The organism is Variovorax ureilyticus, assembly GCF_037889935.1.
Lineage (GTDB): Bacteria > Pseudomonadota > Gammaproteobacteria > Burkholderiales > Burkholderiaceae_C > Variovorax > Variovorax ureilyticus.
The window spans coordinates 112,705-158,489 of the sequence record NZ_JBBKZU010000015.1 but is presented as its reverse complement, the minus strand read 5'-3'; the positions used below and the strand labels follow the sequence as shown (position 1 = coordinate 158,489).

Genomic DNA, 45,785 nt, shown 5'->3' with positions numbered 1-45,785 from the left:
TCACCCGCACCGATCTCAATGCCTTGATCGCACGCATGCGCGATCGATGGGCGCAGAGCCTGAAGCTGGCCGCTTGAAGAATACGTGTGCGAACTTCCGAAACGGAGTACTAAGGTGTGCCACCATGTCGGTGGGCATGGTGTTGCGAGGCAGCCTCGAACAGCCTGCGCAGTGCCGGGTCAGCGCTGCAATGTGCAGCCTGTCGGCAATACTTCCAAGCAAAGGCAGGTACCCGCGCTCCTACATCGACCGCTATGCTCAGTCGGATGACCGCCAAATCGGGGTGGTCGTAGAAGATGCTGCGCTCAAGAAACCCCAGGGCAGCACTTTCATTCGGAAGCCGACCGTCAACGCGCTTCATTTGATAAATCCACTCCGAGCGATCGAAAGCGTCTGAGCATCCGCTTGCCGAGCTTTAGTGAGCTTGACTGCTAGCCATGAAAGTGAACACCCGGCCCGCCTCGCTATTTCCGATGGTTCGATTAGCAGTCTTTCCACGGTTCGATCAAGAATTTCCTTCCCGTCGCGGGACGTGCGCAGATGTTGAGAACTTCGGGTGAGATGAACTCCGCCAGCGAAACACATCGCGCGTATCGGCTCGCAAACGTGGTCGTGATTTCTGCAGCAACCCGGGCTTTGAGCCGTTCAAGGGTTTGCTGTGGTGTCACCTTGAGATACCGAAGAAGAAGCCAGCCGCCAGCTGCCCATGCCATGCCAACGTCGCGCGGTATCTCGATTGGGCGAGGATCAAGAGCGCCGTAGACATACAGCTGCTTGAGGACGTCGGAGCCGTAGCGGGAGACCGCCTGGCCGGGACGGCGATTGATGGCCGCTTCCATGCAACTCAAGATCTGCCCCCCGCTGCCTCCACCTATGGGGTCGAGGACAAGCGTTGCTCCCGTGGCCGCAATGGCGTCGGTCAGTTGTTCTCTGAAATCGTCAGAACTTGAATTGCACACGAAGCGTGCACCCTGCTCGCGCAAGAGTTCCGCCTGCTGTTCCGATCGAACGACGTTGACGAGTGGGATATCGTCGGCAAGACAGAGCCGAAGCAGGATCTGCCCGAGATTTGACGCAGCAGCGGTTTGGACAATCGCTGTGTGGCCCTCACTGCGAGCTGTTTCAATCATCCCTAACGCAGTCAGGGGGTTGACGAAGCAAGAGGCAGCCTGTGCAGCAGTAGTTCCCTCGGGAAGAACGAGGCATTCCGCTGCGGGTATACAGCGATAGCGAGCGTACATGCCGCCGGCCATCGCTGCGACCGTCCGCCCCATCAGAGACTGCGCAGCATGTGAACTTCCCGCCGCCACCACAGTACCTGCACCTTCGAGACCGACCGGCGTCGAAGCAGCCCTGCGCGATTCCATCGCCTTCAATGATTCCGCGGGCACAGGCGCTACAAGTTCCGGTCCACCAGCGCCGTCAGCAATCCACGCCCGACTGAGGTCCGCGGCGCCAAGCATAAGACCAATGTCGGACGGGTTAATCGGAGTGGCTTCGACGCGAACAAGTACTTCTTCGGGCCTCAGAGCTGGAACCGGCTCTTTGACAAGAGAGAGCACAACCTTTCCATCAGGAGTAATGACAGAGCGGAGTTGAAGTGACGTAGCGTCCGGAATTTGATCCTGCATGTTGAATCCCCAGTTAAATAGTGGCATGGCCAGCTCGGTCGGAAGAGCAACCACGAGCGCCTATATGCCGAAACCCGGTCCATGTCCTTGCTAAGGCGTCAGGCCCCCCCGGGCGCACCACGTGTTGAAGGACTCGGGCTCGTGTGGGTTGGCGAGGGACGCCAGGTAGTGCGGCTTCCAAGTGTTGCGGAGGAAGCTCTCCATCGTGGTGGGCAGCGGCCGGCGCTCGCCATGGAAGCGCACACGACGGTCGTTCAGCGCGGCATACGTCTGGTTGTCGTAGAGCCACCTCGCCGGGATGCCGAACCCCTGCAGGAACTCGGCCTCGACCTCCTTGCGGTTCCTGTCGATGAACCGGTATTCCACCGCGCGCCCGAACTCGCGGCTGATCGTTGCCGCCACCTCCGGTATGGTGAGGTCTTGCGAACCGACCTCTCGGACGATGCGCTTGTCCCCCGTGGGATGATTCAGTTCACGGGCCGCGAGGTCGGCGATGTCATGCGTGGCGACCCAGGGCATCCTTACGTCGGGATCCAGGAAATAGGCGATGCGTCCATGCTTTGCGATGCCGTCCGTCCAGGCCAGCAGGTTCTCCATGAACCAGCCGGCACGCAAGTGCACCAGGTCGATGTTCTCGAGCTCGTTCAGCTTCTGATCGAGCTGGTGGAAGCTGGCGAAGTGGCCGGTGTCACCCTTCACTTCAGAGCCGATGGCCGTCAAGCTCACGGCCAGCCGGACCGGCGAATCGCGCAGCGCATCGACGAAGCGGCGTGCGACCGCCGGATAGTGCCCGTGGAGGTCGTTGATCCAGTCGGTCTTGACCATCAGGAAGGCGGCATCCGCGCCTTGGAAGAACTTGCCGAGTTCTCCTGCGCCCGTGTCGAAGCTTCCCAAGAATGGCTCCGCACCGGCCTGCACCAATGCGTCGAGGGACGGACCGCCCCGCGAGAGGGCCCTGACCTGGTGGCCCGCACGCAGCAGCTTTTGCGTGAGTGGGGCACCGATTCTTCCGGTCGCTCCCACGACGGCGATTTTCATGTTGTTTCTCCAGAGGATGCGGTCAAAACGGCCGCCGCTGCGCCGCCCATTCGACGCCGCGCTTCACCAGATCCTGGAACACCGGCAGGTCCCAGGAGCCGCGATAGTCAGGCTGATCGGGCACGTGCGGGAAGGCCTTGTCATAGGGCCGATTGGCGTGGCCGAGCGCGAGATAGAGCACGCCGCCGGCGCCGACCGCGCGGCGGTAGAGCATCGGGCGATCGGCTTCCTCGAGCTGGATGCCACCGAACGCTTCGCCGCCCCAGCGCGTGTGGAGCAGCACGTCGAGGTCCTTGGTGACATCCTCGATGCAATAGAGCTCGTCGGGCACTTCGAAGTCGCCGATGCCTTCGAGCAGAGGCTCTTCCGGCCGCGTCACCTTGACCGGGAAGGTCATGTATTTCGGGCGCAACCCCTTCAGACGCGCCAGCAGCGGGAAGAGGTACGCAATCCATGGGCCGAACTCGCGCTTGCGCAGGTGGCCCTGCGGATCGCGGGCCGGGCAGCAGCGGCGGTGCCAGGTTGAAAGTGAGACGCCAGTCGCCTTCGAACGCTGCGTCGAGTTGTTGGCGGAACTTCGGGTCGGCGTACAGCCGCGCGACCTCGTACTCGTCCTTGTACGCGAGAAGCTTCGCGTAGGAATGGGCCACGCTTTCCGTGAGACGCTGGCCGTTTCCGAGCGCCGACTCGGCCTGCGCGACACGCTTCACGAACTCGCGGTAGCGGGCCGCGAGCGCAGAAGACTGGTAGGCCGTCAGGTGGGCCGCACGTTGCTCGACCAGTTGCTCCAGGGTCTGCTTGCGGCGCGGCACGAACTGGATCACCTGCGCCGGCCGCGCGGCCGCCTGCACCGAGGGCAGGTCCGCGGCAGCCGCGCGTCCCCACCGAAAGGCCTGACGGTTCATCTCGACGGCCACTGCATTCAGCTCGATCGCGCGCTCGATCGAGGCCGCCGCCAGCGGGATCAGTCCTTTCTGCCACGCGAATCCCAGCAGGAACGCGTTGGCGGCGATTGCGTCCCCGAGCAGGGCCGTTGCAAGCGACGCGGCCGGTAGGCTGGCGACATGATCTTTCCCCACGACCTGCGCGACGGCGTCCAGCAGCTGGTCGCCGGGAAAGCTCCATTCGGCGTCGCGCGTGAACGCGCCGGTCGGCGGCGAGTCGGTGTTCACGACGACGCGGGTGTGGCCTTGCCGCAGCCGGGCGAGCACGTCGCTGCCGGCCGTCACCAACAGGTCGCAGCCGATCACCGCGTCGGCTGACGCGACAGCGAGCTTGGGCGCGTGCAGGAGGTCGCGCGAGGGCGCGATCTGCACGTGGCTTGTGACGGCGCCGCCCTTCTGCGCCATGCCCGTCATGTCCATCACATTCGCGGCCTTGCCTTCCAGGTGCGCGGCCATGCCGAGCAGTTGCCCGATGGTGATGACGCCGGTCCCGCCCACGCCGGTCACGAGCAAGCCATAACGTGCCGCGATTGCGGGCACTTGCGTGTCCGGCAACGCGGGCATCGGCTTGCCACCGCCATCGCCGGGACCGGCGAGTGCCTTGCGCGGCTTGCCGCCGGTCACCGTCACGAAGCTCGGGCAGAAGCCCTGCACGCACGACAGGTCCTGGTTACAGGAGGACTGGTTGATGCGGCGCTTGCGGCCGAACTCGGTCTCCAGCGGCTCGATCGACACGCAGTTGGACTGCACGCCGCAATCACCGCAGCCTTCGCATACCCCGGAGTGGATGAAGGTACGCCGCTGCTCCTGCGGCATCGCGGCCTTCTTGCGGCGGCGGCGCTTCTCGGCCGCGCAGGTCTGGTCGAAGATGAGCGCGGTCACCTCCGGGATCTCGCGCAGGCGCCGCTGCACGAGGTCGAGCTCGGTGCGCGGATGCACCTGCACGCCGGCAGGGAAGAAGCCCGGCGGGTACTTGGCCGGATCGTCCGTGACCACCACCACCTCGCGCACGCCTTCGGCCAGCACCTGCCGCGCGATCGAAGCCGGCGTGAGGCGGCCGTCGTGCTCCTGGCCGCCAGTCATGGCGACGGCGTCGTTGAACAGGATCTTGTAGGTGATGGCCGTGCCGGCGGCGACGGCCTGGCGGATCGCGAGATGGCCGGAGTGAAAGTACGTGCCGTCGCCCAGGTTCTGGAACACGTGGCCGTCGCTCACGTAGCGAGACTGGCCGACCCAGTTCGCGCCCTCGCCGCCCATCTGCGTGAAGGTCTCGGTCTCGCGGTCCATCCACTGCGCCATGTAGTGGCAGCCGATGCCCGCGAGCGCGCGCGAGCCGTCCGGCACTTTGGTCGAGGTGTTGTGCGGGCAGCCCGAACAGAAATAGGGCGTTCGCTGCTCTAAGGGCTTGTGCACCTCGGCAGCGAGCATCGCCTCGTCGATGGCGGCGATGCGACGGGTGGCGAGTGGCCCTGCGAGACCGAGCCACTTCGCGATCACGCGGGCCACGATCGCGGGATCGATTTCGCCCGCGGCGGACAGCAGAGGCTGACCGTCGGCGCCGACCTTGCCGATCACGCGCGGCGCGGCAGGCCGCCCGTATAGCGCCTGCTTGGCCTGGCTCTCCAGCAGGTCGCGCTTCTCCTCGACGACCAGCAGCTCTTCGCAGCCCTGCGCGAACGCCACGAGCCCTTCCGGTTCCAGCGGCCAGGGCATCGTCACCTGGTAGACCTTCAGGCCGAGCTCGCGCGCGGCCGCGGCGTCGATACCGAGGTCCTCCAGAGCCTGCATCACGTCGAGCCACGACTTGCCGGAGGTGACGATGCCGCGGCGCGCGCCCGGCGATTCGAAGTGCGCGCGATCGAGTCGGTTCGCGCGCGCATAGGCCAGGGCCGCCGGCAGCTTGTGCTGCATGAGCCGCTGCTCCATCGCAACGAAACCCTCCTCGGGCCAGCGGATGTTCAGTCCTCCCGGCGGCAAGTCGATCCCCTGTGGCAGCACCGGACGGATCCTGTCGGGCGACACATCGACGATGCCGGTGCTCTCCACGCAATCTGTGACGCACTTGATGCCGACCCACAGGCCGGTGAAGCGGGACATCGCGAAGCCATGCAGGCCAAGGTCGATGAAGTCCTGCAGGGTGGCCGGCGCGAGCACGGGCATGCCCACCGCCTGGAACAGGTGGTCGGTCTGCGCCGCCATCGTCGAGGACTTGGCGCTGTGGTCGTCGCCCGCCAGTGCAAGCACCCCGCCGTGCGCGGAGGTGCCGGCTTGGTTGGCGTGCCGGAACACATCCGCGCTGCGGTCCACGCCCGGGCCCTTGCCGTACCAGATTCCGAAGACACCGTCGTACTTCGCTCCAGGCCGCAGATTCGCCTGCTGCGTGCCCCACACGGCCGTCGCCGCCAGCTCCTCGTTGACGCCCGGCACGAAGCTGACGTGGTGGCGGTCCAGGTGCTGCTTCGCCTTCTGGAGCGCCTGGTCGTAGCCGCCCAGCGGCGAGCCGCGGTAGCCGCTGATGAAGCCGGCTGTGTTGAGGCCTGCCGCGGCATCGCGTTCACGCTGCAGCATCGACAGGCGCACCAGCGCATGCGTGCCACTCATGTAGGCCATGCCCGAGGCGGCCGTGTACTTGTCGTCGAGGCTGATCGTGGTGTTCATCTTTGAAGGCTCACATGGAGGGAGGCGGGGGGCGCCGGACGAAGTGGCCGCAGCCGCGCATCGAAGGCGTCGAGCGTAGGCCCCGGGACGGATCCGCGTTCGTCGGCGGTCCCGTGCAGCGCGTCCTCGCCACGCGCAACGAGCGTCACTGAGACGCCTTCCCGCGACAGGGCCAGTCCGCAGGCGCGCCCGAGCCCCTTGCCTGCTTCGGGCACCATAGCCCTCTCGCCTTGCAGTCCCCGGTCCACGGGCTGGTGGCCTGGGTGTGATCGGATGCCAATGGGCTTCAAGGAGTAAAGCCTTCCACGAACACGACTTCCGAGCGCGCGCCCTCGCGTCGGCCTCGGACGATCGCCTGGTACTCAGGAGACCGATACCAAGCTTGCAAATCTTCCATCGAAGGGAATTCGATGACGACGAGCCTCGCGGGCTGCCAGGACCCTTCGGCGACTTCGGTGGCGCCGCCACGGACAAGGAACCGTCCGCCGAACTTCGGCAACGTCCCGGCCGTATGACGTCGATAGGAATCGTAGATGTCAGGCGTGTGGACTTCGATATTCGCGATGCAGTAGGCGGGCATGGTGTCTCGGTGCAAATGCCCGGGAGCATATGAGCCGTCGTCGTCGGCGCGGAAATGCCGCCTCGGCATGACGGCGATGCCGCCTCGTTTGCCTACCGCGGCATGTCCGTCATCCCGCGACAGCATTTCCCTGGAATGCGAGGTCCTTTCTCTGCCCCGTTCGCCCGCAACCACCTAAACCAGCTTCATGCGCTTGGGATCCAGCTTCACGAGTTGGCGGACGCGTTCCTCGTAGCGATCCGGGGACTCGGATCGCGCAATTGCGGTACTTCCATGGCTCGCGGCTTCGGCAAGTTCCGACCCTGCCGGAGGTGAAGGGTGAGCTGGTTTCCCGTGGCTACGACATTGTTGCCGGCTCGCCGGACGACCAGTAGTGCTCCGAGCACGGACTTCTGCTCGTGGCCGACACGCCACCTCTGCACAAGCCTTTCATGGTGTCATGACTTGCTGAACCCCGCGCGCGGCGGGGTGGCGCTCGAAGCACGCAGCAGCAGGTGCGGAATGTCGAGTCCCGCTGCATGGGCGAGCTTCAAGTTCACCACCAGCTCGAGCCTGGTTGGGCGCTCTATCGGTGCTTCCGCAGGGGCGCCATTGAGAATCAGAGCGACGAAATTCGCCGCGCGCGAAGAAGTGGATTCATGGCTTGTAGGCAATGACTTCAATCTCCACCTTGCTGCCGGCCACATTCTTTGCTTGGAGTGTCGACCGCGACGGCTTGTGGTCACGGAAGAACTCACCGTAGACGCGATTGAATGCATTGAAATCGAGAGCGTCGTCGAGCCAGACGTTTGTCTTCACGACGTCCTCGAGCGTGCAACCCGCCACCGCAAGCGCCTGAACGACGTTCTTCAAAGTCTGACGCGCGTGAGCCTCTATGCCTCCTGGGACGATGCGTCCGTCTTCGTCACGAGCCACCTGGCCGCCCACGAAGACGAAGTCACCGGCTTTTGTCGCCAGAGAACGGGGCAGGTTTCGCGTAGCCGGATTGGTCTCTGCAAAGCATTCGATCGTCATTTTCAGCACCCTCACGAAGAAGAACATTGAGCCCGCATGATCTCAAGTGACCGGGCGGGCCCCCCAAGCGCAAAAGAACCTTTGCCGCCCCTCCTTTCGCTTGGCCTGCCAGGCAGCCCACCTTCCGCTTCTGGACGCGCTCAGCGCTGGGGGCTGAGAATCCAGCCAGCGATTTGAGTGACAACTTCGAGATCGAGCCCATTGAAGCCGTGATACGCCAAGGCTTCGCACGGATCGCCTCTGTTCTCCCCGCCCTTGAATACCAACAGTTCCTTCCTCGGCGAGTTGTCGAGCTTCGCCATCAGTGCCGGCACGTTGGCGAACGCGCAGAGCGGACAACCATCCTGCTCGTGATGCACGACCAGAACAGGGATCCGAATCTTGCCAAGCGGCATCGCCGGAACGGGGCGCCCTTTTTCATCCACAAGAATGGTCGAGCTCAACACGATGCCGTCCGGTCCCTCAGGGCCTGAAAGCTCGGTGGCCACGTATGCGGCCGCGGGCTCTGGCGGTCGGATGGCGCATCGACGACGGCGACCATGAGCCCCTGATCTGCGAACAGTTGCCGCGTGCGAACGAGGAAGTTCCCTTCGCCCCACTTGAGCGAACCATTGGGGAAGATCTGCAGGCCCCCGTGTCCGCCCGCGAACAGGATCACGGAAGCCTTCGGCGTCGGCGGAGACAGCACGAGCATTCGCTGCGTCACGCCGGGGCGGGTAGGGATGTCCACGACGCGCTGCGTGGTCTGCGCGAGGACTTGCGTGGCCAGTGCAGCAAGGAGAAAGCCTGCGATCCAATGTTTCATGACGATCGGCCGAAATAATGCAAGCTTCCCCTGGTCACCAAGTTCTGGCCCGGTGCACTGTCACGCACCGGCGGCATGGCTTGTTGACCTCGACGCGCGCCCGTCCACTCGCGCCCTGAATTCCACCAGCTCCAAGGTGCGGCGCAGGGCCTGTCGAATTTGTTCGTGATCCTGGGACAGGAATGTCGTGGCGAAAGTTCGGCCGGCTGCACTTCAGATGCCTTTCTTGGCGGAGCCGGAGAGCAGACGGCGAACCTGTTGACCGAGTCTTGCCAGGCGACCTCTGACGGTGGCTGCGGCGGCTTTCCGACGTCGATGCATTTCGCGTTCGTCGCATAGAGCGGCGTTGAAGACCTCAAGGCTTTGGGGGTCGAGCTTCCACACCCCGCTAACCGTGAAATTTCCCCGACTTGAGGACTCCAGGTTGGGAATGATGTTGATTGGATCTGCGCCGATCCTTTGCAGGAGCCGGGCACGTTCTCTCGCGACTTTGAGGACATCGTCGCGCCTCTCAACGGGCGAACTCAAGCACACCCTGATCGTTTGCACTGCCGCAAACTGCTCAGTCAAGAAGGCAACTACCTCGACGAGGACAAGACTTCTCGTCGCCAGGCTAGGCCACATCGGGGTGGCTGAGGGCACGAAGCGATCGAGATGAACCGTGTGCCCACCGCGTGATGCCGTCACTGCCCCGATGGTCCCCACGTGCGTCTCGCGATCGTAGATGTGCATGGGCTCTCCGAGTCGGTAGGGAGCACCCCCAGGCCCGGTGATGTTGAGCGCGGCGGAGCTCGGCCGTTGCCCTTCAGCGAGTGGAGAGGGAATGCCGTTCAAGCAGCCCTCGACTGATCCGAGAGCTGCCACGTCTTCAGCACGGGCACGAGCGCTGCCGCAGCAATCGTGACCATGTGTGCGGTCGCGCGACCACCCTTGAAGGCAACGACGAGTTCCGGCCGACCCTCGCGCAGCATCTGAGCGTTTCTGATCGACACGGCACGGTGCTGATAGCGATCCCAGTCTGCGCGATACGTGGCGACCTCAATACCTCTTGCCAAAGCCCATCGGCGCGCGAGATTGTCTGCGCCGGTCGCGCCACCTTCGATCAGGAGCGTAAGGGGTCGGCGCGCATGAACGCGGTCAAGGACGCTGACGATGAATGCCCAGTCATCGTAGCGATGGCCACCACAGACAAGTACTCTCATGCTTATCCGTTAAAGCTTTCCACGAAGAAGGCCCAGGTCTGCATGCAGGCATGCCTGTCCATGACGTTCATGCGGTCCTTGCATCCTTTCTTCCTAATAGCGGAATCACCAAAAAGCAAACCCCGCCGAAGCGGGGTTGGGTGCATTTGCATTGTTGCTGATGATAGTCGCGATCTGAGGCGCCACAAGCACTTCGCGCATTCTGACGACACCAATCTCGAACGTTGGTGTGCAGGGCATTGAGCTTCGGTGGCGAATGAAATGGGTTCTGGCCGCGTCCAGACGGCGTAGCCCAGACTGCAACAGGCACGCACCTGCCGAATGTTTTGTCTGCGTCCGATGACTGCTTCGCAGACGTAACGGACCCATGAGCGGCCCGCAGAAAGTCTGCCTGCGCCCAACCTCGTGCCTCGGGCGTCGGTTTTCGATCCCTTCCTGCAGGAGGAGGCAAGTTCCCTCGTGCGACTGATCCCGGAAACAGCGAAGGCCGCCACTGGTCCGGCCACGGCGAAGCATGCCCCAGGGCCGCAGGTTGAACCAAAACTGCCTGCCGCGCAACTCAACTGGCGCATCGTGTCGAAGGGAAGTCTCGGACCAGGCACGTCCCGATGCGTCCACGTCACTCCTTGCACCTTCCACCCTCCCGCGACCCGCACCATGTCCGACCATCGCACCGACCCGCGCGCCCTCATGGCGCTTCGACTGCCGCGCGCCATGCAGCCGGTCCTCACCTGGCTGACCGGCCGCCCCGCGCCCGGCGAGCGCGTCCGCGTACGCGCCCCGTGGACCTTCCTGCTCGAGGCGCTCGCATGGACTGTGCTCGGGCAACTCGTTGGCGCCGTCGGCTTCGCGACGCATGGCCTGATATCGGCCGCCCTGATCGCGCTTTCGCTGGTATTGACGACTGCTGGCGTCAGCCTCTTCCAGATCGCCGTCTTCCACCGATGCGCACACGCTCAGCTCTTCGCCGACCGCCGACACAACCGGGATGTCGGCCGACTGGTCTCCGCGCTTCTGCTTTTCAAGCACTTCGATCGCTACCAGCAAGAGCACATGAGTCACCACAGCGTCCGCACGCTCCTCACCGAGGGCGACGAGTTCAACGACTTCGTGCTTGGCTTTTGCCGGCTCGAGCCGGGGATGCCCAAGCGGCAGCTTTGGCGCTGCGTGCTGACGAGCCTGGCGTCGCCACGCTTCCACACCCGCTTTCTGGTCCATCGGGCGCGGATGTCCTGGATGTCGGGTGACCGCCTGCATGACACGGTCGGCATCACCAGTTGGGCGCTTGGTGCGGCCGGCTGCGCGGCGGCCGGGTGGCTGATACCGTTCTTCGTGCTCTGGGTGCTGCCGCTCACGTTGCTGCTGCAGTTGGTCACGGTCGGCCGCATCCTCATCGAGCACCGCTTTCCCGATCCGTCGCACAGCGGCGATAGGGACAAGCTGTTTCAGTGTCGCGTCACGCTTGGCGTGTTTCCTGGCTCCGAGCCGCCGCCGCACGACGCCGCCACGCTACGTGGTCTCGTGTCGTGGGTCACCTGGTGGGCCGACATGCTTACTGTCCAGCTGCTGGTGCGCGTCGTTGTGCTGGTCGCGGACACGCCGTGCCACGACTTCCATCACCGTCGCCCCTCTTCGCCGCGCTGGACCGAATACGCGCACGCGAGGCAGGACGACCTCGACGCCGGTTGCCCAGGCTATCCAATCAACTATGGCGAGACGTGGGGACTGATCCGTGCGATCGACGAAAACTTGGCGGCGTTGTCGAGCCTGCCGCGCGACGCGAGCGCTGGACGATGAGCGGCGCCGGACCAAGCCGCAGCCGACGGCTCGTGCAGCGTGCTGTGGTCGCCGTTTCGGTTGTGGCTCCTCTTGGCTCAATGTTCGCTTATGGCGTCACAAACGAAGTACCGCTCATGGCCGTCCGTAGCCCTCGACATTGCGGACACCGTCGCGCATCCGCTCAGTTGAGCTTGTTGTCGCTCCCGCCCAGGCTGAAGGGGCCGGCGCCGAGCAACGCCACTGCTATCGCGGCCACCAGGAGCAGGCCCTCCAGTTCCATTCCCCAGCCCCCGGTCTTGCTGATAACGAACATGTCCTTATGGCGAACTAGGCCAATCGCCGCGATCATGTTGATTGCGACGATTGACGCTGCCGCTCGCGAATACAGGCCAAGGACAAGCAACAGCGGCGCCACGATCTCGCCAACGTAGACCAAATAAGCAAGCGCAGGCGGTAGTCCGTGGGATGTGAGCAGGCCGGATATGTACCCGAGGCCCCCGCTCAGCTTGCTGATTCCATGCACGAGGACGATGAGGCCAAGGCCAAGGCGAAGGACGAGTTTGCCGGCGTCTTCGGATCTCAACATGAGGAGCTCCTTCAGATAGCGAAGACGTTGATTGTCGCGCTCCCCTTTTCTCGGTCGAAAGTATTCGTCGACAGAAGCACGCGACCAGGAGGAGTACCTCTTCCGCCGTCGCGGCCTCGATGACTGAGAAGCCCGCGAGCGGTAGCGCGTGTTGCGCGTACGGCGTGTCGGTCAATCGAGTATTGCCGTCCCAGTTCGTGACGGTGTTGACGTCGGGTCGGCCAGCGCTCAACCACTCGCCAGAGCGAGCCCTGCGCTGATTGAAGGATTCGTGTGCCGCTACCAGACAAAGCTGCCGCATCCGTGAACGGCAACCCATCGCGGTGGACGATGGGGCCCAAGCGGTCCGCGAAGCGCTCCGAAGGTGTTCTCCCTCGCTAGCCACCGCTGCATGCAACCGGCGTGGCGCGCCCCACGGCCCACGCCATGCGGCCTTGCTCGATGATCAGCGTTTGACGTCCGTTGGAGAACGTGGTCCCCGACTTTCCGATTGCGGGAAGCTCGACGGCCGGCGCTCCGTCAACGGAGACCGAGGCGCTTTCTCCCATCAAGCGCACAGCCAAGCGTGTCCCATCGCAAACGTAGCTGCTGACTGGATAGGGATTGCCGACACCGATCGACGCACTGGGCGTCGGATGGCTGCAAGCTGTCAGCATCCAGATAACAAACACGCCGGCGCCTGAGCGCAAATAGTTTTGCATTGATCCGCCTTCGAGGGGGTCCCGAATTTCGACAGGATTGACCCTACTCTGTCGAGCAACTATCGTTCAGCCACGCAAATTGACGCGGTATTTGATTGAAGCGATCTTCTTCTTTTTTTTGGTTGCCCAAGACGGAATTTCTGCACTCTGGGCGCACCACACACAGCACCACTGGCCGCAGGCGCCGCGTCGCCCGTGCGCTTGAGGCCGCGGCCCGTGAGCCACTTGCGCACGACGTTGAGGTTCAGGCTGTGCGCGATGGCCACTGCAGAAATTGACGCGCCGGGCTGCCGGCACTCGGCGAGGATCCGTGCCTTGAACTCGGCACTGTGGACTCGGCGACTGGAGGTATTGAGATGAATAGGCGTCCGCCAAAAATAGGTGGACGCCATCCTCGGAGGGTGCCACTTGGTGCTGTGCCCAGAAGCCGGGAAGGTTCAGCATAGACGATGCCCTGCAGGAGGATCGCCTCGGGACTGAGCGACTCTGTCCGTCCGGCTAGGAAACTGAAATCTATCCTGAGTCAAACCACTGAAAAGTAGCTTGATCCGGGCGCCCTCTGCCTATGGGCCCTACGGAAATCTTCGCTGAGTTCCTACACCCCCGGACCCTTCAAAGCCACCGGCGAACCCGTGCCGTGTAACCTGCATACACCTCGCCGAATGCGGACAGGAGGGCTCTCTCCTCCGGTGCGATTTGGAAGCGGTTCATGTAGGCCATGAACACTACGGGCCCAGCCAGTGCCCACGGCGCGCAAAGAAACGCCGCCCAGGCGACGAGCACGAAGAGCAACCCGACGTACATCGGATTGCGAGTGACTCGGTAGATACCGCTTGTGACCAACGATGAGGCAGATTCTGGCTTCATCGGGTTCAGTGTAGTTTTGACCCGCCGGAAGGCCGAGATGCCCGCGGCGCTGAATGCACCGCCAACGAGCGCAATGGAAACTGCCACAGCAATACGCAGGGTGGCATCGACTTCGAAGGTGAGCGTGAGCCGAGAGACAGCCCACATCGCCAACGCGAGAACCAACGCCACGACTGGGGGTGGCACCTTCAATTCGAGTGCGTTCATGGAATGCTGGTCGCTTGAATGCCGCGCAGGCTACTTCAGTTTGCAGGGTTCAGTCGAGGATGCGTTTCCTCGCCACAGAGGTAGAGCACCGCACCTGACACGGCCATCGCGATGGAAACGAACCAGAAGGCACTCTCGAGCCTGCCACCCAGTTCGGCGGCCGCACCCAGTCCGAGCGCACCGATGCCGTAGCCCAGGTCGCGCCAGAACCGATAGATGCCAATGGCCGAAGCGCGCCAGCTCGGATGAGAGATATCCGCGACGGCGGCACTGAGGTTTGGATAGAGCATGGCCATCCCGAGACCGGAGACGGCCGCTGCGGCGCTCCACCACGCCGACCCCTCGCCAAGCGGCATCAGGGCGACGCCGGCGCCGCAAATCCACATGCCCCATGAATTGAGCAGGTGTCGGCCCAGTTGGTCTGACAACTTGCCGGTAAAGAGCTGCGCTGCCCCCCAGGTGAACCCGTACACACCCACAATCCAACCGATGCCCGGCAGGCTCATGCCGCGCTGATGCAGGTAGACAGGCCAGAAGGCCCATACCAGCGCATCGACGAATTTCTCGACCAGCCCGGCCTGGCAGAGGGCCGCCATGCGGCGGTCGCGCCAGCTCATGAGGGTGAACATCTCGCCGGTCGTAGGCGCAGAGCCCACGTTCGCCGGATAGCGAGGTCTCAAGGCCTGGGCCGTTGAACTGGCATGACGTTTGACCTCATCGCGGGCCCAGGGGAGCGTCTCCGCCACGGACAACCATGCGAGCAGAGTCGCCAACCCGATGACGACAGCACCGAACCAGAGCAATCCTTGGCGCGGTCCCAGCATCGAGGCAAGATAGCCAGTGACCACGCCAGCCACGGCCACGCCAACGTAACCGGAGAACTCGTTCAGCCCGATGACGAGGCCGCGCTGGTCCGCGCGGGTGAAGTCGAGCTTGGCCGTCTGTGTCATCGACCATGTCAGCCCTTGGTTGATGCCAAGCAGGACCGTGGCGAACACTACCCACGACCAGCTCGTCGCGAAGTAGACGATTGCGGGGATGGGCAGCGCCACGAGCCACCCCAGCATCAGCACCCGTTTGCGCCCCATCCGCTCGGCCATGCGCCCGGCGACGAAGTTCATGGCGCCCTTGACGAAGCCGAACGCCACGACGAAGGCCACCAGGAGCATGAAGGAGCCACGTGGCACGCCGAATTCGGTCTCGGCCAGGGCCGGAACGACGTTGCGCATCATCCCGATGGTCATGCCAACAAGTAGCACCTGCAGCAGCTGCTGAAGGAACTGGCCAAGGTTGACGCGGATGCCGAAGTGCATCGTCGGTTCAGGCGTGTTCGGGGACCGGCGCCACACCTCGCAAGTTGGCCTCGATAAACCAGTCCTCGTCGCCGGCCACGACGTCGACAGCAACGGCCATCCGCTTGCCGGCGCAGCCGAACAGGTAGGACAGCGTGGCATTGGCGGCGGGGCGTTGTCGGATGAACATGTGTGCACTCCCGGTGGCGCTATTCCACGACCGGCAAGCCACGAGCGCGCCACTCGGCCACGCCGTCGGTCAGGTGGAAGGCCTGGTAGCCCTTCTTTCGCAGCAGTTCGACCGCGTCCTTGGCCATCAGGCAAAACGGGCCGCGGCAATAGGCCACCACTGGCACATGCTTGGGAAGCTCAGCGAGTCGCTTCTTGAGTTCGTCCACCGGCAGCGAGCGTGCGTGCGGCAGGTGCGCGAATGCGAACTCCTCCTGCGGGCGCACGTCGAGCACAACCACCTCGCCGGCGGCAGCGCGGTGCAAGATGTCGCTGCGGTCGACCCCGTGCAGTTCGTCTGCGTGGTGGGTGATTGACGCCAGTGCCATCTGCAGCTCGACAAGCCGCTCCTCTGCCTCGGACCTCAACGTGACCCAGAGGTCGGCGACGCTCGTGCTCGCCAGGCGATAGAAGACGTACTTGCCTTCCTTGCGGGCGTCAACAAGGCGCGCCAGCCTGAGCTCCCTCAGGTGCGCGCTGGCCAGTTTGACGCTGATGTCCGACTGCGCCGCAAGGGTTTCGACGGTCTTTTCGCCCTGACATAGAAGCTCCACGAGTTCCAGGCGTTTCGGACTCGAGATGGCCTTGCCAATGCGAGCTACCTGTTGGTAGAGCTGGGTCTTCAGTTCTCTCATTCCATCATTCTAATGTTTATTAGAATGCAGCGCGAACGTCGACTCGCAGTCTGAGCCCGAAACTGAACCTGCTTCATGCGGCGGGCCGCCGCGCCTCCCAGGCGGTTTGCCGGAGCGGCGGTGGAGACTGTAGGAAGCCGAATTCTTGGCTCAGTTCCTACAGCAGCAGTAGCGCCACCAGCTCGACGATCGCTCCGCCGGGCTGGCTCATGGCCCACCAGGTGACCGGCCTCTCAGGCTTCGGCGGTCGCCCTCGCCTGGGCCGTCGGAATGCCCATCGCTTCCAGTGTCTCGGCGATGGCGGCCACGGCGCCCGGAATGCCCGCTTCACCGAAGTGGCCGATGCAACCCACGCGGAAGGTCTCGACCTGGGTCAACTTGCCCGGGTAGAGGATGTAGCCGCGCTTCTTCACCTCGGTGTAGAAGCGCTTGAACTCGTAGTTGGGGTGGTCCGGCGCGTGGAACGTCACGATGATGGGCGCCTGGATGTCCGATGGCAGGAAGGAACGGAGGCCAATGGCGGCGAGGCCCTCGATGAGTGCCTCGCAATTGCGAGCGTAGCGGCCGCCGCGGGCCTGCAGGCCGCCCTCTTCAATGTACTGAGTCACGGCTTCGTCCAGCGCCGCCACCACGTGCGTGGGCGGCGTGAAGCGCCATTGAGTGGTCTTGCGCATGTAGACCCACTGGTCATACAGGTCCAGCGCGAGGGAATGGCTGTTGCCCTCGCACTTTTCGAGGACGCTGCGGCGGACGATCACGAAGCCCATGCCCGGCACGCCTTCCAGGCACTTGCCGGAGGCCGCGACCACGGCGTCGAAGGGGGTGCGTGCCGCGTCGATCGGCAGCGCGCCGAAAGAGCTCATGGCGTCCACGATCAGGCCGCGGCCGTGCCTGGCCACCACGACGGCAATCTCGTGCAGCGGATTGAGCACGCCGGCGCCAGTCTCGCAATGCACCAACGCCACGTGGGTGATGCTGGCATCACCCGCCAGGATCCGGTCCACGTCGGCCGGCGACACCTGCTGGTCTTCGGTGTAGTCGATGGTCGTGACCTTGCGGCCCAGCGTGCGGCAGATGCGTGCCAGACGCTGGCAGTAGGCGCCGTTGCTGGGCACCAGCACATGGCCGTCGCGCGGTATCAGGGTCCCCACGGCGGCTTCCACCGAGAAGGTGCCGCTGCCCTGCATGGGGACGCACTCGTGCGTCGCACCGGCCTTGGCGATGTCCAGCAGACGCTGGCGCAGGCGCGTGGTGATCTCGTTGAAGTCGCCGTCCCACGAGCCCCAGTCGCGCAGCATGGCCTGGCGGGTTCGCATGGACGTGGTGAGGGGGCCGGGGGTCAGCAGGATCGGCGGGTTGGGTGCTTGGCTCATGGTGTCTCCGGGGTCAAAGAGAGGGTTGGGATCGAGGACTATTCAGGTGCGGCCCAGCGTGCGCCAGGCCTGGGTGCGTGCCAGCAGCACGCGCGTGAGCAGGGCGTAGGCGATGCACACGGTGATGGAGGTCAGCACGATCAGCGTGGCCAGGGCGGCCGCCGGCCCGATGTCGCCGGCATCGTCCAGGTGCATGATCGCGACCGAAGCCAGGATGGTTTCGGGTGTGTAGAGGAAGATGGCGCATGAAAGGCTGGCCATCGACACCACGAAGAAGTAGCGGCCGATGTCCAGGATCGCCGGCAGGCACACCGGCACGGTCACGCGCACGAAGGTCTTGAACAGCGGCACCTTCAGCGAAGCAGAGACGGCCTCGAACTCGTTGTCGATCTGCTTGAGCGCGGTGATGGCCGTGAGGTGGCTGGAGGTGTAGTAGTGCACCACCATCGAGACGATCAGGATCGCCATGGTCTGATACATGAAGTTCAGCGGGTTGGCCGGATGATTGAAGAAGATCACGTAGCCCAGGCCCAGCACCAGTCCCGGCACCGCCATGGACAACATGGCCATCAGGTGCATGGAGCGGCCGAGAACGCCCAGATTGCGGGTCTTCTCGATCAGATAGGCGCCCACGAACACGATCAGCGAGCCGGCCAGAGCGGTCGCCAGCGCTACCACCAGGCTGTTGGTGTAGGCCGCGGCCATGTCGCTTTCCAGAAGCACGAAGTTGTAGTGCTTGAGGGTGAAGCTCAGGTCATAGGGCCACAGGGAGATCACCGAGGTGTAGATCGCCATGCCCACGGTGGCGAGCAGCAGCGCGCAGATCACCAGGCAGAACACGGTCAGGACCGCATCGGCAACCTGGCGGCGCGGCGGCACGTAGGGCACCGAGCGTGCGCTGAGCTGGGCCTTGATCTTGCGCCGGACCACATAGTCGATGCCGAAGGAGACGATGGAAGGCACCAGCAGCAGCAGGCCGACCACCGCGCCGATCGCGAAGTTGTGCTGCCCCACGACCTGCTTGAACACGTCCACCGAAAGCACGTTGAAGTTGCCGCCGATCACCTTGGGCGCGCCGAAGTCGCTCACCACGTAGGTGAAGACAACGGTCGCCGCGCTGATGAGGCCGTACTTGCACGAAGGCAGGGTGATGGTCAGGAACTGGCGCCGCGGCGTGGTGCGCAGCGCGGTGGCCGCCTCGTAGAGCCGGCCGTCGGCCAGTGCCAGCGAAGTGGTCAGGATCATCAGCGCATGAGGGAAGGTGTTGTAGATCTCCGCCAGGATGATGCCGGGTGGCCCGTAGATGGACGTGCCTCCCAGCAGCCACTTCAGGGCGCCTTGGTTGCCGAACCATTGCACGAAGGAAATCGCGGACAGCAGTGACGGCGCGAGCAGAGGAATCAGCGCGATCAACCGGAAGGTGGCCTTCAGCGGCGCCGGGATGCGGCTTCGCGTGAGCGCATAGGCAAACACGAAGGCCAGCGGAACCGAGATGCAGACCACGGCCGCGGCCACCCACAGCGAGTTGCCCACCGAGCGAAGCAGGCTGGGGGTGCTGAAGTAGGCGATGAAGTGCGTGAGGCCGACGAAACGGCCCTGCTTGTCCTGCACCGCGTGCACGAGGATGGTGAACAGCGGCGCCGCGAGGAACAGCGCGAGCATGGCCATGACGGCGAACAGGACGAGCCTGGCAATGACTTCGTCACGGCTCCAGCGCATGCGCGACGGTGTGGCGGCGGCCGCCATCGCGGGCAAGGGGCGGGTCAGCGTGTTCATGCTTGCGGCACGCGCGCGGGAAATGCGCGGATGCGGTTGGCGCGCAGCGCGATGTCGATGGTGTTGCCTTCCCGGATATCCAGGTCGTGCAGCTGGTTGAGCGAGAAGTGAAGCCCCAGTGTCTGGCCGCGCAGCGCGTCTGCGGTGACTTCGGCGATGCACAGGCCGCCCAGGAACTCCACCCGCGTGACGAGTGCCCGCAGCCGGTTGGCGGTGCCTTCGTCCAGGTGTTCGACGGCGCGGTCCTCCGGACGCAGGTACAGGTTGACCGCCTCGCCGGGCGCGAAGGCCGAGCTGCAGGCATCGCACTGCAATTCCATGTCGCCCACGCGGAAGCGCTGGTTGCCCAGCGCGACCGACTGCAGCACGTTGACCTTGCCCACGAAGTCGGCCACGAAGGGCGTGGCCGGGCGCTCGTAGACCTCCATGGGCGTGCCAACCTGCTCGATCACGCCATGGTTCATCACGACGATACGGTCGGCCATGGAGAGCGCCTCCTCCTGGTCGTGCGTGACCATGATGGTGGTGACGCCCACCTGCTTCTGCAGGCGCCGGATCTCGCCGCGCAGGCGGATGCGTTCCATGGCGTCGAGTGCGGAAAGCGGCTCGTCGAGCAACAGGAGCTTGGGACGGGTGGCCAGCGCGCGCGCCAGGGCCACGCGCTGCTGCTGCCCGCCCGAAAGCTGGCTTGGATACTTCGCGCCCGAACTGGGCAGGCCGACCAGGTGCAGCAGTTCGTCGACGCGCGCCTTGATCTCGGCGCGGCGCGCACGGTTGTTGACCAGGCCATAGCCCACGTTCTGCGCGATCGTCAGGTTGGGAAACAGCGCGTAGGACTGAAAGACGATGCCGTAGTCGCGCTGGTTGGGCGGCAGCAGCGACACATCCTTGCCGCTCTGCATGATCCGGCCCGCGGTTTGCGTCTCCAGGCCCGCGATGATGCGCAGCAGCGTGGTCTTGCCGCAACCCGAAGGCCCCAGGAAACACAGCATCTCGCCCTGGTTGACCTTCAAGTGCACATCGCGCAAGGCGCTGAAGGTCTCGAAGTCCTTGCTCACGCCGATGACTTCCAGGGCGGCCGGGCCGCCAGGGGTCGCAATCTTGGAAGAAGACTCGGTCACGGTCGGCTCCATGGTTGGCTCACTTCGATGACGCGCAATGGCGTGGCCGTGCGGCAGGCCATGCGCGGGGAAAACTCGGATGTTGGGCGCACCGCGTCAGGGCTTGGGTTCGGCCTTGCCTTCATAGCGTTTGCCCCATTCGGCCAGGATGCGCTCGCGGTTCTTCGCGGCCCACTCCAGGTCGTTCTTCGCCAGCAGCTTCTCGTAGTTGTCGGGGATGCCTTCGAGCTTGGACGCCACGCCCGGATAGGCGACCACGGCCCACCAGTTGGCGGTGATGACATTGGCTTCCTTGCTGGCCATCCAGTCGGCAAAGCGCTTGGCCTGCTGCGGTTTCGTAGTGGTCTTCATCACGCTGGTGGCCTCGATGTCCCAGCCCAGTCCTTCCTTGGGAAAGATCAGGTCCACCGGGGCCCCGGCCTTCTTGACCTGGTGCGCGCGGAACTCGAAGGAAATGCCGATCGGGAACTCGCCGGTCGCTGCCTGCTTGCAGGGCTTGGAGCCGGAATGCACGTACTGGGCGATGTTCTGGTGCAGCGCGTCCATGTACTTCCAGCCCTCTTCCTCGCCCCACATCTGCAGCCACGAGGAGACGTCGAGGTAGCCGGTGCCGCTGGAGGCCGGATGGGGCATGGAGATCGTCCCCTTGTAGATCGGCTTGGTCAGGTCCTTCCAGCTTTCGGGCTTCGGCAGCCCGAGCTTCTGCGCTTCGACGCGATTGAAGCAGATGGTGGCGGCCCACACGTCCATGCCGACCCAGGACGGCGGCTTGGCGGTGTCCGAGTAGGCGGGATTGAGTTCCTTGAAGCCCTGGGGTTCGTAGGGCATGAGCATGCCCTCCTGCTTGAGCAGGGCCAGGCTGCTGGCCGCCAGGCCCGCCACGACGTCGGCTTGAGGATTCGCCTTCTCGGCCAGCAGCTTGGCGGTCACGATGCCGGTGGAGTCACGGACCCATCGAACCTCGATGTCGGGGTTGGCCTTCTCGAAGCCGTCCTTGTAGCGCTTCATGGCGTCGGTCTCGAGCGCCGTATAGACCTGCAGGGTGGTCTTCTGTGCAAAGGCGCTGCTGGCCGCAAGACCCAGTGCCGCAAGACAGAGGGTGAGCCCGAAGCGGGCTGCGCGGGAGGAAGTCGTCATTCGAATGTCTCCTGGTGCGAGGCGGTCATGTGGGGTTGGCGAAAGCGCCGGTCGGCGCCTCTGGACAAAAATGTAGAACGTCGAATGCCGACTGTCAACTGTTGACAGTTAGCAATTCCACTGAAACAATGCCGTCCATGCCCCACACAACTCCCCCTTCGGCACTTGCGCTCCTGCGGTCCAGTACGTTGCCCATGGTCATGCAGGAGGAGATCGAGCGGCTCATCATGACCGGCGAGTTGCCCGTGGGCAGCCGGGTCAACGAGAGCGAGCTGGCCGCCCGCTTCAACACCAGCCGCGGCCCGATCCGCGAGGCGCTGCGTGCGCTCGAAGAGGCCGGCCTGGTGCGCAACGAGAAGAACCGCGGTGTGTACGTGCGCGAGATTTCATTCGAGGAAGCCGACGAGATCTACGAACTGCGGGAGGCGCTGGAAGAAGTCATCGGCCGCCGCGTGGCCGTGGCGATGAGTTCGGACGCCATCGACCGCATGCGCGCCATGGTGGAGGCCATGCGCGGCGCGGCGCAGGCGAAGGACCTGGAGCAGTACGCCCAGCTCAACCTGCAGTTCCACGACACGCTGCTGGAGATCGCCGGCAGCCGCAAGCTCACCGACACCTACAAACGCCTGGTCAAGGAACTGCACCTGTTTCGCATGCGGGCGCTCGACACCGGCGGCGGGCTGGAAGTGTCGGCCGGCGAGCACAGCGCCATCGTCGAAGCCATCGCCAGCGGCAACCCCGAGCGCGCCGGGGCGGCGTTGCGCGGCCACGTCGCTGGAAGCCGCGAGCGCATGCACAAGGCCTTCGGCCGCCCACATGCCGCGGCGGCCACCCCATCCCCGGACTCCACTACCGAAGGAAAGATCCAATGAGCACCGAAACCCTGGAAGTCAACGCCCGCACCTACCGCTGGATGGCCGCACCCGTGGTCGTCGTGTGCGTCGACGGCTGCGAGCCGGCCTACCTGGACGCCGCCATCGCCGCGGGCGTGGCGCCTTATCTGAAGCGCATGCGCGCCCAGGGCGCCGACCTGCTGGCCGACTGCGTCGTGCCGTCGTTCACCAATCCGAACAACCTGTCGATCGTCACCGGCGTGCCGCCCTCGGTGCACGGCATTTGCGGCAACTACTTCTTCGACCGCGAGCGCGGCGAGGAAGTGATGATGAACGACCCGAGATACCTGCGCACCGGCACCGTGCTGGCCGCCTTCGCCGACGCGGGCGCCAAGCTGGCCGTGGTCACCGCCAAGGACAAGCTGCGCAAGCTCCTGGGCCACAAGATGAAGGGCATCTGCTTCTCGTCCGAGAAGTCCGACCAGGTCACGCTGGCGGAGAACGGCATCGAGGACGTGCTGGGCCTGGTGGGCATGCCGGTTCCCGATGTCTATAGCGCGGAGCTCTCGGAGTTCGTCTTCGCCGCAGGCGTGAAGCTGATGGAGAAGCACCGCCCCGACCTGATGTACCTGTCCACGACCGACTACGTGCAGCACAAGGCGGCGCCGGGCACTGCCCAGGCCAATGCCTTCTACGCCATGATGGACGCCTACCTGGCCCGGCTCGACGAGATGGGCGCCACCATCGTGCTGACGGCCGACCACGGCATGAACGACAAGCACGACCAGGACGGCAAGCCCCAGGTCATCTACCTGCAGGACCTGCTTGACGGCTGGTACGGCGCGGGCGCGGCGCGCGTCATCCTGCCCATCACCGACCCCTACGTGGTCCACCATGGCGCACTGGGCTCCTTCGCCACCATTTATGCGCCCGACGAGGCCAGCGCGGCGCGCTGGATCGAAAGGCTCAAGGACGTTCCCGGCACCGAGCTGGTGCTTTCGCGGGCACGAGCGGCGCAGCGCTTCGAGCTGCCGCCGGACCGCATCGGCGACATCGTGGTGGTGAGCGAGAAGAACACGGTGCTCGGCACCGCGGCCAGCCGCCACGACCTGTCGGGACTGGACGCGCCGCTGCGCTCGCACGGCGGCGTGTCGGAGCAGCGCGTGCCGCTGATCTGCAACCGTCCCGTCGAAGGCATCGCGCCGGGGCGCCGACTGCGAAACTTCGACGCGCTGGACATCGCACTCAACCACGCCGACGTTGCCGTCATCGCCTGACCCCGGGAGGAGCTTTTCATGACCGCCATGAACCTGAAGCCCGGCGCCGTGCACCGCGAGGCACTGCGCATCGCCGGCGAGCGCGTCCGGCATGACCGCGTGATCGAGGTCGCATATCCCTATACAGGCGAGGTGATCGCCACCGTGCCCAAGGCCACGCTCGCCGATGTGCGCCAGGCCTACAGTGCGGCGCGCGCCTACAAGCCCAGGCTGACACGCTACGAGCGCTACAAGATCCTGATGCGTGCCGGGGAGATCATCGCCTCGCGCCTGGACGAGATCTCGCGAGTCATCACGCTCGAATCGGGCCTCTCGCGCAAGGATTCGCTCTACGAGGTGGGACGCGCTTCGGACGTGTTGCTGTTCGCCGCCAACCAGGCGCTGGTGGACGACGGACAGGTGTTCTCCTGCGACCTCACCCACCACGGCAAGAGCCGCAAGGTCTACACGCTGCGCGAGCCCCTGCAGGGCGTGATCACCGCCATCACGCCCTTCAACCATCCGCTCAATCAGGTGATCCACAAGGTGGCGCCGGCCGTGGCCACCAACAACCGCATGGTGCTCAAGCCGAGCGAGAAGACGCCGCTGTCGGCCTTCGTGCTGGCCGACATCCTGTACGAGGCCGGGCTGCCACCGCCCATGCTGTCGGTCATCACGGGCGACCCGAAGGAGATCGCCGACGAGATGCTCACCAACCCCGACGTCGACATGATCACCTTCACGGGGGGCGTGTCCATCGGCAAGTACATCGCCGGCAAGGCGGTCTACAAGCGCCAGGTGCTCGAACTGGGCGGAAACGATCCCATCATCGTGATGGACGATGCCGACATCGAGGAGGCCGCGACGCTCGCGGCCAGCGGCTCCTACAAGAATTCGGGCCAGCGCTGCACCGCCATCAAGCGCATGCTGGTGCACGAATCGGTCGCGGACCGCTTCGTCGAGCTGCTGGTGCAAAAGACGAAGAGCCTCAGGCACGGCGATCCGATGGATCCGGCCGTCGACGTGGGCACCGTGATCGACGAGGAGGCCGCACGCCACTTCGAAAGCGTGGTGAACGAGGCCCTCGCGGCGGGCGCCAGGCTGCTGCACGGCAACGTGCGACAGGGCGCCTGTTATTCGCCCACGGTGCTCGATCGCGTCGACCCCGAAATGACGGTGGTCAAGCACGAGACCTTCGGCCCGGTCTCGCCGGTCATCCGCTTCCGCGACATCGACGAGGCCATCCGCATCTCGAACGGGACGGCCTACGGGCTCTCCTCCTCGGTGTGCACCAACCGGCTCGACTACATCACGCGCTTCATCGGCGAGCTGAACGTGGGCAGCGTCAATGTTCGCGAGGTGCCAGGCTACCGCCTGGAGCTCACGCCCTTCGGTGGCATCAAGGACTCGGGCCTGGGCTACAAGGAAGGCGTGCTCGAGGCGATGAAGAGCTTCACCAACACCAAGACCTATTCCCTGCCCTGGTAGAGCCAGCCATGAGCCTGACACTTGCAGACATCGTCACCCTTTACGAATCCAGGGGCCACGAACAGTACGACGGCGAACCGGTGACGCAGCTCGAGCACGCCCTGCAGTCGGCGCATCTGGCCGAGCAGCAGGGGGCGGGCAGCGCCCTCATCAGCGCGGCGCTGCTTCATGACATCGGCCACCTGCTGCACGACTTCGGCGAGACGCCATCGATGAAAGGCCTGGACGACGTGCACCAGTACCGGTGCCTGCCGTTCCTGCGCGGCCTCTTCGGCCCCGCCACGCTGGAGCCGATCCGGCTGCACGTGGATGCCAAGCGCTTCCTCTGCGCCCGTGAGCCCGACTACCACGACGCGCTGTCGGCCGACTCCAAGCGCAGCCTGCAATTGCAGGGCGGCATCTTCGATGCCGCGCAGGCGGAGGAATTCGAGCGCAAGCCCTTCGCGCTGGATGCCGTGCGGCTGCGCCGGTGGGACGACACCGCCAAGGCGGCCGACCTGCCCGTGCCCGGGCTCGCGCACTTCATCCGGCACCTCGACGCCGCGGCGCGCGAGCACCGCCTGAAGCGGCAGCCCGCCTGAGGCACGCCATGCGCCCCTTCTGGATCGAACAGGCCCTGTTCGGCGCCGGTGACCTGGCGCCCGCGCTGCAAGGCGAGACGCGGGCCGACGTCTGCATCGTCGGCGGCGGCTTCACCGGGCTGTGGACCGCCATCCAGGCCAAGCAGCAGGCACCGCATCTGGACATCGTCATCCTGGAAAGTGATCTGTGCGGGGCGGGTGCCAGCGGGCGCAACGGCGGCTGCCTGCTGACCTGGTCGGCCAAGTACTTCACCCTCAGACGCCTGTTCGGCGAAGCCGAAGCCGTACGCCTGGTCAAGGCCTCCGAAGACGCCGTGGGCCACATCGCCCGTTTCTGCCAGGCCCACGGCATCGATGCCGAACTGCGCATGGATGGGACGCTGTACACGGCGACTGCGCGGGCGCAGATCGGTTCCATGGCGCCGGTGATGCGTGCGCTGGACGACCTGGGCATCCATTCGTACAGCGAGCTGCCGCCCGAGGAGGTCGCGCGGCGCTCGGGCTCCGCACGCAACCTGGCGGGCGTCTTCTCGCCGCATGCAGCTACCGTGCATCCTGGCAAGCTGGTCCGGGGCCTGCGCCGTGTGGCGCTGGAGAAGGGCATCCGCATTTACGAGCGCACCCCGATGCTCGACTTCGTCAACGGTCCGCCTGCCGTGGTACGCACGCCTGCGGGCAGCGTGACTGCAGGCAAGCTGGTGCTGGCCATGAACGCCTGGATGGCCAGCGCCTTCCCGCGCTTCGAACGCACCATTGCCATCGTCTCCAGCGACATGGTCATCACCGAGCGCTGCCCCGATCTGCTGCACCAGAGCGGGCTCGTCGACGGCGTGTCGGTGCTGGATTCGCGCACCTTCGTCTACTACTACCGCAGCACCGTCGACGGCCGCCTCATGCTGGGCAAGGGCGGCAACACCTTTGCATGGCGCGGGCGCGTGGCGCCGGTGTTCGACCAGCGCTCGCCCTACGAGGATCAGTTGACGCTTGCGCTGCGCGAGTTCTTCCCGGCGCTGGCCAGCACGCCCATCACCGCCAGCTGGAACGGCCCGTCCGACCGCTCGGTGACCGGCTTTCCCTTCTTCGGCCGCTTCGAGGAACAGGGGCACATCTACTACGGCTTCGGCTATTCCGGCAACGGCGTCGGGCCGAGCTACATGGGTGGCCAGATCCTCTCGTCCCTGGTACTCGATGCCGACAACGCGTGGACGCGCAGCCCGCTCACCCGAGGGCCGCTGGGCCGGTTTCCGCCGGAGCCTGTCCGCTACGTGGGCTCGATCGTGGTCCGCAACGCCATCCGGCGCAAGGAACAGGCCGAAGACGATGGCCGACAGCCGTGGATGGTCGACCGTATGCTCAGCAAACTGGCCAATGCGGCCGGCAAATCGGACAAGGGATGAGGCGCCTGGCGGACCACGGCGATCCCTTCATTGGGATTTGAATTCATCCGCGGTGATGCCCAGCTTGCGCAGCTTGTCGTGCAGCGTCTGCCGCGCGATCGCAAGCGCAGCCGCAGTGGCCGGCTGGTCGCCCTGGTGCTTGCGCAAGGCCTCGACGATCACCGCGCGCTCGAAGGACTCGACCTGCTGCGGCAGTCCCCGCGGCAAGGCGGGCGTTTCTTCGGCACCGCCGCGCGTCTGCGTCAGGCGTTCGCCCAAGAGGCCCAGCACGAACCGGTCGGCCACGTTGCGCAGCTCGCGCACATTGCCGGGCCATGCATAGGCCATCAGGTCGGCGACCTGCGGGCCGCTTGGAATCGGCGCGGGGCGCTCATAGCGCGCGGCCGCCAGCAGCGTGAAGTGTTCGAACAGCAGCGGGATATCCTCGCGCCGCTCCCGCAGCGGCGGCAGTTCGATGAAGGCGACGCCGAGACGGTAGTACAGGTCGGCCCTGAACTTCTGCCGGTCGCTCAGGTCCCTGAGGTCTTCCTTGCTCGCGGCCACCACGCGGCAGTCGAACGGAATGGCACGGTTGGAGCCGATGCGCTCGATCGAGCGCTCCTGCAACGCACGCAGCAGCTTGATCTGCACCGCCATCGGCATGCTCTCGATCTCGTCGAGGAAGAGCGTGCCGCCGTCGGCGTACTCGAACTTGCCCACGCGCACGCGATTGGCGCCGGTGAAGGCGCCGGCCTCGTGGCCGAACAACTCGCTCTCCGCCAGCGCCTCGGGCAGGCCGCCACAGTTGAGCGGCACGAAATTCCGGCTTCGACGGTCGCTGTGGTCGTGCAGGCACCGGGCGACGAGTTCCTTGCCAGTGCCGGTCTCGCCGTAGATCAGCACATCGGCCGAAGTTCCAGCCAGGGTCATCACGGTGCGGCGCACCTGCTGCATCTGCATCGAGCGTCCGATCAGCGCCGCCTGGATGCCTTGCCAGTTTTCCAGCGCAGCGTGCAACGCGCGCACCTGCAAGGTGAGCTGCCGGCGCTCGACGGCGTGGCGCACGGTGGCCACCAGCCGCTCGGAGCCGAACGGCTTCTCGATGAAGTCGTAGGCGCCCTCGCGCATCGCCTGCACGGCCATGGCGATGTGACCGTGGCCGGTGACGAGGATGACGGGCAATTCGGGATCGGCCTCGTGCAGCTCGTGAAGCCATTCGTTGCCGCTCAGGCCCGGAAGGCGCACGTCGCAGATCACGATGGCCCGCACGCCAAAGCTGATCTGCGGGCGCGCACGTTCGACACTGGCGAAGGCCTCGACCTCGAACCCGGCCAATGTCAGCACCTGCGTCGTGCTGAGCCGGACGTCTTCATCGTCCTCGACCAGCAGGACGCGGATGGCAGGGGTTTCGCTCACTTGCTGATCACTCCTCTTGCGGGACAGGAACGCCTTGCATGGCGGCCGGCAGGTCGACGACGAAGCAGGCGCCGCCCTCGGGCAGATTGGCGGCACGCAGCGTGCCGTCCATGGCCCGCACCAATTGTGCCGAGATCACGAGGCCCAGGCCCAGCCCGGTGCCCGCCGGCTTGCTGGTGACGAAAGGCTCGAACAGGCGCGGCAGGATGTCGGGCGGAATGCCCGGCCCGGTGTCGCTCACGCGCAGGATCACACGGCCCGCCTGCGGCCGTGCTTCCAGGCGCAAGGTGCGCCGCGGCGAAGCCTGCATGGCGTCGATGGCATTGCGCATCAGATTGACCAGCACGCTGCCGAGCGCGGCTTCCTCGGCCATGACTGCCAGGGCGGCGGGCTGCACGTCGACCTCGATGACGATCCCGTCGATCTTCGACGCTCCGGCCACGATGAACCGGGCATCCGCCACGGCCTGCGCCAACACCACCGGCGCCAACGGAAGCTCGCTCTTGTGCGAGAAGGTCTTGAGCTGCGAGGTCAGGCGGGCCAGGCGATCGACCATTCCGCGTATGCGCAGCAGGTTGCCGCGCACCTCGTCGAAGCGGCTCTTGTCGAGCAGGATGGCGGCGCTTTCGGAGAGCGTCCGCATGGCCGTGAGCGGCTGGTTCAGCTCGTGCACCACGCCTGCCGACATCTGGCCGAGCGCCGCCATCTTGCCGGCATGCACCAGCTCGCCCTGGGCCGCACGCAGTTCGGCGGTGCGCGCGACCACCGTCGATTCGAGGGAGTCGTGCGCCGCCTGCAACGCGGCCTGGCTGTCCAGCTTCTGCCGCACCGCGCGACGGCGCTGCCGGAGCGTGAGCGCGACCAGCAGGAGGACCGCCATGGCAAGGCTCGCGGTGATGGCCGCATAGCGCGCACCCGCGCGCACCGGCGCCAGATCGTCGAGCACCACCAGCTGCCAGGGCGCCCCGCGCAGCGTGCGCGTCGAGGCGAGCTGATCCACGCCGTCGAGCGATATCACTTGCACGTCGCGCGCCAGTATCTCTTTCTGCCTCCACTGCAGCGGCTGCAAGGCGGCCTCCCCATAGGGACGCGAGCGCTGCACTTCGGCGCGCTGCGACGCATCCAGCGGCCACAGAGGACGGAACTTCAGGTCCTCGCGCGTGGAGAGGATCACCACGCCGCGCTGATCCACCAGCGCCACGTCGCCCGGCAGCTTGCGCCAGCCGCGCTCGGACTCCTCCAGGTCGACCTTGACAGCCACGACGCCGCGCGCGGCCCGATCGCGGCGCAGCGCGTACGAGAGGTAATAGCCGGGCTTGCGGCTGGTGATGCCGACGCCGTAGAAGCGGCCCCTGCCCTGCCCCAGCGCATCGATGACGTAGGGCCGGAACGACAGGTCCTGCCCGACGGTCGTGCCGGGGCGGTCCCAGTCGGAAGCAGCCAGGGAGGTCCCGGAGGCGTCGAGCACATAGAGCATCTCGGCGCCCGCGGTGGCGTTGACGCCGTCGAGGTAGCGGTTGACCGCATCGCGCAGGCCCGCATCCGACGGCGCGCCGAGCAGCGCCGGGACGATGGGCGTCATCTCCATCAGCGCCGGCAGGTACTCGAAGCGGGCCAGGTCGGCATCGAGCGCGGTCGCCAGCATGTCGAGCCGGTGGTCGGCGGCCTCGCGCAGCCGTGCCAGCCCGTTCTGCATGGCGAGGTAGTGGCCGGCGACGGCAGCCAGCGCCACCAGCGCGAGCGCGCCGCACCAGCGCGCCAGGCCGCGCCAGCGCCGTCGGGTTTGCGCAGGCACGTCGAGGCGTCGGACCGGCTCCCGTGAAGTCATGAGCCGGTTATTGCACAAGGCCGCGAGCACTGCATCGGTGGCTGCCCGGTGGCCCGCGTCACCACGGTATCCAGCGCCCATTCATCAGCGCAGTTGGGCCACGGGCATGTGGGTCTCTACCTGGTCCAGCACGGCCTCGGGCGCGTCGGCGGCGGCCGGCGACTCGTTGTCCAGCACCTGCTTCATCCGCACCGCGTCCAGGTCGTTGGTCCATTTGGCGACCACGACCGTGGCGACGCCGTTGCCGATCAGGTTGGTCAAGGCGCGGGCTTCCGACATGAAGCGGTCGATGCCCAGGATCAGCGCCAGCCCCGCCACGGGCACGTGGCCCACGGCCGACAGGGTGGCTGCCAGCACGATGAAGCCGCTGCCGGTCACGCCGGCCGCGCCCTTGGACGTGAGCAGCAGGACCAGCAGCAGCGTGAGCTGCTGCGTCAACGTCATGTCGGTGTTGGTGGCCTGCGCGATGAACACGGCCGCCATCGTCAGGTAGATCGAGGTGCCGTCGAGGTTGAACGAATAGCCGGTCGGGATCACGAGGCCCACCACCGACTTCCTCGCGCCCAGGTTCTCGAGCTTGGCCATCATGCGCGGCAACACCGATTCGCTCGACGAGGTGCCCAGCACGATCAGCAGTTCTTCCTTGATGTACTTGATGAACTTCCAGATGCTGAAGCCGTGCGCCCGCGCGATGCCGCCCAGGATGACGAAGACGAAGAGCAGGCAGGTGGCATAGAAGGTCGCCATCAGCTGGCCCAGTTGCAGCAGGGAGCCGACGCCGTACTTGCCGATCGTGAACGCCATGGCCCCGAATGCGCCGATCGGCGCCACCTTCATGATGTAGCCGACGATGACGAACAGGACGTGGGAGAACTTCTCGATGAAGTCGAAGACGAGCGTGCCGCGACCGCCGAACTTGTGCAGCGCGAAGCCGAACATCACGGCGAACAGCAGCACCTGCAGGATCTCGCCCTTGGCGAACGCGTCGACCACCGTGTTCGGGATCACGTGCATCAGGAAGTCGACGGTGCCCTGCATCTGCCCGGGCGCCGTGTAGGCGGCGATCGCCTTCGTGTCCAGCTGGCTCACGTCGACGTTCATCCCGGCGCCGGGGCGCACGATGTTGATGATGACCAGCCCCACCACCAGCGCGATGCTGCTGACGATCTCGAAATACAGCAGCGCCAGGCCGCCGGTCTTGCCGACCTTCTTCATGTCCTCCATGCCGGCGATGCCCACCACCACGGTGCAGAAGATGATCGGCGCGATGATCATCTTGATCAGCTTGATGAAGCCGTCGCCCAGCGGCTTCATCGCCGCACCGGTCTGTGGATAGAAGTGGCCCAGCAGAACGCCGATGACGATCGCAGTGATGACCTGGAAGTACAGGGACTTGTAGAAGGGTTTGGGTACGGGTTGGTGGTCCATGGGTGTCTCCTGGAGGTTTTCGAAAATCCGGTGGCGAGAAGGTTGTGAAGAGCAATCGATGTGCCACGCGGCGAGCGGCACCTGGAACGCGCTAAGTCGTTGATTTCACGAGAGATCTGGCGAAAGCGGGCTGGCGGCCCGCCGACGATCCGGATGCCGGGCAAGGAGTTCGTCCGAACTGCCGGACAGGCTCGCAAGGGTTAACCCGAGGTCGACGGGCGGCACATGGACAAACCGCGCACGTTCTCGCTGGTGGCCGCCGTGCCGGCCTGACGCGGCCCGCGACTACACACGCCCCGCGTGCATGCCCACAGCCGCGCCGCCGGCTTGCGGTTCACCATCACGTCGCGGGCAAGGCGCCCCGCTCACCTCGAAGAAGAAGCAGCGCGCGCATGAAATTCATCCTCCGCCTCTATTCCGTGGCCCATGGATTCATGGCCCTGCTCTTCGCCGGTGCCGGCGTCATGCTCATGGCCGCGGCCGCGCGCGCCGGATGGCAGGCGGCTTTCGGCGACTGGAATGTGGCCGCCCCGGAGGGCATGGTGGAAGCCATGGGCGTGCTGGCCGCCGCGGTGGTGGCCGTGCAGATCTCGCAGACCATCGCCGAGGAAGAGGTGATCCGCGACGCGCACATCAGCGCGCCCACGCGGGTGCGCCGCTTCCTCTCGCGCTTCATGGTGGTGATCGTGGTGGCCATCGCGGTCGAAGCCCTGGTCACCACCTTCAAGGCGCGCTCCGAGCCGGCGCTGATGCTGAACGCGGCAGCGCTGGTGGCGGCCGTGGGCGCCCTCCTGGTGGGCTGGGGCGTGTTCATCCGGCTCAACCGCGCGGCCGAGGAACTGGAACCCGAAGCCATGGCCGAGGCCAAGGAGGAAGATCGCAAGCTCCAGTAGGTCGAGCGGTCCTCGGTCGAGCTTCCGCAGTACCGGGGGTGAGCGCCCCCTAGTCCTTCCAGAATTCCTGCAGGTGCTTCAGCAACGCCTTGACGCGCTGGATGCCCATTCGCCGCCGAGGAACGCTAGCCTGGAAACCCGCGTTTGCCGTGCGAGGACTCCTGCAGCTTCACTTGCGGGTCGCCTCCCTCGCGCTCAGGCGGTCGTAGCCGCTCAGTTCGAGGAATCCTTCGCCGCTCAGCACGCCGGAGACCTTCACGGGTCCTTCCCAGTAGATATTGGCGGTGGTGCCGCTCGAGTCGAATTCGCTGTCGGGCTGGAAAGGCTTGACGTCGAGCACCCCCGAGGGCAACTTGAGCCGCCACTCGGTCGGGTAGGCGATGCGGGTCCTCGGGCTCGTCCACTTGTTGCCGGCGACCAGCTCGATCTCGCCGGCCTTGAGCGGCACCGAACCCTGCACGTTCGAGATCGTGCCGGCCGTCATGACGCTGTGGCCTTCCATGTCGAAGAGTTCGTAGAGCATCAGGTCCGAGCCATCCGAGAGGTGCAGCGCGAACCAGTTCCAGCCCAGCGTGAGGACGTCGAACTCGCCCCACTGGTGATCGAACCAGATGTCGCCGTGAACCGTCAGCGGCTTGCCGCCCACGGTGATCTCGCCGGTGGCCGGAAGCCGCGGGCGCGAATAGTAGTAGCTGATGCCGCTCGCGCCGAAGTCGAGGAGGCCCGGGGTTTCCGACCCCGGTGCGCGATGCGCCACCACCTGCCCGCCGCCCTGCAGCGCGAGCGACACCTGGGCCCCGTCCTCGATCGCCGCGTGCAGCTTGTGCGACGTGGGTGTCTCGGTGACCTGCCAGCCATCCTGGCGGAAGTCGAAGCCGCTGGCCCCGGCGTTCGCGGGCGTGCCGGCGGTGCGCATCTGGCTGGTGTAGCGCTTGCCGGTCTGGAGATCGGTCAGCGCCGCATGCATCACCGTGTGCTTGATCAATCCGTTGGCGACGAAGACGACCATGTGGAAGCCGAAGCGCTGCCCGCCCTTCGCATCGAGCACGCCGCTGTAGTACCACCACTCCATGGCCGAGCCGTGCGGCGCATCGTCGGCGGGCAGGTTCAGGGGCGGGAGCGCGGCCGTGCGCTCCTTCGGCTTCTGGATGGCGTCCGAGGGCGACGCGACCGAGGGGGCGGCCCCGCGGGCCAGCGGTGTCGGTTCGCTCGCGGCGAGGTAGTCGAAGATGAAGTACGAGGCCGCCGCGATGACCACGACCGTGGCGAAGAAGATCAGCAGCCCCCGCCGCTTGCGCGCCCGCAAATAGGCCGAACGGGGCTTGCCGGCGGCGTACCGGCTGTAGTTTCTTCGAACCTGCTCATCGACACTCATGGTGGTGGCGTCCTTTTGCCTCGTGTGTGGCCTCGTGCTTGGCCGCCGGCTATCTTAGCGACCGGCCCGGAAGCGGCCCGCGTCGGCGAACCTTTGGGCGCGTGCGTTGTCAATCTCGTCACGGGCCGCGATGCCCCTGGAAACCGAAAGACGAAGATGACATTTCGAACGCGTGCGCCGCGCGCATGGGCCGCTCTGGCGCTCGCCGGCGGCGGGATTCTTGCCGGCATGGCCAGCCTGCCGGCGCATGCCGACCCCGGCGCGACCTGGGGCGCGATCGCATCCCGCCCGGGTGCCTATGGCTTCTCGTACAACCAGCGCACGCGCGGCGAGGCGGAGCGCGCCGCGCTCACGCAGTGCAATCGCGTGGCGAGCCGCTCGGGCCAATGCGAGGTGCGCGCCTATTTCGACCGCTCGTGCGCCGCGCTGGCGACCGGCAACTTCGGGGAATGGGGCGCGGGCGTCGCGCCGACCGAAGCGGGGGCCATCAAGACCGCCATCGGCACCTGCGAGAGCTACCTGCCGACCGAGCCCTGCAAGGTGGCGGTCAAGGTCTGCTCGACCGGCTGAGGCCCCCGGCCGCACCGCCGCCCGAGGCCTTCGCGCGATTCGCTCAGCGCGGCAGGTCCTAGTCGGCGCTGCGTTCGATGAGGCGGTCCGCATACGCTTCCCACCGGTCCTTGGCGTCCACGCCTTCGAACACACCCGCGCGCGCCTGGCGGGAGACCCAGTCCTGCTTGTCGGCGATCGCGGCGGTCATGAGCGGCTCGAAGCCGGCCTCGCGCACCGTGGCCGCCGCTTCGCGCATCTCTTCCGCGCGCCGCTTGCCGTGCTGCACCACGCGGCTGAAGAAATAGGCGCCCTGCCTGTCCCAGTCGATCTGCGGGAAGGTCTCCTTCAGCGTCGGCAGCACGTGCGCCTCGACGCCGTAGCGGCGTGCGGTGGTGTAGCTCTCGATGACGAGCGCCTCCAGCCCCTTGATCATGATGCTGCGGCTCATCTTGATCGCCGAGGCCACCCCGATGCGATCGCTGACCGCGCGCGCATCCATGCCCCAGCCGCCCAGCATCTGCGCGAGCGATTCGGCCTGCGCGCCGCCAAGCAGCATCGGCACCCTGATGCCGTAGGGCGGCACCGAGGTCATCACGCCCGCTTCGACGTAGTGCGCGCCCGCGCCATCGATCGCGGCCGCGGCGCGCTGCTTGGTGCCGGGCGAGGCGGAATTGAGATCCAGGAAGCGCGCTCCCGCGCCCACCCGCAGCGCGGCTTGCTGCGCGACGTTGAGCGTGTTGGACGCCGTGACCGCCGAAATCAGCAGGTCCGCGCCTTCGCAAAGATCGGCCATGCCGTCCGCGACACGCATGCCATCGGCGCGCGCGGCCTCGCGGGCGGCCTCGCCCGTCGCCGGATCGGCGAAGCGCAGGTCCCAGGCCGCGATGCGGTCGATGTCCGTCCTCGGAAGCAGGCCGCGGCCGAAGATCCGCCCTACTTCCCCGTAGCCGATGATGCCGAGCTTGATGCCCATGGTGTGTTCTCCTGATGAAGGCGTGTTCACCCTAGTCGACGGTGACGTGCGCGTTGCGGATCACGGGTTCCCAGCGCTTGAGTTCGGTGGCGATCAGTTTGCCGAAGACCTCCGGCGAGGCCGGCGTCGGCTCCGCGCCTTCGGCGGCGAGCCGCGACTTCACTTCCGCCGAGTTGAGCGACTGGTTGATCTGCCGGTTGAGCGCCGCCACCACATCCGCAGGCGTTCCCGCGGGCGCGACGATGCCGTACCACTGGTCGGCCTCGAAGCCCTTCGTGCCGGGCACGCCGCTCTCGGCCACCGTCGGCACGTCCGGCAGCAAGGCGATGCGCTTGGGGCTCGACACCGCCAGCGCGCGCAGCTTGCCCGCCTTGATGTGCGGCAGCAGCGCCGGCGCCCCGGTGAACAGCACTTGCACCTGCCCTGCCAGCAGATCCTGCACCGCCGGCGCGGTGCCGCGGTACGGGATGTGGAGGAACGACGCCCCCGTCTGCAGCTTGAGGTACTCCATCGTGATGTGCGCGGCGCTGCCGTTGCCGCCCGAGCCGTAGGCGAGCTGGCCAGGCTTGGCCTTCGCGAGCGCGATCAGCTCGCCGAGCGAGCGCGCCGGCACCGAGGCATGCACCACAAGCACGTTGGGCACGCGCGCGACCCACGCGACCGGCGCAAAGCTCTGCAGCGGCTGGTAGTTGAGCTTGGGGTACAGGGAGGGATTGATCGCCAGCGTGCCGATATGCCCCATCAGCAGCGTGTAGCCATCGGCCGGCGCCTTCGCGACCCGTTCGGCGCCGAGCGATCCGCCGGCGCCGGGCACGTTCTCGATCACCACGGGCTGCTTCCATGCGAGGCCGAGCTCCGTGCCGATCGCTCGCCCGAGAACGTCGCTGGAGCCGCCCGGCGTGAACGGCACGATCAGATGGATGGGCCGCGTGGGATAGGCGGCCTGCGCGAACGCACCGCGCGACGTGGCGAGCAGCACGCCGCCGGCTGCCGAGAGCATCGCCTTCCGGCGCGTGATTCCGTGTTGCATCGACCGCCTTTCAGTCGGGCTGGATGTTGGCTTCGCGGATCAGCTTGCCGTAGCGCGCCGCGTCGCTCCTGAGCAGCTTGTCGAACTGCTCCGAAGGTCCCGGGAGCGGCACGCCGCCCGCGCTGGCGAGCAGGTCGCGCACCTCGCTGGATTCGATCGCCTTCTGCACCGCTTCGTGCAGGCGGGCCTGCACCGGCTTGGGCAGGCCGGCCGGTGCCACGAGGCCATACCAGACGCTGGCCTCGAATCCCGGGTAGCCGGATTCGGCGACGGTCGGCACGCCGGGCAGCACCGCCGAACGCTCGCTGCTCATCACCGCGAGCACCCGCAGCTTGCCGGCCCTGGCGAGCGGCAGGGCTTCGAGCGCGTTGACCGCGACCACGTCCACATGGCCACCGAGCGCGTCGGTCAGCGCCGGTGCGCCGCCCTTGTAGGGCACGTGGCGCAGCGACAGGCCGGCGGTGTGCTGGAAGAGTTCCATCGCCAGATGCGGGGTCGAGCCGTTGCCCGGCGTGGCCACCGTCACGCCGCCGGGCTTGGCCTTGGCGGCGGCGACGAGCTGCGCGAGCGTCTTGATCTCCGAATCCTCACGCACGGTGAACACCACCGGCACCCGGCCCACGAGGCTGATCGGCGTGAAGTCGCGGTCGAGGTCGTAGGGCGCGGGCTTGAAGAGCGCCGGGTTCACGGCCAGCGCGTTGGCCGCGAGCAGCAGGGTGTAGCCGTCGGGCGGGCTCGACGTGAGCGTCTTCACCGCGATGTTGGTGCCCGCCCCGGGCTTGTTCTCGACGATCACCGGCTGGCCGAGGATCGTCGACATGCGCAGCCCCACGGCGCGCGCGACCGCGTCCACGGCGCCGCCCGCGGTGTAGCCGACGAGGATCCGGATCGGCTTCGAGGGAAAGCTGTCGGCGGCCTGCGCGGCGAAGGAGGTGCCGAGCAGCAGCGAGCCGGCCCACGCGGCGAGGCGGCGGCGAGTGATGAGTGTCATGAGGAGTCCTGCCTGGATCGATCTGGAATGCCGCGGCTCCGTTCGATGCCGCCGTGCGCCCCGCATCCCACGGCCGAGGCGCGACGCCGCGACCGGCGAAATGATAGCGGCGATGCCCGCGGCTGAGCTTCAGAGCGGGATGCGGTAGTCGATCCAGTCGTCCTGCACATCGACACGCTGCTGGAACCGCGCCCAGTCGGCCTCGGACATCCCGGGTGGCTTCGCGGGCATGCCGAGTTCGAGGTCGAGGATGCGGCCCCTGCAACGCTCGCCGAGCCGCTCGTAGAGCGACGGGAACGGCATGTTCCACTCCATCTTCGACGCGGTGGGACGGTCGAGCGGCAGCATCGCGACCAGGCCGTCGTCGGTCATCAGCTCCAGACCCTTCTCGCGCAGCGTCGCGTTGTGGCTGCCGTGGTGGCCGATCTTGTAGAAGACGGTCCGCGCGAGCAGTTGCCCGGCCCTGACCTTCCGGGCCGCGGCGCCACCGTCCGCATCGACGCTCCATTCGATCTCGTCCCACGACATCCAGTTGCCGACCTGCGCATCGGCGGGAAACAGCAGCACCCCGCCCGAGTCCCCGAGTTCGAAGGCGAGCACGAGGCTGGTGTTGTTGGTGTCGGAGTCGAGCTGCAGCGCGAGCGCGCCAGACGGGCCGAGCCAGTCGTTCTCGATGCGCCGCCACGCGGGGCCCTTGTCGTAGCGGTCGCGGAAGAAGGCATTGCGGCGGGCGGCCTTCTCGCTGATGCGGAACCACTCGTCGAAGGGCTGGTCGCCGGGCATCGCGCCGGCTTCCAGCGCATCGATGGCCGAGAAGAGGCTGAAGTCCGCGCCGCTCGCGGCCGCAAGCTGGTAGACCTCGCTCGCGCTCTTCGTGGGGTCGCTCTTCCTGATCCACTTGCTGTCGTGCGGCGGGCCGAGCACGTACACGCGCACGCGCTTCGCCCCGGGCAGCGTGAAGGTCTCGCCGGGGAACAGGTAGCGCGGCGGGCGCGGCGCGGTGCGCGACTTGACCCAGTCCATCGCGGTGCGGGTGGTCGCGCGCGCGGCCGCGCCCTGCCCGCCCCAGAACTCCAGGATGGCATTCAGCCGCGCCGCGCTTTTCTGCGCCGAAGGGTCCGCGCTCGCGCCGATCTGCCGGCTCGCCGCCGCGATCCGGTTCAAGGCTGCCGCGCGGCGCCCACGCAACTCGTCGGCGAGCGGCTCGCCGGGCTTCTCGGTCCACGCGACCCAGGATTCGCCGACCTCGAGCTTGTCGCGCTCCAGCAGCGCCTGTGCCTGCGCGAAGCCCGACACGTGGTCCCAGTGCTCGTGCGTGGCGACCATCACATCGAGCTTGCCGTTGGTCGCGGACACGATGTGGCCCGCTACCTCCTGCATCTTCGCCTTCGCATCGGGCGTGCCGAGCAGCACGCCGAAGTCGATGAGCACGTGCACCTCGCCGGCATCGCCCGGAAAGCTCAGCAGGAACGAATCGCCGAGGCCCTGGCGAAACATGCGGATGCGGACGCATTCCGTGGACTGTTTCACTTCCATCTCGACCGCTCCATGAAGGCTAGACAAGGTCGCGCAGCGGGCCCGTTCGCAGGCACCCGCGGAACCGGCTTCGCCGGGCCGCCGGGTGCGCCCCCGGAGAGGGGGTGGAGAGCGACACGAAGTGCGCGAGCCTGGGGGTGAGCCATATCCGTCAATGCCGGTGCAGGACCGCGAAGGGCTCGCGCTCCTCCGCGCCCGGCGGACCGAAATAGGTCGCCGCGAGGCTGCGGCTTCCCTCGTCCAGGAAGAAGCGGCGCTGCCGCGCCTTGCGTTCGTCGTTGAGCTTCTTCTTGATGCTGTAGCGCACCTCGCCGGTCTCGGCATCGACCAGCAGCGTGCATCCGCCGCGGAAGTAGTAGTCGGCCTTGCGGTCGCCGCGCGGCGCAGCGCCGTCGATGTACTGGGGGACGCGCTGCGTGAGCTCGATCACCCACTGGAAGTTGGGCCGGCCCTCCCAGTCCATCCGGATCGAGGGGCGCAGCGAGTGCACTTCGAACGCCAGCTCGGGATCCAGCCCCGCGAGCACGACCTTCTCGTCCGCGAGACGCGGCCTCAGGTAGGCATGCAGCGCCGCGCGCCGATCGCGGGTCATCTCGAAGAGCGCCTTGCGGTCCTTCGAGAGGCCCCAGGAGCGGATGTCCTTGGCCCATTCCTTGACGATGCCGACCATCACATGCTCGTTCTCGTCGGGCGCGGCCGTGGCGGCGCGCCACAGCAGGCCTTCGACCGAGAAGGCGCGCACGTTCTCGGGCACGATGCCGCGCCGCCGGAAAGCCTCGATGAAAGCGACGCGGCGATGCTCCTCGTCGACCGGGTCGTTCTCGAAATCCGCGGTGACCAGCGCACGCAGGTAGTCGCCGAAGTTGATGTCCACCGGCGGGCAGTAGTCGAGCGCACGGATGCACATGTCGAGCACCTGCCGCGCCGACTGCGCCGCCTCGTCGGTGAGGCGGCCGATCAGGTCCGGGTGCAGGCTGCCTTCGCGCGTCACGCCGGTGCCTTCGCTCGCGATGCGGAACAGGTCGGCGACGCGGCTCTTGTAGATGGAAAGAAACGCGTCGAACACCGCGGCCACGAGCACCGCGCCGCGTTCGTGCGGCTCGGTGGAGCGCTGGTAGTCGTCCGGATGCCCTTCCCGCCGCTGCCAGCGGCCGGTCTTCTCGTCGATGGCGCCGATCGCGCTGCGCAGCGCACCCCGGTTGCCGATCGCCTGGCCGAACTCCTGCGCCAGCTGGCCGAGCTGGCTCTGGCCAGCGAGGTCGCCGCGCGTCGACGCGATCTGCTGCCGCAGCACTTCGGGCAGCGAGAAATGCTGGAACAGCGCGACGATGTCCGCGAAGGCCTCGTGGAAGGCGAGCACGTCGGGGTTGCTCGCTTCGCTGAAGCGCCGGTGCATGCCGTCGAGCAGCGCGTGCGTCACCTCATGCGCGACGATGTCGTGCGACAGGCAGCTGAAGACGGTGAGCCGGGCACCGCCCTCCTCGACCGCGGGCGCCGAGAAGTAGCCGAAGAGCAGCGCCTTCTTGTCGGGGCTGTAGTAGGCGTTGGCCTCGCGCAGCGCGTGCGGGTAGATGCGCAGGCGCTGCACGTACTCCTCGCTCAGCCCACCGCCCCCGGCGTCCCTCGCATTGTGCGAACGCCACAAGGCCAGCCGGCCCAGCGCCCGTTCGAAGGTGCGAATGGTCCGCATCGCGACCGCGTAGACCATCTGCTGATGGAACTGCGGGCTGCTTTCCGATGGCGGCAAGCCGTGCTGCGCCACCACGTAGCGGTCGTTGAGATCGACCGGCTCGTAGAAGCAGCGGCTCGCCGGATCGCGGTCGACCACCTCGATGTATTCGCCGGTCGGCCCCGGTCCGAGGATGTCCTTGCCGTTGGCGTCGCGCTCCCATGGCACGCGGATCAGCGTCTCGTTGATGCCGGCGGTCTCGCGCTGGCGGCCCATGCTGGGGTCGAAGGCGAAGACGCGCACCAGGCGCTGCGTGGACGGGGCGATGGGGATCGCTTCGATCTTCGGTGCCGGCGGCGTGCTCTCTTTCGCGGCCGCCTTCGGCGTCTTGCGCTCGATCTGGTAGAGCACGTTGCCAGTGTCGCCGTCGACGATGAGCGTGACGCCGGCCCACGGGCGCGTGTCGACCTCGACGGTGAGTTCGAGCGCCTTGCCCCGGGCCTTCGGAGCCGGGGCGGCCTGCATCTCCTGCACCAGCTTGATGACCCACTGGAACGCGAAGTTGCCCGACGCGTCGCTGCGCTCGCGCGGATGGAACGACTCGACTTCGAAGGGGCGGCGCAGATCGATCGGCCCGATCGCGGCGACGGGGCTCTCCGACAGCCGCTGGTGAAGCAGCGCGCGTTTGCCTTCGAGCATCAACCAGAGCGCCTCGCGGTCGTGCGGCAGCGTCCAGGGCGTGAACTCGCGCGACAGTTCGCGCACGAACTCGCTCACCGCGCGGGTCGCCGCGGGCCGGGCCGGCGCGCGCCAGAGGATCGTGTCCTGCGACAACGTGCCCACGTCCGGCGGCAGGATGCCGTAGCTGCGGAAGGCATCGACGAACGCCAGCCGGTAGTTGCCGTCGTCCACCGGGCGCAGGTCGTGGTCGGCGGTGACGATCGCGCGCAGGAAGTCGCCGCTGGTGGTCTCGACGGGCGGCATGTAGTCGAGCGCACGGATGATCATCTCCAGCACGCGCTGTGCCGAGCGCGAGGCTTCCTGCGCGAGCCGGTTGACCAGATCGGGATGCAACTGGCCCTCCGGCAGGATGCCGGTGCCCCCGGTGGCGATGCGGCGCAGGTCGGCGGTGCGCGCCTCGTAGATCTTCTTGAGCGCCTCGAAGACCGCGCTCACCACGATCGCGCCGCGGTCGTGCGGCTCCAGCGTCGCGGCGTAGGCCTTCGGGTCGGGCTTGCGCGGATGCCAGTCTCCGGCCTCGTCGATAGACCCGAGCGCATTGCGGATGCCCTCGGGCCGCCCGATCGCCTCGCCGAACTGCGGGGCGATCGCGCCGAGGCGGCGCGAGCTTTCCAGCCGGCCCTGGATCGCGGCGATCTGGCCGCGGAACACGTCCGAGGGCCAGAAGTGCTGCAGCACCGCGATGAGATCGGCGTAAGCCTCGTGCAGCGCGAGCACATCCGGGTGCTGGCCCTTGAAGGAGATGCGCATGCCGTCCAGCATCGCGTGCGTGATCTCGTGCGCGATCACGTCCTGCGACAGGCAGGTGAAGATCGTGGTGCCCTCGTAGGCCGAAGGCTTCTGCGCGCGGAAGTAGCCGAAGCACAGGCCGTCGCCGGGCTTGTAGTAGGCATTGGCATCCGCCATGTAGTGCGGATAGATGGGGAACCGGCGCCGGTAGTCGACGCGGCGTCCCTTCGCGATCGGCGGCCAATGGATCGAGCGTCCCAGCGCGCGCTCGAAGTTGCGGATGGTCCGCATCGCGACCGCGTACGCCATCTGGTGATGGAACTGCGGATTGCCGTCCGACGGCGCGAGCCCGTCGTTCGCGAGGATCTGCGGGTCGTCGAGGTCGACGGCCGGATGCACCTGGCGGCCGTGCTCGTCCTTGTCCACCACTGCGATGTATTCGCCGATGGGGCCGGCCTTCAGGTCTTCCCAAGGCACCAGCAGCGTCATCTCGTTCATGACCGCGGTGTCCAGGCGCGCGGTGGTGCCCGGGTCGAAGGCGAAGACGCGCAGCCTGCGATAGACCGGGAGGGGAACCCGCCAGCGTTTGTCGATCCTCGGCTCCATGGCGCGGATGCTAGACCGGTGAAGGCCGGGCGCAACCGCCAGAAGGCATAGCCGATAAGGCCGCTTCAGTAGACCCCGAGTGCCATGCCCGCGGCCAGAGCCGCGCCGAGCTCGCGGCATTGCGCGAGATCCTCATCGCCGATCTGCTTGGGCGCGAGGATGGCCTCGGGCGTCTGGGCATGCGTGCACACGATGAGCGCCGGGGCGACGGACTTGAGCCGCCAGCCGGTGGCGATGCGGTCGATCTGCCGCACCGCGTTCTGCCCGTCGCTGCCTGCGCAGACCAGCACGGCGTAGGGCCTGCCGTTGATGCGGTCGAGCGCGGGGTAGTAGCAACGGTCGAAGAAGTCCTTCATCAGTCCGGCGATCGCGGCGAGGTTCTCGGGCGTGGCGAACACGTAGCCGTCGGCGCCCAGCACGTCGTCAGGACCGGCCTCGGTCGCGCGCAGCAGCCGCACCTGCACGCCGGGTTCGTCGCGTGCGCCTTCGGCGGCCGCCTGCGCCATCTGCGCGGTGCCGCCGGTCATCGTGTGATAGACGACGAGCAGCGTCTTCGGGGGATTCATCGCCGCCCAGCATAGCGGCTCGACGCGCCCGGAAGGAAGCTCAGTCTTCCTTGTCCTTGGAGCGGCCTGTGAGGAAGTCGAGCGTGGCCTGCCAGGTCTGCGGCGAATTCAGGATGCCGAGGTGGCCGGTGTGCAGGAAGGGGTCGTAGGCACCTGCCCGGTGAGCACGATCTCGCGTGCACCGCGCAGCCGCGCGCTCTTCGAGAAGTCCGTCGGCTTGCCGAACGAATCGACCGCGGGCACCGGTGCGATCGAGCCGTCCTGCACCGGGAAGTAGACGAAGCTCGCGTCGCCGTTGCGGATGACCAGCACCTTCGTCGGGCCGTCGTTCTCCCGGCCGCCGCTCTGTCCGTTGAGCAGCTGCAGGAAAGGCGTGTCGGGCGAGCCGAGTTCCTGGCACACCTCGCTTTGCGGCGTGAAGCCGCCGGCCGCGGGCGCCTGCCAGTAGTTCGCGGGGTCCGGCGAGCAGTTGATGATCCCGTGGTTGGGGCCGTCGATGGCGACGAAGCGGCGCACCATGTCCTGCGCCTCGTCCTGCCGCATCCATTCGCGCGCGAGCGTCACGCCGAGGCTGTGGCCGACGATGTCCACCCGCTTCGCACCGGTGAAGTTCATCACTGCGCGGATGAAGCGGCGCAGGTCGGGCACATTGGCCGCGTTGGTGTGGGCGATGCTCGATCGGCGCGTGGGGTCGGTGGCGAGGTCGCACTGGTCGCCCTGGTAGCCGATGCCCCAGAGCTCGCTGGTCGAGTAGCCGTTGTCAGCGAGGTACTGGGCCAGCGCCTGCACGCGGCCATAGGGATTGCAGGCGGTCGCGAAGGGCGTGTCGTTGTTGCCGTGGATGAGGATCACCGGCGTTCGCGTCACCGGGCCGGCCGCGCCGAAGCCGATGAGCGGCTTGCCGAGCGAGGTGTCCTCGATCGCGGGAAAGCCCGGCGGCAAGGTGTTGCCGACGGTGCCGGCCGCCTGCGCGGTGACGGCGGCACCGGCAGCGATGGCAAGGGTTGCGAGAGCGGCGGCATGGCGAATCCACGTTTTCATCGGGGCTCCTTCCTCAGCGCCGCGCATGATGCCGTCGAAGGATGACCCTGGCAATACTTCGAGCGATGGATTGCTTCTCACCACCTCGGCGGCGGCAACTTCGTCAGCGCCGACGACAGCTTCCGCGCCGCGCTGACGGCGGTCACGCCACGAGCGGAGCGACGTCGATCGCCTCGGGCGGCAGGCCCGCGACATGGCGCGCCCACATCGCTTCGCATGCGGCCTCGAAGTGGCGGGTGAAGCGGCGCGCATCGAAGACGCCGCTCGACTCGCGCTGCTGCAGCAGCTTGCCGCGCAACGCCGCGAGCTGCTCGGGCGAACGCGCGAATTCGAGGGCGCGCGCCTCGTACGAGGCCACATCGTGCGTCACGAGTTCGGGCAGCCCCATCGCGCCGAGCAGGCTCGATGCCACGCGTGCCGCGAAGGTGTGTCCCTCGCGAGTGAGCACGGGCAGTCCGGCACGCAGCGCGTCGCTGCACGTGGTGTGGGCGTTGTAGTGGAAGGTGTCGAGGAAGAGATCCGCCAGCGCATGGCGCGAGAGATGTTCCGCGTGCGACGCGCGCTTGGCCCACACGATCCGCGACGGATCGACGCCGCGCGTACGCGCCTCGGCCGCGAGCGATGACGGCGCGCCGGCATGGCCTTCCAGCAGCCACAGCACGCTGCCGGGCACGGCCGACAGGATGCGCATCCACACCTCGAACACGTCGGGCGTGATCTTGTAGTTGTTGTTGAAGCAGGCGAACACGAAGCCGTCCGCCGGCAGCCCGGCCTGCGCGCGCGTCGACGTGCAGGGCGCGACCTCGGTCAGCTCGTCGTTGCATTGGTAGCTGCCCGGAAGGCGGACGACCTTCTCGCTGTAGAAGCGCTGGTCTTCGGGCCGGATGACGACCGCGTCGGCCAGGATGTAGTCGATGAAGTCCGTGCCCATCGTGCCGGGGTAGCCGAGATAGCTGACCTGCAGCGGTGCGGCGCGGTGGGCGAAGATGCCGGGCCGGGAGCCTTCGATGTAGCCGTTGAGGTCGATCGCGATGTCGATGCGGGCTTCGCGCGCCAGCGCCGCGATCTGCGCGTCGTCGCGCATCGCCACCTCGGCGAAGTGATCGAGCGACTGCATGACGCGCCGGCCCAGCGGATCCGAGATCGGCGGTCCGAACGAAAAGCCGAAGCTCTCGAAGCGCGTGCGGTCGTGGCATTCGAAGAGACGCGCGATGAGCTGGGAGGTCGGATGCGGACCGAAGCCGGATGAGAAGTAGCCGATGCGCAGCCGGCGCGGCGCCGCGTCGGGAGGCGCCGGTGCCGG

The 45,785-nt window shown here is 66.6% G+C and carries 42 protein-coding genes (1 of these 42 running past the window's edge); 9 read left to right on the top strand and 33 right to left on the bottom strand.

The window, feature by feature from the left end:
* The coding region (locus WKW77_RS27885) for a hypothetical protein (RefSeq protein WP_340360147.1) at positions 1 to 397 on the top strand (397 nt) is incomplete at its 5' end.
* 85 nt (positions 398 to 482) lie between these two features.
* Here WKW77_RS27885 and WKW77_RS27880 read toward each other — a convergent pair.
* From WKW77_RS27880 to WKW77_RS27835, 10 genes are all read right to left on the bottom strand, one after another.
* A complete protein-coding gene (locus WKW77_RS27880) occupies positions 483 to 1,631 on the bottom strand; it encodes a zinc-binding dehydrogenase (protein WP_340360146.1) in 1,149 nt (382 codons plus the stop codon).
* A gap of 90 nt (positions 1,632 to 1,721) precedes the next feature.
* A complete protein-coding gene (locus tag WKW77_RS27875) occupies positions 1,722 to 2,669 on the bottom strand; it encodes an NmrA family NAD(P)-binding protein (RefSeq protein WP_340360145.1) in 948 nt (315 codons plus the stop codon).
* Between the two features lie 22 nt (positions 2,670 to 2,691).
* Positions 2,692 to 2,883 (bottom strand): hypothetical protein, encoded by a 192-nt coding sequence (locus WKW77_RS27870; protein WP_340360144.1) that lies wholly within the window; start codon positions 2,881 to 2,883, stop codon positions 2,692 to 2,694.
* The gene (locus WKW77_RS27865; RefSeq protein WP_340360143.1) at positions 2,810 to 6,271 is read right to left on the bottom strand and encodes an indolepyruvate ferredoxin oxidoreductase family protein; all 3,462 of its coding nucleotides are present in this window, start codon (positions 6,269 to 6,271) and stop codon (positions 2,810 to 2,812) included. The genes WKW77_RS27870 and WKW77_RS27865 overlap by 74 nt, the downstream gene beginning before the upstream one ends.
* Before the next feature lie 286 nt (positions 6,272 to 6,557).
* A complete protein-coding gene (locus WKW77_RS27860) occupies positions 6,558 to 6,851 on the bottom strand; it encodes a DUF1330 domain-containing protein (protein ID WP_340360142.1) in 294 nt (97 codons plus the stop codon).
* A gap of 636 nt (positions 6,852 to 7,487) precedes the next feature.
* Entirely contained in the window at positions 7,488 to 7,865 is a 378-nt protein-coding gene (locus tag WKW77_RS27855) for a RidA family protein (protein WP_340360153.1), read from the bottom strand.
* Between the two features lie 140 nt (positions 7,866 to 8,005).
* Positions 8,006 to 8,308: a hypothetical protein gene (locus WKW77_RS27850; RefSeq protein WP_340360141.1), complete on the bottom strand. Its 303-nt coding sequence runs from the start codon at positions 8,306 to 8,308 to the stop codon at positions 8,006 to 8,008.
* The gene (locus WKW77_RS27845) at positions 8,305 to 8,670 is read right to left on the bottom strand and encodes a hypothetical protein (protein WP_340360140.1); all 366 of its coding nucleotides are present in this window, start codon (positions 8,668 to 8,670) and stop codon (positions 8,305 to 8,307) included. Before WKW77_RS27845 ends, WKW77_RS27850 begins: the two co-directional genes overlap by 4 nt.
* Before the next feature lie 213 nt (positions 8,671 to 8,883).
* Entirely contained in the window at positions 8,884 to 9,402 is a 519-nt protein-coding gene (locus WKW77_RS27840) for a hypothetical protein (RefSeq protein ID WP_340360139.1), read from the bottom strand.
* A 98-nt stretch (positions 9,403 to 9,500) separates the two neighbouring features.
* The gene (locus WKW77_RS27835) at positions 9,501 to 9,872 is read right to left on the bottom strand and encodes a DUF2493 domain-containing protein (RefSeq protein ID WP_340360138.1); all 372 of its coding nucleotides are present in this window, start codon (positions 9,870 to 9,872) and stop codon (positions 9,501 to 9,503) included.
* Positions 9,873 to 10,529: 657 nt separating this feature from the next.
* Here WKW77_RS27835 and WKW77_RS27830 point away from each other — a divergent pair.
* Positions 10,530 to 11,669: a fatty acid desaturase gene (locus WKW77_RS27830; RefSeq protein WP_340360137.1), complete on the top strand. Its 1,140-nt coding sequence runs from the start codon at positions 10,530 to 10,532 to the stop codon at positions 11,667 to 11,669.
* 163 nt (positions 11,670 to 11,832) lie between these two features.
* On the opposite strand, the gene WKW77_RS27825 is transcribed toward WKW77_RS27830, so the two are convergent.
* The 11 genes from WKW77_RS27825 to WKW77_RS27780 all read right to left on the bottom strand — a co-directional run bounded on the left by WKW77_RS27825 (position 11,833) and on the right by WKW77_RS27780 (position 21,574).
* Positions 11,833 to 12,237, bottom strand: a complete 405-nt coding sequence (locus WKW77_RS27825) for a DoxX family protein (RefSeq protein ID WP_340360136.1) — start codon at positions 12,235 to 12,237, stop codon at positions 11,833 to 11,835.
* Between the two features lie 377 nt (positions 12,238 to 12,614).
* The gene (locus WKW77_RS27820; RefSeq protein ID WP_340360135.1) at positions 12,615 to 12,938 is read right to left on the bottom strand and encodes a hypothetical protein; all 324 of its coding nucleotides are present in this window, start codon (positions 12,936 to 12,938) and stop codon (positions 12,615 to 12,617) included.
* A 59-nt stretch (positions 12,939 to 12,997) separates the two neighbouring features.
* Positions 12,998 to 13,330: a transposase gene (locus tag WKW77_RS35085; RefSeq protein WP_422823283.1), complete on the bottom strand. Its 333-nt coding sequence runs from the start codon at positions 13,328 to 13,330 to the stop codon at positions 12,998 to 13,000.
* Positions 13,331 to 13,550: 220 nt separating this feature from the next.
* On the bottom strand, positions 13,551 to 14,012 hold the full coding sequence (locus tag WKW77_RS27815) for a methyltransferase family protein (RefSeq protein WP_340360134.1): 462 nt from the start codon (positions 14,010 to 14,012) through the stop codon (positions 13,551 to 13,553).
* A gap of 35 nt (positions 14,013 to 14,047) precedes the next feature.
* The gene (locus tag WKW77_RS27810) at positions 14,048 to 15,325 is read right to left on the bottom strand and encodes an MFS transporter (RefSeq protein ID WP_340360133.1); all 1,278 of its coding nucleotides are present in this window, start codon (positions 15,323 to 15,325) and stop codon (positions 14,048 to 14,050) included.
* A 7-nt stretch (positions 15,326 to 15,332) separates the two neighbouring features.
* Complete coding sequence (locus WKW77_RS27805) at positions 15,333 to 15,494, bottom strand: hypothetical protein (RefSeq protein WP_340360132.1); 162 nt, start codon at positions 15,492 to 15,494, stop codon at positions 15,333 to 15,335.
* Between the two features lie 19 nt (positions 15,495 to 15,513).
* Entirely contained in the window at positions 15,514 to 16,167 is a 654-nt protein-coding gene (locus WKW77_RS27800; RefSeq protein ID WP_340360131.1) for an ArsR/SmtB family transcription factor, read from the bottom strand.
* 233 nt (positions 16,168 to 16,400) lie between these two features.
* A complete protein-coding gene (locus WKW77_RS27795; protein WP_340360130.1) occupies positions 16,401 to 17,540 on the bottom strand; it encodes a 2-aminoethylphosphonate--pyruvate transaminase in 1,140 nt (379 codons plus the stop codon).
* A 42-nt stretch (positions 17,541 to 17,582) separates the two neighbouring features.
* A complete protein-coding gene (locus WKW77_RS27790) occupies positions 17,583 to 19,316 on the bottom strand; it encodes a putative 2-aminoethylphosphonate ABC transporter permease subunit (RefSeq protein WP_340360129.1) in 1,734 nt (577 codons plus the stop codon).
* Positions 19,313 to 20,449 (bottom strand): putative 2-aminoethylphosphonate ABC transporter ATP-binding protein, encoded by a 1,137-nt coding sequence (locus WKW77_RS27785; protein WP_340360128.1) that lies wholly within the window; start codon positions 20,447 to 20,449, stop codon positions 19,313 to 19,315. Before WKW77_RS27785 ends, WKW77_RS27790 begins: the two co-directional genes overlap by 4 nt.
* Before the next feature lie 84 nt (positions 20,450 to 20,533).
* Positions 20,534 to 21,574, bottom strand: a complete 1,041-nt coding sequence (locus WKW77_RS27780) for a putative 2-aminoethylphosphonate ABC transporter substrate-binding protein (RefSeq protein ID WP_340360127.1) — start codon at positions 21,572 to 21,574, stop codon at positions 20,534 to 20,536.
* Positions 21,575 to 21,711: 137 nt separating this feature from the next.
* Here WKW77_RS27780 and WKW77_RS27775 point away from each other — a divergent pair, with 137 nt between their 5' ends.
* The 5 genes from WKW77_RS27775 to WKW77_RS27755 are packed head-to-tail and all read left to right on the top strand — an operon-like array spanning position 21,712 to position 27,129.
* Positions 21,712 to 22,446 (top strand): phosphonate utilization associated transcriptional regulator, encoded by a 735-nt coding sequence (locus WKW77_RS27775; protein ID WP_340360126.1) that lies wholly within the window; start codon positions 21,712 to 21,714, stop codon positions 22,444 to 22,446.
* Positions 22,443 to 23,684: a phosphonoacetate hydrolase gene (phnA, locus tag WKW77_RS27770; RefSeq protein ID WP_340360125.1), complete on the top strand. Its 1,242-nt coding sequence runs from the start codon at positions 22,443 to 22,445 to the stop codon at positions 23,682 to 23,684. Before WKW77_RS27775 ends, phnA begins: the two co-directional genes overlap by 4 nt.
* 18 nt (positions 23,685 to 23,702) lie before the next feature.
* A complete protein-coding gene (gene phnY, locus WKW77_RS27765) occupies positions 23,703 to 25,151 on the top strand; it encodes a phosphonoacetaldehyde dehydrogenase (protein WP_340360124.1) in 1,449 nt (482 codons plus the stop codon).
* Positions 25,152 to 25,159: 8 nt separating this feature from the next.
* Entirely contained in the window at positions 25,160 to 25,732 is a 573-nt protein-coding gene (locus WKW77_RS27760) for a phosphonate degradation HD-domain oxygenase (protein ID WP_340360123.1), read from the top strand.
* An 8-nt stretch (positions 25,733 to 25,740) separates the two neighbouring features.
* Positions 25,741 to 27,129 carry an FAD-dependent oxidoreductase gene (locus WKW77_RS27755; RefSeq protein ID WP_340360122.1) on the top strand — a complete coding sequence of 463 codons (1,389 nt, stop codon included), beginning with the start codon at positions 25,741 to 25,743 and terminating at the stop codon, positions 27,127 to 27,129.
* A 27-nt stretch (positions 27,130 to 27,156) separates the two neighbouring features.
* Here the strand turns inward: WKW77_RS27755 and WKW77_RS27750 are convergent, their stop codons facing one another.
* The 3 genes from WKW77_RS27750 to WKW77_RS27740 form a co-directional block, all read right to left on the bottom strand.
* The gene (locus WKW77_RS27750) at positions 27,157 to 28,524 is read right to left on the bottom strand and encodes a sigma-54-dependent transcriptional regulator (RefSeq protein ID WP_340360121.1); all 1,368 of its coding nucleotides are present in this window, start codon (positions 28,522 to 28,524) and stop codon (positions 27,157 to 27,159) included.
* A 7-nt stretch (positions 28,525 to 28,531) separates the two neighbouring features.
* Positions 28,532 to 30,352, bottom strand: a complete 1,821-nt coding sequence (locus WKW77_RS27745; protein ID WP_340360120.1) for a sensor histidine kinase — start codon at positions 30,350 to 30,352, stop codon at positions 28,532 to 28,534.
* Between the two features lie 84 nt (positions 30,353 to 30,436).
* On the bottom strand, positions 30,437 to 31,780 hold the full coding sequence (locus WKW77_RS27740; protein WP_340360119.1) for a dicarboxylate/amino acid:cation symporter: 1,344 nt from the start codon (positions 31,778 to 31,780) through the stop codon (positions 30,437 to 30,439).
* A gap of 392 nt (positions 31,781 to 32,172) precedes the next feature.
* Here WKW77_RS27740 and WKW77_RS27735 point away from each other — a divergent pair, with 392 nt between their 5' ends.
* Complete coding sequence (locus tag WKW77_RS27735) at positions 32,173 to 32,673, top strand: hypothetical protein (protein ID WP_340360118.1); 501 nt, start codon at positions 32,173 to 32,175, stop codon at positions 32,671 to 32,673.
* 169 nt (positions 32,674 to 32,842) lie between these two features.
* On the opposite strand, the gene WKW77_RS27730 is transcribed toward WKW77_RS27735, so the two are convergent.
* Positions 32,843 to 34,048 carry a lipocalin family protein gene (locus tag WKW77_RS27730; protein ID WP_340360117.1) on the bottom strand — a complete coding sequence of 402 codons (1,206 nt, stop codon included), beginning with the start codon at positions 34,046 to 34,048 and terminating at the stop codon, positions 32,843 to 32,845.
* A 156-nt stretch (positions 34,049 to 34,204) separates the two neighbouring features.
* On the opposite strand from WKW77_RS27730, the gene WKW77_RS27725 reads away from it, so the two are divergent.
* Positions 34,205 to 34,618, top strand: a complete 414-nt coding sequence (locus WKW77_RS27725) for a DUF4189 domain-containing protein (RefSeq protein ID WP_340360116.1) — start codon at positions 34,205 to 34,207, stop codon at positions 34,616 to 34,618.
* Between the two features lie 58 nt (positions 34,619 to 34,676).
* On the opposite strand, the gene WKW77_RS27720 is transcribed toward WKW77_RS27725, so the two are convergent.
* The 8 genes from WKW77_RS27720 to WKW77_RS27685 form a co-directional block, all read right to left on the bottom strand.
* On the bottom strand, positions 34,677 to 35,573 hold the full coding sequence (locus tag WKW77_RS27720; protein ID WP_340360115.1) for a DUF1932 domain-containing protein: 897 nt from the start codon (positions 35,571 to 35,573) through the stop codon (positions 34,677 to 34,679).
* 31 nt (positions 35,574 to 35,604) lie between these two features.
* Positions 35,605 to 36,603 (bottom strand): Bug family tripartite tricarboxylate transporter substrate binding protein, encoded by a 999-nt coding sequence (locus tag WKW77_RS27715; RefSeq protein WP_422823282.1) that lies wholly within the window; start codon positions 36,601 to 36,603, stop codon positions 35,605 to 35,607.
* 10 nt (positions 36,604 to 36,613) lie between these two features.
* Positions 36,614 to 37,594, bottom strand: a complete 981-nt coding sequence (locus WKW77_RS27710; protein ID WP_340360114.1) for a Bug family tripartite tricarboxylate transporter substrate binding protein — start codon at positions 37,592 to 37,594, stop codon at positions 36,614 to 36,616.
* A 129-nt stretch (positions 37,595 to 37,723) separates the two neighbouring features.
* Positions 37,724 to 39,124 carry a ComEC/Rec2 family competence protein gene (locus WKW77_RS27705; RefSeq protein ID WP_340360113.1) on the bottom strand — a complete coding sequence of 467 codons (1,401 nt, stop codon included), beginning with the start codon at positions 39,122 to 39,124 and terminating at the stop codon, positions 37,724 to 37,726.
* Positions 39,125 to 39,281: 157 nt separating this feature from the next.
* Positions 39,282 to 42,875 carry a gluzincin family metallopeptidase gene (locus WKW77_RS27700; RefSeq protein WP_340360112.1) on the bottom strand — a complete coding sequence of 1,198 codons (3,594 nt, stop codon included), beginning with the start codon at positions 42,873 to 42,875 and terminating at the stop codon, positions 39,282 to 39,284.
* Positions 42,876 to 42,940: 65 nt separating this feature from the next.
* Positions 42,941 to 43,441: a flavodoxin family protein gene (locus WKW77_RS27695; RefSeq protein ID WP_340360111.1), complete on the bottom strand. Its 501-nt coding sequence runs from the start codon at positions 43,439 to 43,441 to the stop codon at positions 42,941 to 42,943.
* A gap of 108 nt (positions 43,442 to 43,549) precedes the next feature.
* Entirely contained in the window at positions 43,550 to 44,482 is a 933-nt protein-coding gene (locus WKW77_RS27690; RefSeq protein WP_340360110.1) for an alpha/beta hydrolase family protein, read from the bottom strand.
* 142 nt (positions 44,483 to 44,624) lie between these two features.
* Positions 44,625 to 45,785: the 3' portion of an O-linked N-acetylglucosamine transferase, SPINDLY family protein gene (locus tag WKW77_RS27685; protein WP_340360109.1), read on the bottom strand. The gene runs 936 nt beyond the window's last position; 1,161 of the gene's 2,097 nt are visible here — the last part of the coding sequence; the start codon falls outside the window, past its right edge; its stop codon occupies positions 44,625 to 44,627.

Coding starts and splice junctions, on each gene's coding strand:
- WKW77_RS27880 (WP_340360146.1), bottom strand. CDS start 1,631: ATGCAGGATCAAATTCCGGACGCTACGTCACTTCAACTCCGCTCTGTC.
- WKW77_RS27735 (WP_340360118.1), top strand. CDS start 32,173: ATGAAATTCATCCTCCGCCTCTATTCCGTGGCCCATGGATTCATGGCC.
- phnY (WP_340360124.1), top strand. CDS start 23,703: ATGACCGCCATGAACCTGAAGCCCGGCGCCGTGCACCGCGAGGCACTG.
- WKW77_RS27875 (WP_340360145.1), bottom strand. CDS start 2,669: ATGAAAATCGCCGTCGTGGGAGCGACCGGAAGAATCGGTGCCCCACTC.
- WKW77_RS27775 (WP_340360126.1), top strand. CDS start 21,712: ATGCCCCACACAACTCCCCCTTCGGCACTTGCGCTCCTGCGGTCCAGT.
- WKW77_RS27795 (WP_340360130.1), bottom strand. CDS start 17,540: ATGAGCCAAGCACCCAACCCGCCGATCCTGCTGACCCCCGGCCCCCTC.
- WKW77_RS27840 (WP_340360139.1), bottom strand. CDS start 9,402: ATGCACATCTACGATCGCGAGACGCACGTGGGGACCATCGGGGCAGTG.
- WKW77_RS27865 (WP_340360143.1), bottom strand. CDS start 6,271: ATGAACACCACGATCAGCCTCGACGACAAGTACACGGCCGCCTCGGGC.
- WKW77_RS27690 (WP_340360110.1), bottom strand. CDS start 44,482: ATGAAAACGTGGATTCGCCATGCCGCCGCTCTCGCAACCCTTGCCATC.
- WKW77_RS27725 (WP_340360116.1), top strand. CDS start 34,205: ATGACATTTCGAACGCGTGCGCCGCGCGCATGGGCCGCTCTGGCGCTC.
- WKW77_RS27860 (WP_340360142.1), bottom strand. CDS start 6,851: ATGCCCGCCTACTGCATCGCGAATATCGAAGTCCACACGCCTGACATC.
- WKW77_RS27790 (WP_340360129.1), bottom strand. CDS start 19,316: ATGAACACGCTGACCCGCCCCTTGCCCGCGATGGCGGCCGCCGCCACA.
- WKW77_RS27715 (WP_422823282.1), bottom strand. CDS start 36,603: ATGCAACACGGAATCACGCGCCGGAAGGCGATGCTCTCGGCAGCCGGC.
- WKW77_RS35085 (WP_422823283.1), bottom strand. CDS start 13,330: ATGGCGTCCACCTATTTTTGGCGGACGCCTATTCATCTCAATACCTCC.
- WKW77_RS27825 (WP_340360136.1), bottom strand. CDS start 12,237: ATGTTGAGATCCGAAGACGCCGGCAAACTCGTCCTTCGCCTTGGCCTT.
- WKW77_RS27855 (WP_340360153.1), bottom strand. CDS start 7,865: ATGACGATCGAATGCTTTGCAGAGACCAATCCGGCTACGCGAAACCTG.
- WKW77_RS27755 (WP_340360122.1), top strand. CDS start 25,741: ATGCGCCCCTTCTGGATCGAACAGGCCCTGTTCGGCGCCGGTGACCTG.
- phnA (WP_340360125.1), top strand. CDS start 22,443: ATGAGCACCGAAACCCTGGAAGTCAACGCCCGCACCTACCGCTGGATG.
- WKW77_RS27805 (WP_340360132.1), bottom strand. CDS start 15,494: ATGTTCATCCGACAACGCCCCGCCGCCAATGCCACGCTGTCCTACCTG.
- WKW77_RS27785 (WP_340360128.1), bottom strand. CDS start 20,449: ATGGAGCCGACCGTGACCGAGTCTTCTTCCAAGATTGCGACCCCTGGC.
- WKW77_RS27700 (WP_340360112.1), bottom strand. CDS start 42,875: ATGGAGCCGAGGATCGACAAACGCTGGCGGGTTCCCCTCCCGGTCTAT.
- WKW77_RS27745 (WP_340360120.1), bottom strand. CDS start 30,352: ATGACTTCACGGGAGCCGGTCCGACGCCTCGACGTGCCTGCGCAAACC.
- WKW77_RS27835 (WP_340360138.1), bottom strand. CDS start 9,872: ATGAGAGTACTTGTCTGTGGTGGCCATCGCTACGATGACTGGGCATTC.
- WKW77_RS27830 (WP_340360137.1), top strand. CDS start 10,530: ATGTCCGACCATCGCACCGACCCGCGCGCCCTCATGGCGCTTCGACTG.
- WKW77_RS27720 (WP_340360115.1), bottom strand. CDS start 35,573: ATGGGCATCAAGCTCGGCATCATCGGCTACGGGGAAGTAGGGCGGATC.
- WKW77_RS27810 (WP_340360133.1), bottom strand. CDS start 15,325: ATGCACTTCGGCATCCGCGTCAACCTTGGCCAGTTCCTTCAGCAGCTG.
- WKW77_RS27695 (WP_340360111.1), bottom strand. CDS start 43,441: ATGAATCCCCCGAAGACGCTGCTCGTCGTCTATCACACGATGACCGGC.
- WKW77_RS27740 (WP_340360119.1), bottom strand. CDS start 31,780: ATGGACCACCAACCCGTACCCAAACCCTTCTACAAGTCCCTGTACTTC.
- WKW77_RS27800 (WP_340360131.1), bottom strand. CDS start 16,167: ATGAGAGAACTGAAGACCCAGCTCTACCAACAGGTAGCTCGCATTGGC.
- WKW77_RS27710 (WP_340360114.1), bottom strand. CDS start 37,594: ATGACACTCATCACTCGCCGCCGCCTCGCCGCGTGGGCCGGCTCGCTG.
- WKW77_RS27815 (WP_340360134.1), bottom strand. CDS start 14,012: ATGAACGCACTCGAATTGAAGGTGCCACCCCCAGTCGTGGCGTTGGTT.
- WKW77_RS27870 (WP_340360144.1), bottom strand. CDS start 2,883: ATGCTCTACCGCCGCGCGGTCGGCGCCGGCGGCGTGCTCTATCTCGCG.
- WKW77_RS27730 (WP_340360117.1), bottom strand. CDS start 34,048: ATGAGTGTCGATGAGCAGGTTCGAAGAAACTACAGCCGGTACGCCGCC.
- WKW77_RS27845 (WP_340360140.1), bottom strand. CDS start 8,670: ATGAAACATTGGATCGCAGGCTTTCTCCTTGCTGCACTGGCCACGCAA.
- WKW77_RS27820 (WP_340360135.1), bottom strand. CDS start 12,938: ATGCAAAACTATTTGCGCTCAGGCGCCGGCGTGTTTGTTATCTGGATG.
- WKW77_RS27780 (WP_340360127.1), bottom strand. CDS start 21,574: ATGACGACTTCCTCCCGCGCAGCCCGCTTCGGGCTCACCCTCTGTCTT.
- WKW77_RS27760 (WP_340360123.1), top strand. CDS start 25,160: ATGAGCCTGACACTTGCAGACATCGTCACCCTTTACGAATCCAGGGGC.